At 40.2% G+C, this 57,671-nt stretch carries 60 protein-coding genes and 2 pseudogenes (2 of these 62 cut by a window edge); 20 read left to right on the top strand and 42 right to left on the bottom strand.

Annotated elements, in window-relative coordinates; genetic code table 11:
• A protein-coding gene (locus LCD34_RS05995; protein WP_008345835.1) for an ABC transporter permease crosses the window boundary here: on the top strand, positions 1-355 show its final stretch. 605 nt of this gene lie to the left of the window's left edge; only the last 355 of its 960 coding nucleotides appear in the window; its start codon lies off the left edge, out of view; its stop codon occupies positions 353-355.
• A 179-nt stretch (positions 356-534) separates the two neighbouring features.
• Positions 535-1,872 (top strand): 2-hydroxycarboxylate transporter family protein, encoded by a 1,338-nt coding sequence (locus LCD34_RS06000; RefSeq protein WP_008345838.1) that lies wholly within the window; start codon positions 535-537, stop codon positions 1,870-1,872.
• A gap of 70 nt (positions 1,873-1,942) precedes the next feature.
• On the opposite strand, the gene LCD34_RS06005 is transcribed toward LCD34_RS06000, so the two are convergent.
• Complete coding sequence (locus tag LCD34_RS06005) at positions 1,943-2,152, bottom strand: hypothetical protein (RefSeq protein WP_017358947.1); 210 nt, start codon at positions 2,150-2,152, stop codon at positions 1,943-1,945.
• A gap of 219 nt (positions 2,153-2,371) precedes the next feature.
• On the opposite strand from LCD34_RS06005, the gene LCD34_RS06010 reads away from it, so the two are divergent.
• From LCD34_RS06010 to mnhG, 7 genes are read left to right on the top strand one after another with little or no spacing between them, the layout of a single operon-like run.
• Positions 2,372-4,783: a Na+/H+ antiporter subunit A gene (locus LCD34_RS06010; RefSeq protein WP_058213659.1), complete on the top strand. Its 2,412-nt coding sequence runs from the start codon at positions 2,372-2,374 to the stop codon at positions 4,781-4,783.
• Entirely contained in the window at positions 4,780-5,211 is a 432-nt protein-coding gene (locus tag LCD34_RS06015; RefSeq protein ID WP_008345843.1) for a Na(+)/H(+) antiporter subunit B, read from the top strand. The genes LCD34_RS06010 and LCD34_RS06015 overlap by 4 nt, the downstream gene beginning before the upstream one ends.
• A complete protein-coding gene (locus LCD34_RS06020) occupies positions 5,211-5,552 on the top strand; it encodes a Na(+)/H(+) antiporter subunit C (RefSeq protein ID WP_003213576.1) in 342 nt (113 codons plus the stop codon). The genes LCD34_RS06015 and LCD34_RS06020 overlap by 1 nt, the downstream gene beginning before the upstream one ends.
• Entirely contained in the window at positions 5,545-7,023 is a 1,479-nt protein-coding gene (locus LCD34_RS06025; protein WP_206115691.1) for a Na+/H+ antiporter subunit D, read from the top strand. Before LCD34_RS06020 ends, LCD34_RS06025 begins: the two co-directional genes overlap by 8 nt.
• Positions 7,024-7,029: 6 nt before the next feature.
• Positions 7,030-7,509, top strand: a complete 480-nt coding sequence (locus LCD34_RS06030) for a Na+/H+ antiporter subunit E (RefSeq protein WP_008345848.1) — start codon at positions 7,030-7,032, stop codon at positions 7,507-7,509.
• Positions 7,509-7,790, top strand: a complete 282-nt coding sequence (locus tag LCD34_RS06035; protein ID WP_008345849.1) for a Na(+)/H(+) antiporter subunit F1 — start codon at positions 7,509-7,511, stop codon at positions 7,788-7,790. The genes LCD34_RS06030 and LCD34_RS06035 overlap by 1 nt, the downstream gene beginning before the upstream one ends.
• Positions 7,774-8,148 (top strand): monovalent cation/H(+) antiporter subunit G, encoded by a 375-nt coding sequence (gene mnhG, locus LCD34_RS06040; RefSeq protein ID WP_035701201.1) that lies wholly within the window; start codon positions 7,774-7,776, stop codon positions 8,146-8,148. Before LCD34_RS06035 ends, mnhG begins: the two co-directional genes overlap by 17 nt.
• A 90-nt stretch (positions 8,149-8,238) precedes the next feature.
• Here mnhG and LCD34_RS06045 read toward each other — a convergent pair whose 3' ends face one another.
• The 6 genes from LCD34_RS06045 to degQ all read right to left on the bottom strand — a co-directional run bounded on the left by LCD34_RS06045 (position 8,239) and on the right by degQ (position 13,057).
• Positions 8,239-8,628: a hotdog fold thioesterase gene (locus LCD34_RS06045; RefSeq protein WP_008345855.1), complete on the bottom strand. Its 390-nt coding sequence runs from the start codon at positions 8,626-8,628 to the stop codon at positions 8,239-8,241.
• 23 nt (positions 8,629-8,651) lie between these two features.
• Positions 8,652-9,293, bottom strand: coding sequence for a response regulator transcription factor (locus tag LCD34_RS06050; protein WP_007500477.1), 642 nt, complete (start codon positions 9,291-9,293; stop codon positions 8,652-8,654).
• A gap of 80 nt (positions 9,294-9,373) precedes the next feature.
• Positions 9,374-11,680 (bottom strand): ATP-binding protein, encoded by a 2,307-nt coding sequence (locus LCD34_RS06055; RefSeq protein ID WP_224558668.1) that lies wholly within the window; start codon positions 11,678-11,680, stop codon positions 9,374-9,376.
• Between the two features lie 13 nt (positions 11,681-11,693).
• Positions 11,694-11,864: a competence pheromone ComX gene (gene comX, locus LCD34_RS06060; protein WP_017358941.1), complete on the bottom strand. Its 171-nt coding sequence runs from the start codon at positions 11,862-11,864 to the stop codon at positions 11,694-11,696.
• The gene (locus tag LCD34_RS06065) at positions 11,842-12,765 is read right to left on the bottom strand and encodes a polyprenyl synthetase family protein (protein ID WP_035389264.1); all 924 of its coding nucleotides are present in this window, start codon (positions 12,763-12,765) and stop codon (positions 11,842-11,844) included. Before LCD34_RS06065 ends, comX begins: the two co-directional genes overlap by 23 nt.
• 151 nt (positions 12,766-12,916) lie before the next feature.
• The gene (degQ, locus tag LCD34_RS06070; RefSeq protein WP_003213123.1) at positions 12,917-13,057 is read right to left on the bottom strand and encodes a degradation enzyme regulation protein DegQ; all 141 of its coding nucleotides are present in this window, start codon (positions 13,055-13,057) and stop codon (positions 12,917-12,919) included.
• Positions 13,058-13,562: 505 nt separating this feature from the next.
• On the opposite strand from degQ, the gene LCD34_RS06075 reads away from it, so the two are divergent.
• Complete coding sequence (locus LCD34_RS06075) at positions 13,563-13,916, top strand: hypothetical protein (RefSeq protein WP_019744042.1); 354 nt, start codon at positions 13,563-13,565, stop codon at positions 13,914-13,916.
• Positions 13,917-13,952: 36 nt separating this feature from the next.
• On the opposite strand, the gene LCD34_RS06080 is transcribed toward LCD34_RS06075, so the two are convergent.
• From LCD34_RS06080 to LCD34_RS06120, 9 genes are all read right to left on the bottom strand, one after another.
• Positions 13,953-15,179, bottom strand: a complete 1,227-nt coding sequence (locus LCD34_RS06080) for an EAL and HDOD domain-containing protein (protein WP_046526550.1) — start codon at positions 15,177-15,179, stop codon at positions 13,953-13,955.
• A gap of 139 nt (positions 15,180-15,318) precedes the next feature.
• Entirely contained in the window at positions 15,319-16,788 is a 1,470-nt protein-coding gene (locus tag LCD34_RS06085) for a nicotinate phosphoribosyltransferase (RefSeq protein ID WP_007500472.1), read from the bottom strand.
• Positions 16,789-16,805: 17 nt separating this feature from the next.
• Positions 16,806-17,357, bottom strand: a complete 552-nt coding sequence (locus LCD34_RS06090; protein ID WP_025207909.1) for a cysteine hydrolase family protein — start codon at positions 17,355-17,357, stop codon at positions 16,806-16,808.
• Positions 17,358-17,417: 60 nt separating this feature from the next.
• On the bottom strand, positions 17,418-17,825 hold the full coding sequence (locus LCD34_RS06095) for a YueI family protein (RefSeq protein WP_046344389.1): 408 nt from the start codon (positions 17,823-17,825) through the stop codon (positions 17,418-17,420).
• A gap of 27 nt (positions 17,826-17,852) precedes the next feature.
• Positions 17,853-18,101 carry a YueH family protein gene (locus LCD34_RS06100; RefSeq protein WP_008345876.1) on the bottom strand — a complete coding sequence of 83 codons (249 nt, stop codon included), beginning with the start codon at positions 18,099-18,101 and terminating at the stop codon, positions 17,853-17,855.
• A gap of 94 nt (positions 18,102-18,195) precedes the next feature.
• Positions 18,196-18,417, bottom strand: a complete 222-nt coding sequence (locus tag LCD34_RS06105; RefSeq protein WP_008345878.1) for a spore germination protein — start codon at positions 18,415-18,417, stop codon at positions 18,196-18,198.
• A 101-nt stretch (positions 18,418-18,518) separates the two neighbouring features.
• Positions 18,519-18,740 (bottom strand): spore germination protein, encoded by a 222-nt coding sequence (locus LCD34_RS06110; protein WP_008345880.1) that lies wholly within the window; start codon positions 18,738-18,740, stop codon positions 18,519-18,521.
• 68 nt (positions 18,741-18,808) lie between these two features.
• Positions 18,809-19,912, bottom strand: a complete 1,104-nt coding sequence (locus tag LCD34_RS06115) for an AI-2E family transporter (protein WP_008345881.1) — start codon at positions 19,910-19,912, stop codon at positions 18,809-18,811.
• A 184-nt stretch (positions 19,913-20,096) separates the two neighbouring features.
• Complete coding sequence (locus tag LCD34_RS06120; RefSeq protein WP_003213721.1) at positions 20,097-20,333, bottom strand: YuzF family protein; 237 nt, start codon at positions 20,331-20,333, stop codon at positions 20,097-20,099.
• Between the two features lie 180 nt (positions 20,334-20,513).
• Between LCD34_RS06120 and LCD34_RS06125 the strand changes: the two genes are divergently transcribed.
• Positions 20,514-21,998, top strand: a complete 1,485-nt coding sequence (locus LCD34_RS06125; RefSeq protein WP_035389272.1) for an esterase/lipase family protein — start codon at positions 20,514-20,516, stop codon at positions 21,996-21,998.
• On the opposite strand, the gene LCD34_RS06130 is transcribed toward LCD34_RS06125, so the two are convergent.
• The 8 genes from LCD34_RS06130 to LCD34_RS06165 form a co-directional block, all read right to left on the bottom strand.
• Complete coding sequence (locus tag LCD34_RS06130) at positions 21,995-22,528, bottom strand: HD domain-containing protein (protein WP_007500462.1); 534 nt, start codon at positions 22,526-22,528, stop codon at positions 21,995-21,997. The two genes, LCD34_RS06125 and LCD34_RS06130, sit on opposite strands and share 4 nt — an antisense overlap.
• A gap of 144 nt (positions 22,529-22,672) precedes the next feature.
• Complete coding sequence (locus tag LCD34_RS06135; protein WP_224559376.1) at positions 22,673-23,416, bottom strand: (S)-benzoin forming benzil reductase; 744 nt, start codon at positions 23,414-23,416, stop codon at positions 22,673-22,675.
• A gap of 97 nt (positions 23,417-23,513) precedes the next feature.
• A complete protein-coding gene (essA, locus tag LCD34_RS06140; protein WP_138826364.1) occupies positions 23,514-24,011 on the bottom strand; it encodes a type VII secretion protein EssA in 498 nt (165 codons plus the stop codon).
• The gene (gene esaA, locus LCD34_RS06145; RefSeq protein WP_224558671.1) at positions 23,992-26,889 is read right to left on the bottom strand and encodes a type VII secretion protein EsaA; all 2,898 of its coding nucleotides are present in this window, start codon (positions 26,887-26,889) and stop codon (positions 23,992-23,994) included. The genes essA and esaA overlap by 20 nt, the downstream gene beginning before the upstream one ends.
• The gene (gene essC / locus LCD34_RS06150) at positions 26,886-31,361 is read right to left on the bottom strand and encodes a type VII secretion protein EssC (protein ID WP_224558672.1); all 4,476 of its coding nucleotides are present in this window, start codon (positions 31,359-31,361) and stop codon (positions 26,886-26,888) included. Before essC ends, esaA begins: the two co-directional genes overlap by 4 nt.
• A gap of 51 nt (positions 31,362-31,412) precedes the next feature.
• Positions 31,413-32,726: a type VII secretion protein EssB gene (gene essB / locus LCD34_RS06155; RefSeq protein ID WP_008345895.1), complete on the bottom strand. Its 1,314-nt coding sequence runs from the start codon at positions 32,724-32,726 to the stop codon at positions 31,413-31,415.
• A 14-nt stretch (positions 32,727-32,740) separates the two neighbouring features.
• Complete coding sequence (locus LCD34_RS06160) at positions 32,741-32,980, bottom strand: EsaB/YukD family protein (RefSeq protein WP_008345897.1); 240 nt, start codon at positions 32,978-32,980, stop codon at positions 32,741-32,743.
• Positions 32,981-33,075: 95 nt separating this feature from the next.
• Positions 33,076-33,369, bottom strand: coding sequence for a WXG100 family type VII secretion target (locus LCD34_RS06165; RefSeq protein WP_003213769.1), 294 nt, complete (start codon positions 33,367-33,369; stop codon positions 33,076-33,078).
• A gap of 407 nt (positions 33,370-33,776) precedes the next feature.
• Between LCD34_RS06165 and LCD34_RS06170 the strand changes: the two genes are divergently transcribed.
• The 3 genes from LCD34_RS06170 (at position 33,777) to LCD34_RS06180 (ending at position 36,966) form a co-directional block, all read left to right on the top strand.
• On the top strand, positions 33,777-35,006 hold the full coding sequence (locus tag LCD34_RS06170) for a PucR family transcriptional regulator (protein ID WP_025207915.1): 1,230 nt from the start codon (positions 33,777-33,779) through the stop codon (positions 35,004-35,006).
• Positions 35,007-35,116: 110 nt separating this feature from the next.
• Entirely contained in the window at positions 35,117-36,253 is a 1,137-nt protein-coding gene (gene ald / locus LCD34_RS06175) for an alanine dehydrogenase (protein ID WP_224558673.1), read from the top strand.
• A 116-nt stretch (positions 36,254-36,369) separates the two neighbouring features.
• Positions 36,370-36,966 carry a biotin transporter BioY gene (locus LCD34_RS06180; RefSeq protein ID WP_065460983.1) on the top strand — a complete coding sequence of 199 codons (597 nt, stop codon included), beginning with the start codon at positions 36,370-36,372 and terminating at the stop codon, positions 36,964-36,966.
• 47 nt (positions 36,967-37,013) lie between these two features.
• Here LCD34_RS06180 and LCD34_RS06185 read toward each other — a convergent pair whose 3' ends face one another.
• Entirely contained in the window at positions 37,014-38,342 is a 1,329-nt protein-coding gene (locus tag LCD34_RS06185; RefSeq protein ID WP_008345907.1) for a Na+/H+ antiporter family protein, read from the bottom strand.
• Between the two features lie 139 nt (positions 38,343-38,481).
• Positions 38,482-39,972: a leucyl aminopeptidase gene (locus LCD34_RS06190; RefSeq protein WP_224558674.1), complete on the bottom strand. Its 1,491-nt coding sequence runs from the start codon at positions 39,970-39,972 to the stop codon at positions 38,482-38,484.
• Positions 39,973-40,298: 326 nt separating this feature from the next.
• On the opposite strand from LCD34_RS06190, the gene LCD34_RS06195 reads away from it, so the two are divergent.
• A complete protein-coding gene (locus LCD34_RS06195) occupies positions 40,299-40,775 on the top strand; it encodes a divergent PAP2 family protein (RefSeq protein WP_008346791.1) in 477 nt (158 codons plus the stop codon).
• 40 nt (positions 40,776-40,815) lie between these two features.
• Here the strand turns inward: LCD34_RS06195 and LCD34_RS06200 are convergent, their stop codons facing one another.
• From LCD34_RS06200 to LCD34_RS06215, 4 genes are all read right to left on the bottom strand, one after another.
• Entirely contained in the window at positions 40,816-41,460 is a 645-nt protein-coding gene (locus LCD34_RS06200) for a 3D domain-containing protein (protein ID WP_007500437.1), read from the bottom strand.
• A 99-nt stretch (positions 41,461-41,559) separates the two neighbouring features.
• The gene (locus LCD34_RS06205; protein ID WP_003212933.1) at positions 41,560-41,880 is read right to left on the bottom strand and encodes a YuiB family protein; all 321 of its coding nucleotides are present in this window, start codon (positions 41,878-41,880) and stop codon (positions 41,560-41,562) included.
• 81 nt (positions 41,881-41,961) lie between these two features.
• Positions 41,962-42,087 carry a YuiA family protein gene (locus LCD34_RS06210; RefSeq protein ID WP_008346797.1) on the bottom strand — a complete coding sequence of 42 codons (126 nt, stop codon included), beginning with the start codon at positions 42,085-42,087 and terminating at the stop codon, positions 41,962-41,964.
• A gap of 135 nt (positions 42,088-42,222) precedes the next feature.
• Positions 42,223-43,440: an NAD(P)/FAD-dependent oxidoreductase gene (locus tag LCD34_RS06215; RefSeq protein ID WP_162149727.1), complete on the bottom strand. Its 1,218-nt coding sequence runs from the start codon at positions 43,438-43,440 to the stop codon at positions 42,223-42,225.
• A gap of 389 nt (positions 43,441-43,829) precedes the next feature.
• Between LCD34_RS06215 and yumC the strand changes: the two genes are divergently transcribed.
• The gene (gene yumC, locus LCD34_RS06220; RefSeq protein ID WP_008357239.1) at positions 43,830-44,828 is read left to right on the top strand and encodes a ferredoxin--NADP reductase 2; all 999 of its coding nucleotides are present in this window, start codon (positions 43,830-43,832) and stop codon (positions 44,826-44,828) included.
• Between the two features lie 46 nt (positions 44,829-44,874).
• On the opposite strand, the gene LCD34_RS06225 is transcribed toward yumC, so the two are convergent.
• Positions 44,875-45,081: a hypothetical protein gene (locus LCD34_RS06225; RefSeq protein ID WP_008346803.1), complete on the bottom strand. Its 207-nt coding sequence runs from the start codon at positions 45,079-45,081 to the stop codon at positions 44,875-44,877.
• 202 nt (positions 45,082-45,283) lie between these two features.
• Here LCD34_RS06225 and LCD34_RS06230 point away from each other — a divergent pair, with 202 nt between their 5' ends.
• Positions 45,284-45,700 carry a hypothetical protein gene (locus tag LCD34_RS06230; RefSeq protein WP_224558675.1) on the top strand — a complete coding sequence of 139 codons (417 nt, stop codon included), beginning with the start codon at positions 45,284-45,286 and terminating at the stop codon, positions 45,698-45,700.
• 111 nt (positions 45,701-45,811) lie between these two features.
• Positions 45,812-46,553: pseudogene (locus LCD34_RS06235) on the top strand (MerR family transcriptional regulator).
• 589 nt (positions 46,554-47,142) lie between these two features.
• On the opposite strand, the gene LCD34_RS06240 reads toward LCD34_RS06235, so the two are convergent.
• The 6 genes from LCD34_RS06240 to LCD34_RS06265 all read right to left on the bottom strand — a co-directional run bounded on the left by LCD34_RS06240 (position 47,143) and on the right by LCD34_RS06265 (position 51,994).
• Positions 47,143-48,162 (bottom strand): reverse transcriptase family protein, encoded by a 1,020-nt coding sequence (locus LCD34_RS06240; RefSeq protein WP_083692982.1) that lies wholly within the window; start codon positions 48,160-48,162, stop codon positions 47,143-47,145.
• Between the two features lie 210 nt (positions 48,163-48,372).
• Positions 48,373-48,690: a hypothetical protein gene (locus LCD34_RS06245; protein ID WP_076821036.1), complete on the bottom strand. Its 318-nt coding sequence runs from the start codon at positions 48,688-48,690 to the stop codon at positions 48,373-48,375.
• Positions 48,691-48,694: 4 nt separating this feature from the next.
• Positions 48,695-49,561, bottom strand: coding sequence for a hypothetical protein (locus LCD34_RS06250; RefSeq protein ID WP_076821038.1), 867 nt, complete (start codon positions 49,559-49,561; stop codon positions 48,695-48,697).
• Between the two features lie 635 nt (positions 49,562-50,196).
• Positions 50,197-50,559, bottom strand: coding sequence for an iron-sulfur cluster insertion protein ErpA (gene erpA / locus LCD34_RS06255; protein WP_017358921.1), 363 nt, complete (start codon positions 50,557-50,559; stop codon positions 50,197-50,199).
• 73 nt (positions 50,560-50,632) lie between these two features.
• Positions 50,633-51,487: a diaminopimelate epimerase gene (gene dapF / locus LCD34_RS06260; protein WP_224558676.1), complete on the bottom strand. Its 855-nt coding sequence runs from the start codon at positions 51,485-51,487 to the stop codon at positions 50,633-50,635.
• A gap of 270 nt (positions 51,488-51,757) precedes the next feature.
• Positions 51,758-51,994: a YuzB family protein gene (locus LCD34_RS06265; protein ID WP_008346813.1), complete on the bottom strand. Its 237-nt coding sequence runs from the start codon at positions 51,992-51,994 to the stop codon at positions 51,758-51,760.
• A 255-nt stretch (positions 51,995-52,249) separates the two neighbouring features.
• On the opposite strand from LCD34_RS06265, the gene LCD34_RS06270 reads away from it, so the two are divergent.
• A complete protein-coding gene (locus tag LCD34_RS06270) occupies positions 52,250-53,317 on the top strand; it encodes an NAD(P)/FAD-dependent oxidoreductase (RefSeq protein WP_017367978.1) in 1,068 nt (355 codons plus the stop codon).
• A 48-nt stretch (positions 53,318-53,365) separates the two neighbouring features.
• Here LCD34_RS06270 and LCD34_RS06275 read toward each other — a convergent pair whose 3' ends face one another.
• Positions 53,366-53,596: a WYL domain-containing protein gene (locus LCD34_RS06275; protein WP_224558677.1), complete on the bottom strand. Its 231-nt coding sequence runs from the start codon at positions 53,594-53,596 to the stop codon at positions 53,366-53,368.
• Positions 53,597-53,696: 100 nt separating this feature from the next.
• Complete coding sequence (locus LCD34_RS06280; protein ID WP_008346819.1) at positions 53,697-54,026, bottom strand: YuzD family protein; 330 nt, start codon at positions 54,024-54,026, stop codon at positions 53,697-53,699.
• A gap of 121 nt (positions 54,027-54,147) precedes the next feature.
• Here LCD34_RS06280 and LCD34_RS06285 point away from each other — a divergent pair.
• Positions 54,148-54,447 (top strand): annotated as a pseudogene (locus LCD34_RS06285) (NifU family protein).
• 44 nt (positions 54,448-54,491) lie between these two features.
• Here LCD34_RS06285 and LCD34_RS06290 read toward each other — a convergent pair.
• From LCD34_RS06290 to thrC, 3 genes are all read right to left on the bottom strand, one after another.
• Positions 54,492-56,462: an alpha/beta hydrolase family protein gene (locus LCD34_RS06290; protein WP_224558678.1), complete on the bottom strand. Its 1,971-nt coding sequence runs from the start codon at positions 56,460-56,462 to the stop codon at positions 54,492-54,494.
• Positions 56,463-56,564: 102 nt separating this feature from the next.
• The gene (gene thrB, locus LCD34_RS06295) at positions 56,565-57,497 is read right to left on the bottom strand and encodes a homoserine kinase (RefSeq protein ID WP_007500423.1); all 933 of its coding nucleotides are present in this window, start codon (positions 57,495-57,497) and stop codon (positions 56,565-56,567) included.
• On the bottom strand, positions 57,494-57,671 hold the 3' portion of the coding sequence (gene thrC, locus LCD34_RS06300) for a threonine synthase (protein ID WP_039963831.1). 884 nt of this gene lie beyond the right edge of the window; only the last 178 of its 1,062 coding nucleotides appear in the window; its start codon lies off the right edge, out of view — the gene reads right to left on this strand; it ends in the stop codon at positions 57,494-57,496. Before thrC ends, thrB begins: the two co-directional genes overlap by 4 nt.

Genomic DNA, 57,671 nt, shown 5'->3' on the forward strand with positions numbered 1-57,671 from the left:
CTATATCGGCGTCTTCATTAGTGGTCTATTTGGCGGTCTTGGCGGAGCTGTGTATGCATCGACCATCGCTCTTGACTTCTCACACGCCACCATTACAGGACAAGGCTTCATTGCGTTAGCCGCCCTTGTTTTCGGGAAATGGCACCCATTTGGCGCTATGGGCGCTGCTTTATTCTTTGGATTTGCACAAAGCTTAAGCATCATTGGCTCTCTGCTTCCGCTGTTTCAAGATATCCCGAACGTGTACATGCTCATTGCACCATATGTGCTGACGATCCTAGCTCTTACTGGCTTCATTGGACGAGCAGACGCACCAAAAGCACTTGGTACCCCTTATTTAAAAGGAAAACGATAAATAAATACCATGTATGATCAATCCCCTGAAGGACAAACTATCTTCAGGGGATTTTTGTATGATAAAAACGACAAAACCCCCGTTTATTTTACTTTTATTACACTTAATTTAGTTTAATAAATAGATGAGTGTCACAGAATCTTCTACAATTGAGACAAATAGCATTTGGGGGTGTTTATGTGGCTAATACACAACAATTGAAATCGATTACAAACGATTCTGACAATAATAAAAGCGTTTTCCGAAAAATTCTTTCTTGGAAAATTGGTGTTATTGATCTACCTGTGTATATAGTACTTGCAGCGATTATTTTAACTGCCGCTTATTTCAATAAAATTCCAGCAAATATGCTTGGTGGTTTCGCTGTTATTATGATTTTGGGGATTTTCCTAGGAGATGTAGGACAACGTATTCCAATCTTAAAAGATATTGGTGGACCGGCGATTCTTTCTTTATTCGTACCATCGTTCCTGGTCTTTTTTCATGTTCTGAATCCAAACTCGTTGGAAGCGGTTACGTCTCTGATGAAAACGTCAAACTTCCTATACTTCTATATATCTGCTCTTGTAGTAGGTAGTATTCTTGGGATGCAACGAACTGTTTTAGTACAAGGCCTTATTCGTATGTTTGTTCCTCTTGTTGCAGGTACAATTACAGCTGTAGCTGCTGGAATTCTAGTGGGTCTTCTAGTTGGTTACACACCGCATCATTCGTTCTTCTTTATCATTGTACCGATTATTGCCGGTGGTGTCGGTGAAGGAATATTGCCATTATCAATTGCTTATTCACAAATTCTTGGTGTATCAGCAGAGTCATTAATTTCTCAATTGATTCCGGCTGCTGTTATTGGGAACGTCATTGCCATCATTTGTGCTGGCGCAATGAAAAAGCTTGGTGAAAAACGTCCTGAACTAAACGGGAATGGACGACTTGTTAAATCAAAAGAAGCAAATGAAATCTTTGAACAGCCTGAAATGGATACTAAAGTTGACTTCAGCTTAATGGGTGCAGGTGTGCTTGTTGCATGTACAACCTTTATCTTTGGCGGTTTATTAGAAAGTTTTGTTCATATTCCAGGTCCAATCTTAATGATTGTTCTTGCTGCATTAATCAAATACTTAAACGTGATGCCTCAGCATTTGCAAAACGGCTCACAACAGTTCTACAAGTTTGTATCGAAAAGCTTTACATGGCCTCTAATGGTTGGTTTAGGAATTCTATACATTCCACTTGATGATGTGGCCACTGTTATTTCGATTCCTTTCGTATGTGTATGTATTGCTGTTGTTCTAGGCATGGTTGGTTCTGGTTACTTTGTTGGTAAATTCATGAACATGTATCCAGTTGAATCTGCCATTGTGACTGGCTGTCACAGTGGATTAGGCGGTACTGGTGACGTTGCAATTCTTTCAGCTTCTGGAAGAATGGGCCTTATGCCTTTCGCTCAAGTCTCTACACGTCTTGGCGGAGCAGCAACCGTTATTTGCGCAACAATCTTACTCAGAATGTTTACTTAAAAAAGAAACAAAAAGCATGTCCCTTTCATAAGGGACATGCTTTTTTATATTTCTTTTCTCCCATACATCCTCATTCATCAGCTAATACAATTCGTATATACTCCCGAGGCTGAAAAGGATACTGTTTCGCCTGCGGATAGGTCATATGGAGGAGATGTTCAGAAAATAGCGGCCATTCACTCCCGGCCTGCCACCTTTTTTGATCATTTCGTTCAATCAAGAATGCTCCTCCTAAAATCGTGCAGAATATGCTTAAGCTGATGGCGATCTTTCGTTTCATTTGATCAGCTCCTTTAAGAAAAGCATGTACGAAATACAAAACAATATACAACGAGTTTCATTTTTGATAAAATATTTTTTGTGGTCAAAAGAACTCAAAACAAATTCAATTTGTCGTAAATCAGTTCAAACCAATGCACTATGTCTGTATTTACGCTATAATTTTAATTACCAGTTCTTTAGAACGTGAATTTATATTGATCAAAGGAGGTTCATTTTCTTGCAGCTTATTCACTTCGCCATCCTATCACCTTTTTTACTTGCCTTTGTCGTCCCTTTTCTCTTTAAATACGTAAGGCGTATACATACAGGATGGTTTGTTCTCATCTTGCCTATTCTTTTATTTACCTATTTCATCCAAATGCTCCAGATCACCTCGAATGGACGAACGTTGTTCTCACAAGCTGAATGGATTCCCTCTCTAGGGATGAATTTCACTGTGTATGTAGATGGTCTCAGCCTGTTATTTGCTTTACTCATCACAGGTATTGGTGCACTTGTGGTACTGTACAGTATTTTCTACTTATCAAAGGAAAAAGAACAGCTTGGCTCTTTCTATACGTATTTATTAATGTTTATGACCGCTATGCTTGGTGTTGTTCTCTCTGACAACATGGTCGTACTTTATTTGTTCTGGGAGCTAACGAGTATCTCTTCCTTCCTCTTAATTGGGTATTGGTATAAGCGTGAGCGTTCTCGTTACGGAGCAACCAAATCACTGCTTATTACTGTGTTTGGCGGATTAGCTATGCTTGGCGGCTTCATCCTCATTTACCTGATCACTGATTCATTCAGTATTCGCGAAGCAGTCAATCAGCTTCAGCTCATTATGGCATCACCTTATTTCATCCCTGCGATGGTTCTCATTTTACTAGGGGCCTTCACGAAATCAGCGCAGTTCCCATTTTATATTTGGCTGCCTGATGCTATGGAAGCACCAACCCCTGTAAGCAGTTATCTACATTCTGCTACTATGGTCAAAGCCGGTATTTATCTGGTTGCCCGCTTTAGTCCGATTTTTGCTATATCAGAGGTGTGGTTTTGGACCATTTCGATTGTCGGACTTATCACACTATTCTGGGGATCTTTCCACGCCGTTCGGCAAAATGATTTGAAAGCCATTCTGGCCTTCTCGACAGTGAGTCAACTCGGTATGATTATGCTCATGCTAGGAGTAGGCGCAGCTGCCATTCATGAAAACAACCCTGCCTTTTTTGGCGCAGCAGTTCTTGCTGCTATTTTTCATCTCATTAACCACGCGACCTTTAAAGGAAGTCTCTTTATGGCAGCAGGGATTATCGATCACGAAACAGGTACACGTGATATTCGCAAATTAGGTGGATTAATGACCATCATGCCAATTACCTTTACGATTACGTTAATTGGTACATTCTCGATGGCTGGACTCCCACCTTTTAATGGATTTTTAAGTAAAGAGCTATTTTTCACAAGTATGATCCGGATTTCTGACATCAGCTTTACGGATGTGTCAACATGGGGGGCTGTCTTCCCTGCTATCGCTTGGCTCGCTAGTGTGTTTACGTTCATCTACAGTATGATGATCGTCTTCAAAACATTTAGAGGCCGTCTGAATGTCGATCAATTGGAGAAAAAACCGCATGAAGCACCGATTGGTATGCTGATCCCGCCAATTATTTTAGCTGCACTTGTGGTCACGTTCTTCTTTTTCCCTAATATTCTTGCCTATTCTGTCATTGAACCTGCCATTCAAGCGATCATTCCAGAAGCCATTCAAACAGGAAGCCGCTTTGCCGTAAAAATTGAAGCGTGGCATGGATTCCAGCCAGAGCTTTACATGACGATTGGTGTAGTTGCGCTCGGTACCATTGGCTATTTAACGCTGTCAAAATGGCGCCCAATGTACAACATATTTAAAGAAAAATGGTCATTTAACGCTTTGTATGATCGTTCACTTATAGGTGTAGAAAAAGGGTCATACCGCCTAACAAACAGCTATATGACAGGATTCCTTCGTGACTATCTTGTCTATGTATTTGGGTTTATGATTATCGTGCTTGGCAGCGTGATGTTCTACAAACAAGCCTTCTCATTTCAAACTGAGCACGCTGCATCAATCGGCACGTACGAAGTCATCCTTTCACTTGTGATGGTCGCAGCGACAGTCACGACTGTATTTGCTCGTTCACGCTTAACAGCTATTATTGCGCTAGGTGTTATGGGCTACACGCTGTCATTGTTCTTCGTGATTTTCAGAGCACCTGACCTTGCGCTGACACAGCTCATTATTGAAACCATTTCTGTCGCGCTGTTTTTACTTTGCTTCTATCATTTGCCAAAGCTGAGTCTGAAGCAAAAAACACGAAGATTTAAATTAACAAATTTGATCATCTCATTAGGTGTTGGAGTCGTTGTCACCTGTCTTGCTTTCGCTTCAACAAGCCAGCAGTCTCTTGACACAATTTCAACGTACTTCATTGAAAACAGCTACAAACTGGCTGGCGGAGACAATATTGTCAATGTCATTCTTGTCGATTTCAGGGGCTTTGATACACTCTTTGAGATTACAGTGCTGGCCATTGCGGCACTCGGTATTTATGGATTATTGAAGGTAAAAGCACAAGGAAAACGGAAGAGAGGCGTACGGCGATGAGAAAGATTGATACGAATGATATGCTCTTACAAGTCACTACTAAAATTACAGCATTCATCATCTTGCTTTTCTCACTTCACCTATTTCTTGCAGGACATAACAATCCTGGCGGAGGATTCATTGGCGGTTTGATGAGTGCTGGTGCTGTCGTCCTCCTGCTTTTAGCCTATGACCTTAAAACAGTCAGACGCATTTTACCATTTGACTTTATTTATGTGGCTGGTGTCGGTTTGCTCGTTGCCATCCTAACAGGTATGGGATCTTTTCTGTTCGGAGCACCTTTCTTATCCCATGCATTTGATTATTTCCAACTGCCGTTTCTAGGGAAAACAGAACTGGCGACAGCGGTCCTGTTTGATATCGGTGTGTATTTAGTTGTTGTTGGTGTCACCATGACCATTATTCAAACGATTGGAGAGAAGGAATAATGGAATTTCTAATGTCTATTATCGTCGGAATCATTTTTATGGCAGCGACCTATTTAATGCTTTCAAAAAGCCTTCTGCGGGTCATCGTCGGTACTGCCGTTTTAAGTCACGGCGTCCATTTGCTTCTATTAACAATGGGCGGCTTAAAAAAGGGAGCACCTCCTATTTTGAAAGAGGGGCTCACATCCTATGTAGATCCATTGCCACAAGCATTAATTTTAACAGCCATTGTCATTGCTTTTGGTGTAACATCCTTTTTGCTCGTGATGGCCTTCCGTGCCTTCCAAGAGCTGAGAACAGATGACATGGATCAAATGAGAGGAAATGATCAGCATGAATAATCTCGTGATCCTGCCTATATTAATTCCATTACTAGCTGCTACATTATTGATCTTTATGAATAAAAACACCATGCTGTCGAGAGGCTTTAGTGTGTTTGCATCTCTTTTAGCCATTATCTGTAATGTCTATTTGGTCCAAACGATTTTCACAAACGGCATACAAACCCTTTATTTGGGCGGCTGGAAAGCACCGTTTGGCATTGCCCTTGTGGCCGATCAGTTTGCTGCGCTTCTTGTGCTGACCGCTTCCATTGTTGGACTTGTCACAGTTCTTTTTTCCTTTCAAACGATTGGGAAAGAAAGAGAGCGGCTGTTCTATTATTCTGGTGTCCAATTCTTGTTAGCTGGTGTCAGTGGTGCCTTTTTAACGGGAGATATTTTCAACCTGTTTGTCTTCTTTGAATTGTTGCTGATGGCATCTTATATGCTCATTGTTCTGGGTGGTTCAAAGCCTCAGCTTCGTGAATCACTGAAATATATTGTGTTTAATATTATCTCATCGGCATTATTTATTGTTGGCGTAGCGTGTTTATATGCAGTCACAGGCACACTGAACATGGCTGATTTAAGTGTGAAAATAGCCGAATCTGGGCAGACAGGGTTAATCACCGTGATTTCGATTCTGTTCCTGATCGTATTTGGCTTAAAAGCTGGGGTCTTCCCGCTTTATTTCTGGCTGCCAGGGTCTTATCATGCACCGCCGGCAGCGATTTCAGCTTTGTTTGGTGCACTGCTGACAAAGGTCGGTCTATATGCAATTGCCAGGGTCTTTACGCTCATCTTTATACATGATACAGGTTTTACACATACACTCATGGCTTGGCTGGCCGCTCTAACGGTTATATTCGGTGTCATTGGCTCTATCGCCTATTCTGATGTGCAAAAAATTGTGATTTATAACATTGTCACAGCTGTTGGTGTCATTTTGTTTGGGATTGCGGCCAATACACCGGCATCACTCCAAGGCGCCATTTATTACCTCATTCACGATATGGTGATCAAAGGAGCTTTATTTATGCTTGCAGGGGCATTGTTTGTGTATGCTGGAACCAACCATCTGAAAAAAATGGGTGGGCTGATTCAATCCCAGCCTCTACTCGGCTGGATGTTCTTCATATCGGCTTTATCACTTGCGGGTATTCCTCCGCTAAGTGGATTTGTTGGCAAGCTGAAAATTGTTGAAGGTGGGTTTTCTGCTGGGTACATGACGTTCTCTATCCTTGTTTTACTGTCCAGTCTTCTTGTCCTTTATTCTGTTATGAGGATTTTCATGCTCGCGTTTTGGGGAGAGGAACAGGATATGCGAAGAAGAAAGCCATCCATTAGAGGAATGGTGTATCCTGGGGTACTGCTTGTTGTCTTATCTCTTGCGATTGGATTAGGCACAGAATTCATTGCACCTTATATCAATCAAGCTGCGGAAATGCTTTCAACACCAGAAAAATATATTCAAGCTGTGCTGAAGGAGTAGATGAACATGGCCTTTCAAATATTATTAAACGCTCTCCTCGCCTTTACATGGATGTTTATGAATGATACATACAGAGCTGCAGACTTTGTATCAGGCTTTGCACTAGGGATGATCGCCATTTTTATGCTGCGGCGATTCTTCCCGCAACGTTTTTACGGCTATGCCCTTTATGCGATTTTCAAGCTCGTCATCATTTTTATCAGAGAGCTACTTCTTGCTAATTTGAGTGTACTCAAGACGGTGTTATCTCCAAAGCTTAAAATCAAGCCTGGTATTTTCGCCTTTCGTACAGATTTGAAAACAGATTGGGAAATCACCATACTGGCTAATATGATTACATTAACACCTGGTACACTGGTCATCGATATTTCCGATGATCGCTCGATTTTATATATTCATGCGATGGATATTGAAGATGCTGAAAAAGCCATCCACGATATTCGGGTATCATTTGAAAAAGCGATTCAGGAGGTGAGCGGTAAGTAATGGAACTGATCTTGCAAATGTCACTTGGGATTCTTGCGCTGTCTACTTTGCTCTTTGTGATACGGGTCATCAAAGGACCTTCTATCCCTGATCGCGTTAGTGCGCTTGATGCGATAGGAATCAATTTAATTGGGATGACAGCCATCGTGTCTATCTTACTGAAAACCACTACGTTCTTTGAAATTATTTTACTGCTCGGTATTCTTGCCTTTATCGGCACTGTCGCTTTTTCCAAATTCCTTGAGAAAGGGGAAGTGATTGAAAATGATCGTCATCGCTAAAGCGATCGTGATTTTCTTTATTCTGCTTGGCGCCATTCTTTGTCTGGTCTCAGCCATTGGTGTCCTTCGCCTACCGGATGTTTACACACGTATGCATGCTGCATCAAAAGCATCGACACTTGGTGTTGTTCTCATTTTAGTTGGTGTATTCTTTCATGAATGGTTTCTTGCAGGGATCATCTCTGCGAAAATCCTGCTTGGAATTGTCTTTATCTTTCTGACCGCACCAGTCGGCGCTCATTTGATCGGAAGAGCCGCTTACAACACTGGTGTGAAAATGGACAAACGAAGTGTCCAAGATGATTATGGCGGTTTCCGTAACTTTGTCATTAAACGAAAAGAAGACTCTTATTTATAAATGAAGAACCTGACATTCAGGTCTTGTTCACTTTACCTGCATGTTCATAAAAGGGTATTAAAAAAAGCTTCCGCTGCACCGGGAGCTTTTTTATATGCGATCAATGACAGCGAGTGTACATCTTGACGTACAGATATGACGGTCTCGATCATCTTTTATATCGATTTGGAATACCATTGTACGCCGTCCCACATGTACAGGAACAGCTGTAGCTGTCACCACTCCATCACGTACAGATTTTAAATGATTGGCATTGATTTCAATACCTGAACAAACCTGCTGAGTTAAGTCTAAATGAGCAGCAGCACCCATGCTTGCCACTGTTTCTGCTAGAGCAGCTGATGCTCCTCCATGAAGTAATCCAAATGGCTGTTTTGTTCGGTGATCGACTGGCATTGTCGCCACGCATCGTGACGTATTGCATTCCACAATCTCAATCCCCAGTGCCTCAAGCAGTGTATTTGAACCACTCACATCCATCAAGGCCCTCTCCCTTCACACGTTTACAGGACACTTTCCGATTTTGCAATTAACACCGCTTCTGTTCGAGATCCAACATTCAGCTTATTAAAGATGGAGGTCAAACTGTATTCAATCGAGCGTTTGCTCAAATGAAGCACATCGGCGATCTCTTGGTTTGTGTACCCTTTTTCCACTTCTCTTAAGATTAAACATTCACGCTCTGTTAACAGCTCATGATCCGTCTGCTGCGCCTGTTCTGGCTTCTCTTGCTGCTGTGAAATTAATTTCTTTAAATAGGATAGCTGAATGACAACTTCTCCTTGCAATGTGCGGTGTATGTATTCAATAATTTTGTCTTTTGTCTCTGTTTTACTTATTGCACCATGCAATCCAGCTCGAATGGCCTCTTCGAAATAATCATCTACTTCATATCCTGTATAAATGATAATTTTCACTTGTTGATTCGTTTCTAGAATTTGTTTGGCAATGTCCATTCCATTGATATCCCCGAGATTTAAATCCATCAAGATCACATCATAGATGGAAAAGTCATGCGTCTTTAAAAAGGCGCCTTCTGCATCAGGACTTAAACAATCGACTGATAGCTGCTGATCTGATTCTAATATGCTTTTTGTCCCTTCCATGACAGCCGGATGATCATCAATGACCAATATCTTCTTCATGTCTTCCTCCCTTTAAATCACTCACTTCCATTTTATATAAAAGACTTGGCAGATGCCAAGTCTTATTCCTTAAGAAATCGTTACAATTCCATTTCAATTTTCACCTTGAGCCCTTTTTCAGGTGCTGTGAGAATTTGAAGCTTTCCATTTAGAGCTTTGACTCGTTCCCTTATGCCAGAAAGACCCATGCTCATCGTGTGCTGATCAAGCTGGCTTGCATCAAATCCGACTCCATCGTCCTCATAATGGAGAACAACTTGATCTTTAATACAAATGAGCATCACTAAGACTTGGCTGGCCTTAGAATGCTTCAACGCATTGGATAACAGCTCCTGCACTATCCGGTAAATATTCAGCTGTGAGTCAATATCAATGTCCAGTTCTTTATCAAAGCGGGTTGTATTCAGCCTAATATGAAATGGCGCTTCCTCTTGAATTTGCGAAGTCAGCTTCGAAATTGCCTTCACTAACCCCAAGTCATAGAGGAGCTGCGGCCGAAGTTCATGACATGTTTCTCTCGTGGTTTGAATCACCTTAGACATTTGTTCATTCCAAGAGATCAGCGAATTTTCAATAGATGTTGGGCATTGGTTGTTTTGGAAATTGGTTAAGAACATCTCGGACTGTCTCTTCAGTGAAATCAAATCCTGCAGCACAGAATCATGAAGATCCCTCGCTAAATCTGAGCGCTGCTTTTCTTCCATGGCGAACATGACTTTCTTCAGCCAGGCGGGATTGGCTTCCCGCTGTTTCAAATCCTCAAGATGCTCCATCAATTCTTCAATCTTGACGACATTTTCTAAACTGACACTTGTGTAAAATGCCAATGTTTTCAGCCATGAAATTTCATCGCGGGTCAGCTTAGGTGTCCTTAAATTAGATAAACAGCAAATCACAAACGAGTGACCGCCCCGCTCACCAATTTTCATCATAAACCCTTTATCAAGCCCGATGATTTTACCAACTTCACCTAAAATATCTTGAAATTGGTCCACATAATCTTTCCATAGCTGGCTTTCTTCTATTGATTCATCAATTTCAACAATTTGTCCATCTGCCTTCACTTCAAGCACAAAGGCTTTGTTCACAACAAGTACTTCTAAGATGGTGTATTTTAAATGATACAATACTTGATGAAGTGATGACGCCTCACGAATAAGCTGTGTGAATTTAAATATACTATCCTGATAATTATGCTTCTCTGAAAAACGCTTCAATCGAAAACGGAAATCGATAATTTCTTTAAAGTAGAAGACGGTAAGCATAAGAATGTACGTGATAATCGTAAATTTCACTGTATAGAAATTTGCATTTGGCTTTTGAATAAAATCAAAAAGAACAACCACTAGTATTGTCGGTGTAATTGCTAAAAAACCGTAGTATTTAATCCTTCCCATAAAGAAATCAACATTATATAGCTTATTTGACATAAATTGATAGACTAAGAAAAAAGGAATTAAAAGAACAAACGATGCAACAACATACGGTGAAATAAAATATATACCAAAAAAATAAGGAATGATAAAAAATAGCATGAATGGACTGAATGCTGAGATTAAAATGAGTGCAAATGCTCGAAGTACATTGCTGACTTCATTGTCTTTCAATTTTTTAGCAGCCCTTATAGTGATAATAATCGAAAGGAAAGCCAGAACAAAAAATGAAAGTAAATTGACATATGCTAATAGATCTACTGGTCCTGCTTTATTTTTATAGAATAAAACTAATAAAACGTTAGTCACTGGAACTAGATACAAATAAAAAAGAACTCGACGACGAATAATTTCTGTTCCTAATTCTTTTAAATATTGATACATAAAGTGCATATATAGTGGAGGTACAATATTCATTGTAACGATTACAAGAATACGACTGATAGCCTCTCCTTTTCCAGAACCACCAGAACTTACATAACCTATAGACACCGCCAAAAGAAATAAAGCTAAAATATAAGCTGACTCTTTTTGGTTTGCTTTATTCATTTTTAAAATCATAAATATACAAAATAGACAGATGGAATAAAGAATGACTGGTATTAGATAAATAAACAGATTCGCTTGACTCAATAACCTTACATTCTCTAAATCAATTTTATCACCATGTCTATCAACGACTAAACTTTTAACATTAGCTAAAAAACCTCTTTTAACTTCTTCAACTGGTTTTTTATTCCCATTCACTTCAAGTATGATATCGCCTTTCCTAACTCCAGCTAGATAGCTATCTGTAAAATTATCGACATCCACTACCTCAAGTTGACCCTGACTATTTTCCTTAACAGCTGCTCCAACAAAAATATTAAATACGTTGATATAAGAGATGTAAATCACATAGATGAAGCTAAGGATAACTAATATAACTGTTAACTTAGAGTAAAACTTTCTCATAATATTTATCTACTCAAGCAGTTGCCCATATGATTGCTTTAATAACGTCTTCTTTCTGGAATCCGTCAACAATAATACTTGCAGTTTCTTGATCAACGTGAAGCAATGATGCGTTCCCATTAGCAATTTGATTTAATGTTGAAGGATTCTCCACTAAATAACTAACCAATTCCTGAATTTTCATCTTCTCCATCTCCATTTAAAAAAAGTATCAGTTTTTTCTTTTTTGAAGCCTCTAAATGTAGTTTCTTGAATGCTTCTTTAAACTTATTTCTGAGAAGGTTTCTCATAATAAATACATATTGTTGAGCACCAGATTTTTTTAATTTATCCTTTAATTCTTCAGAGCCGGCACTCTTATCCTTTGATTGAAAATAACTGAGCAAGTCTGAACTAGATGGATTAAACTCATTTTTCAAGTAAACTAGCGGTAATGTTTGCATTCTTTTAAAGTCAACATTATCTTTATTAAAAAGACCTAGATAGTCATTTTCAAGCTGTTCCGCCATTCCTAGGTAATAAGCATATTCTTCTACCTTCTTTTCAAAAGAACCTGTTGCCAAAACAACACCTAACACACAAGGTAATACAAACAGTGACCCTGCTTTTAACTTCATGATATTTAAACAATCCTGCTCATTCTCTGGCTCCAGTGTCATATCTATATGCTGCCCTTGCATTGACTGAATGGAATAAGAATATACATTGTTTAAAAGCTTCGCTCCATGATCAAGCTTTGAAAACACATCAAAACTCAATGCAAAGAGAACATTCGCCGCATTAATCGCAATTCCGCTCTGACATTTCATCCAAGGATACGAATCATTATCCTGATCTTCAATATCATCTAATATATCGGCAGATAAGATGAGAAGTTCAATCCCTGCTGCCAGTTTTGTAATCGCTTGCTTGTCTTGTCCGCCAAATGCCTCATAATGTTGGTAAGCCAATTGCCCAAAAGGAAATTCATTCTTTATATCTGTAAATTCGAGAAGCAGCTTTTGTAAATCATTTTGCCTGACTGCATGTTGAATAAAATCAGACATTTTCTGCTTGATTTTTGTATTCTCTAGATAGTTTAGCATACTCGATCTTGATCCTCACCCTCTCGCCTCTTATTTTACTAAAAAGAAATAAGCAAATGTCCACTGACATCACTATTTAACAATTATATAATAATATATCCTTTTTTTGTATGTATTTGGATAAAAAAAAGACTTGATGGTTATCAAGTCTTTAAGAAATTTTCACATATTCATATTTGTCGTATTGATCAATGCTTTTGTTAATGTTATGAAGAGAAGCCGTTGTTTCTCTAATTTCGTTTTCAAGTTTCCATAATAGTTGTTTAAGTTCTTCGATTTCATACTTTTCCATCGATTCCACTCTCCTTTTTTGGAAGATCAATGTATTTGTGTATGTTGATTGGGTCATAAGTATTTGATCTGTTACTAACAGTGTAAATGCTATTGAGTATTTTTTCACCGAAAAGTATGCACAAAATGTGTGCGTGATACCGCAAAATTCAATAGGTCTTTTTTCATCATTTTCAGACTTTTCAAATGATACTTTTATCTCAATTTCAAAGGAAATACGTCATTTTTGCGACATGAACAGGCATCATTCGTCACAATTCTCACGATACAGAACATACGATCCCCTCTATTTCCTCGGTTTTTCATGTTATAGGTCAGACGACAGGCTCTACTGTAGACACCGCAATTTTTTGGCGACATTCACCGAAATTGACCGCAAAAGTACCTATTTTTATGATGAATATGCAAAGGTAGAAAGATCATTTTGATTCTTTATTCGGATTTTCTTCATACATTTAGAACAGATATCCGTCCAAATTCACTTCAATGAGAGAAGAGGTGACCATGTGTTTTACTATGTTCCTTATCCGCCTTTGCAGGTTCCCGCAATGGGGAACGCATACCCGCGAACACCTATGACTTTTCCTCCAGTAGATGCTCATGCGTTTCAAAAGGCTGCAAAGGAATCAACCCGTCTCGTGGCTGATGCATCCCTCATTACACAGCAGATTTCCGGTTCGCTTTCGTTTGGACAGCGAATCATGGAAGCTGCTGAACGTGCTGACACCGCAAGTGTGATTCGAATGCTGAAGCAGATTGGGGTGAAAAGCAATATCGATATCCGCTTTAGTCCAGAAGGCATCCGTATCTACTTATCCCTCTCTTCCAGTAGGCTTTTTCTACTTTTACAGTGGGGATAACAAAGAAAAAGGCCGCTCTAGTGGGAGCGGCTTTTCTTAAGATTCAAACATTTTATGACACCATTCAATGGCTTCTATATAACAGCCGTAGGCTTCCTGCTTAGGGAGACTTCCACCTAACATCTCATTATCCCATTCATTTCGTTCAATACGTTTGGCAATGTCTAACACAAGGAAATAGTCATTTTCATAGCCAAGCAGTGCCTCACCTACTTCATCCGAAAGAGGCAGTTCTTTCACAAGTTCAGTAATGTCCGCCCTGACAAGCGTATCAATGAGTGAAAACATACCTGTCAGCATATAAGAAGCGGGATGCTCTCGTTCAGTCCGACTAGCAATGAGTTCACACGTTTTGGCACGAATGAACGACATTTTGATAATTTCCTTTTGGCTTGAGTTGGCCTGGACATTCAGTTCTTTAAATGAAAGGATAAAGATCCATCGCCGTATTTCATTAAACCCAAGCAGGATAATCGCCTGACGAATACTCTTGATTTGATAAAGACGTCTCATGCCGCCAGAATTCAGCATTTTTAATAATTGATATGAAAGGGAAAGATCACTTTCTATAAAGTGCGTCACGGTCTGAATATTCGGCTGCTCCTTGCTCAGCTCATTCAATAGCTGATGGTATGCGTGGAAGCTAGTCGATAAGGCTCGTCCCGAAATGACGTGCGGCTCACTAAAAAAATATCCTTGAAACAAATGGAAGCCAGCTTCTAACGCTTCTTCATATTCTTTTCGCGTTTCTACCTTTTCAGCAAGGAATCGAAGTCGATACTTTTTATATGTATGTAAAATGTCTCTTCGTTCTTCACATGTTGTTTTCAGAAAATCAATTTTTAAAATATCAATGCAATAGAGGAGTTCATCGAGTAACTTGTCATGAAAATGTGTTCCGCTCAGAAAGAAATCATCGAGCGCAATCGTGTATCCCCACTTTTTTAATTGCTTACATCTCATAATAAGTGCCGGGGTAATCGGTACATTTTCTAATATTTCGATCACAAGCTGATGTGGATCAAAATAAGTGAGCAGATCAGACGAAAGCAAGCTTTCGGTGAAATTGATGTAGCATCGTTTTCCTTCTGTCAGTGTTTCGATGCCAATGTTTAAAAAACTATTGATAATGAGGTCCGTTGTCGCTTGATCACCATCTTCAGCGCTATATGTATTGGTTTCACTATCTCTATAAAGCAGCTCGTATGATACGACTTGTTCTTTTCTGTTAAAAATAGGCTGCCTTGCAACAAACACCCTCAACTGCTCCATTCCTCCTTTATGCAATGACAAACAAGATGTGCTTTCAGTATACCAAATGATTGCCCATAAGGTTCATTTTGAATCGTCCAACATGAAAAAAAGAGACCATCTGGCTTGATGATCTCCTTTCCCGGGGTAATCAGCTTTCATAAAGCTCTTTTTTGATTTTATTTTTCACATCATGGATAAACTGCATCTTATTATCCCAGCATTTTTGACTCAAATCGACTGGGTATTCTTCTGGTTTGCTGATTCGTTTGTATTCCTCCCAGAAGAGTCCGAGACTGTCCTGCACATATGCTTGAATCGTTTGGATATCTGGATTATCATACACCAGCTTCCCTTGTTCAAAAATTGGGACATGAAGGTCCTTTGCCACAAAATTTGTCACAAATTTGCTGATAAATGTATGAACTGGATGGAACATTTTCAGCTTATCTTCACTTTGAACATCTTCTTCTTCAAGGGCAATGTAGTCTCCCTCAGAGTGATGATTCAATTGATTGATAATGCGATACACTCGTTTACGGCCTGGTGTTGTCACTTTCTCTGGGTTAGAAGAAATTTTGATCGTGTCATTCATCTGACCGTTCTCTTCAATCGATACAAGCTTATATACAGCACCAAGAGCTGGCTGATCGAATGCGGTAATCAGTTTCGTTCCAACACCCCATACATCAATTTTTGCACCTTGTGCTTTTAAGTTCATAATGGTGTGTTCATCAAGATCGCTTGATGCAATGACTTTTGCGTCATGGAATCCAGCTTCATCCAGCATCGTTCTCGCCTTTTTAGACAAGTAGGCAAGGTCTCCGCTATCAAGTCTGACTCCAATAAAGTTGATTTTATCACCGAATTCTTTCGCTACCTTAATCGCATTTGGAATGCCTGATCTGACCGTATCATATGTATCCACTAAAAAGACACAGTCTGTATGTGTTTCGGCATATTTTCTAAATGCAGTATATTCGTCGCGATATGCTTGTACAAGTGCATGGGCATGTGTGCCTGATACGGGAATATTGAAGCGTTTCCCTGCACGGACATTACTTGTTGCCTGAAATCCGCCGATCAGTGCTGCTCTTGCTCCCCACATGGCTGCATCCATTTCATGGGCACGTCTTGTTCCGAATTCTAATGCTGTCTCATCTTCAATGATTCCTTTAATACGAGCCGCCTTTGTTGCAATTAGCGTCTGGAAGTTCACGATGTTGAGCAGTGCCGTTTCAATTAGCTGCGCTTCAACAAGTGTTGCCTCGATGCGCATAATAGGTTCATTCGCAAAGACAATTTCTCCTTCTCTCATTGAATGAAGTGTCCCTGTAAATGACAATCCGCTTAAGTATTCAATGAAATCGCTTTTATAACCGAGTTCATCTTTTAAATATGCAAGGTCGCTCTCGGTGAAGGAGAAGTCCGATAAATATTCAATCGCTTTCTCTAAACCAGCAAATACAGCGAAGCCGTTGTCAAATGGAAGCTTTCTAAAGAAGAGTTCGAAGACTGCCTTCTTCTCATGAATGCCGTCTCTCCAATACGTTTCTGCCATGTTAATTTGATAAAGATCTGTATGTAGTGATAAACTGTCGTCAATAAACCGATGCTCCAACTTCCATTCTCCTTCCCTTACTTAACCACTTTCGCACCAAGCGTATGCTCAAAGTGAGAAAGTGCCCACTCGTGCCCCGCTTCATTAAAACTCGCCACGGCATTCTCATGAATCACAAGTTCAAAGCCTTTATTGTACGCATCAACAGCTGTATGAAGTACACAAATATCGGTACACACTCCGGCTAGGTGAAGTTCAGTGATGCCACGCTCGCGCAGTTTCATTTCTAATTGAGTGCCTGCAAAAGCAGAGTATCTTGTTTTTTCCATATAATAGACATGTTTTAAATGTGTTGACGTGTGAAATAGTGAACTTAGTTTTCCGTAAAGTTCAATTCCTTCTGTCCCGCGAATATTATGGGGCGGAAATAACTTTGTCTCTGGATGATATGGATCTTGCTCTTCATGATGATCGACGGCAAAAACAACAAAGTGTCCTTCATCAATAAATGAAGAAGTGATCTCTGTGATCTTCGACTCAATCGCCTGTCCAGGCTTTCCGCACGTCAGTTTTCCATCGTCTGCAACAAAATCAACTGTATAATCAATACAAATCAATGCTTTGCCCATCCGCATCTCTCCCATATGCTCTTTTGAATCATTATAGCTTATTCATTTCACTAGGGAAACCTATTCAACAGATTCACGAGAAAAAGCTTTTTGAAAAAGCTCATCTTCTATATAGATGTGCTCTTGATTGATCGCATGCGGCACCTCTATCACAAGCCCAAAAGGTGAATGTGACTCGTGATGGTTGACCACTTTAAAAGAACAACCAGCGGCATTTGCCATTTTGACATATGGAGAATAAGAAGCATATGACAATTCACCATTTAAAAGAACAGTGGCCTCTCGGTTTGCCTTCAATACTTGCTCTACCTCTTGATACGGTTTATGTCTCGATACTTGCCCTTTTGTCAGAGCGAGAAGAGCACGTTCTCTTAATGAGCCGAGAAACATTCTTCGTTCATCTGGTTTTGTTTCAGCATGTCCAAATATCCCTTGCTGCAAATAAAAGTCTACGGATTCTTCTTTCATTGCTGTGTTCACTCCTGGTTTCTGAATTTACATTTCTGTGACCCAGTGCACAATTTTTTGTGCAAGTTCACGGGCTTCGTCTATTTCTACTCTTTTGTTTAAAGATTGTTCTAGTGCTTGCTCAAGCTGCGTTTTTTCGTCTTCATACGCAATAGAAATACTCCATTCCATGTCAGGTACAGCGACAAGCGTTTTATATTCTTTTTTATTTTCATGTAAATATACATTGTAGGTTGTTGGTTGCCCGCTTGTCAGATGCGCTTTTCTTATTTTCATTTGATGTGTTTTCCCCCCTTTTTCTTCTTCCTTCTTCTATCCATTGTACCATAAAAAAAGACAGCTTCTGAAAAGGAGACCCTTTCAAAGCTGGCTATGCGTTAAAGCTCTTTTGCTGGCTGATGAGGTTTGAATCCCAAACAAATGTGACGTTCGGATTGTTGAAAAATTGAACAAAGTCTCCTGCATTATAGGTGCCTGAACCACCAGCGGAATGATCCACACTTTTTGGCGAAATGGCAAACACATCGCCGAAATGTGCAGAACCGTTTCCTATGACACGGTCAATATGAATGGGTCCAACAATTGCTGGCATCTTTCCACCACCTTTACTACCCTCATCATATGCCTAGCGGAACAATACGTGTCTATACAACATAAAAAAGACAGCTGATATGTCATATGATCAGCTGTCTTTTATGCATTAAATGATTGAGGCTGGCCAAACAGTGTAAAGTCCCAAAGCATGGTGGCATTCGGATCGCTTGTCAGGGACATATAATCACCTGAATTAAAAGCGCCCGCTCCACCGGTCGAGTGATCTACAGCCAAAGGGGCAATGGCGAGAACGTCACCAAAAGTAGCCGAGCCGTTTCCGCCTAAAGACTCAATATGGATGGGTCCAACAATCGCAGGCATCTTCCTTCTCCTCCCTATTCGCTTATGTGAGTTATGTTATGCAAAAAGGGAAAAGTTGTGCATCTGCCCTAAACGTTTAGATGTTGTTCTTTTCGAGAGCGCTGACGCAGCTGAACCAATCTGACAATATTGAGTGTGATGGCTTTCAGCAGCGCATAGACAGGAACGGCAAAAATCATGCCAAGGATTCCGCCAAAACTTCCTGCCCCAATTAATAGCAAGATAATTGTTAACGGATGTGTGTTGAGACGTTTTCCAATGATCAATGGAGAAATGACGTTTCCATCGATCTGCTGAACAACAAGAATGACAATAACAGTCACAACCGCTTTTCCAGGCGAATCAAGAAAAGCAATGAGCACAGCTGGTGCCGCACCAAGATACGGCCCAAGATATGGAATGACGTTTGTCACCGCAATAATGATGCCGAGAATGAGCGCATATTTCACACCAATTAATAAGTATCCGATAAAACAAGCAACTCCGACAAATAAACAAACAACGATTTGCCCTTGTATGTAAGCAGCAAGCGTATCGTTTAATTCTTTAAAAATCTTCAATCCTTCCTTACGGTAAGGCATTGGCAAAAATTGAACGAGCTTGTCCGGAAACTTATGCCCGTCTTTTAGCATGTAAAATAAAATGAATGGAACGGTAATGACAGCGAGGGCAATATTCGCAATCACGCCAAACACCGCCGACATACTGGAAGCAATATTTTCCGGTAAATCTTTTAATGTCGAAACGATCGACTGTTCAAACTTCGAAACAGACACATAATCTTGGTTCATCATCCACGTAAATGTTTTAGAATGCGAGAAGTCGTTGATAAATTTCTGCATGTCCGTGACATACCCCGGGAAGCTTTTGACAAGTCCACCCACCTGCGTGACAATGACAGGTCCAGCAGCATTGACAACAAACGTGATAAGCCCGATGAATAGGAGATAAATAATCAGAATGGCGAGCGTCCTAGGTATCTTCTTCGACAAAAATCGAACAATCGGATTAAAGATGAAAAAGAGAATACCTGCCAGTAAAATAGGAACAAACAACGTTGAAGCAAATAAAATGATCGGCTGAAATAAAAATGAAACTTTTGTTGATACATACACAATCAGTAAAACCAGTAATATTTGGAATGTCCAAAAATGAACTTTAGATTTTAACAAAGATGCTCCTCCTGTTACGTATTGACCTTATTAAAAAACTACTATTCAACCCACCTTCTGTCAACTGCTTCTTGTTTTAGAACCATATTTTTTGAAAAAAAAAGAACAATTGGTATATCATGCACTTTTTCCAGATATACATTCTGTAAGCATTGAAAAAAGCAGACACCTGTGCGTCTGCTTGCTACACTCTTTCACTGTGATCAGGCATCACCGACACGATTTGCTGGATCCGCACATAAAACACTGATTTTGCCCCCGCCTCAATCACAATATGATCCGGCATCACTTCCTTCAACTTTCCACGTACTGTATCTTTCACTGTTTGAACAATCAATCTCATACCGACTACTTTCTGCAATGTTTGATAAACATATGGATCAACTAATGAAACAAGCTGTGGACTTCCTTGTTGTGCCATGCTACCTGCCCCTTTACTTGTGTATTTACCCACAGCGTATGCAATGACCCATGTGAGTGTCACTCAGCAAACCCACAACATTATTACCGTATTTTTACATTTCGTATTTTTTTACAATTTTTAGAAGTATAATAGATTGGTGCTGCCAACATCTTAAATTATTTGAAGAGGTGAATGATCTTGAAAAAATTAATCTGTATCGTTGCTGTCATGCTCTTACTATCCTCTGCAAGTTATGCGCACGCAGGCACAATTGGAGATGCACCTGGTACACCAGGGAAGTGGTTTAAAGGAGAAGAACCGGTACAAAAAGACCTGTCAAAACCCCCACTTGTTTTTGTTCATGGCATAAACAGTTCTTCCTCCACATGGTCTGATCGAAACGATATGGCAAAACAAGCTGTTCTGAACGGATACGAAAGCGCGTTCATAGATTTGTATCCAGATCAGGACATGAAAAAGAATGGGAAACTATTAGCAGAAAAGTTAAAAGAAATCTATGAATTTTTCGGCAGAAAACTGATCGTAATCGGTCATAGTAAAGGCGGAGTGGATACGCAGGCTGCCCTCGTGTATTACAACGCTCATCCATATGTAGAGAAAGTCATCACACTTGGCTCTCCACACTATGGGACGCCGCTTGCGGACTTAGCCTATAGCAAAGGCGGAAGCTGGCTTGCGCAAATCCTTGGACAAAAGAGCGACGCGCTCTATTCTCTGCAAACCGGGATGATGGCAGCTTTTCGAAGTGAAACCGACCAGCTGGAGACGTTCCCTCATAAGTATGTAACCTATTCTGGTTCAGATTGGGGAACCTTTGGCGGAGTGCTTTATTTAGGCGGCATGTATTTAAAAAGCTTTGGTGCAAACGATGGCGCTGTGACGGTCAGCAGCACAAAGCTAGCATATGCAAACAATATTTTAACAGGAAAGTGGGATCACTTTTCGATCAAAAACGGCACAAGCATGTTCCCTGTATTTCAGGCACAGCTGCGTGCAAGTACCGCAAGCGCTGAAAGTGAAGACGAACAAGAGCAAGAACCAGTTTCTTCGGAGCTAAATACAAACGTTTATGTGAAAGGTGGAGAAAGTGAAAAGGATAAAACAGAAGCGTTCTATGTAGAGGAAGGAACGAATGGCCTATCGATTCAGTGGTTAAATGAAAGACAGGAAGCCAATCCGGAAATCGTTGCGCCAAATGGAGATGTTTTAACCAATTTGACGACATCCGAATCATCATTCCCATATGAAGGCGCCTATTCACACCATGTGCAAATCAATAAACCCGTTCCAGGAAAATGGACGATTCGATCAAATTCAGGAAAAAAGGATCCTTATTTGCTACTTGTATCCTTTGATTCACCATTGAATGAAGAAATCAAAATCGCTGCAGCGAAATCAGGAGATGCATCGACACATTCGAGCAAGCTGATTAAACGATTAAGCAAAACTGTAGAGACCACTTATTTTAAAGATGCCGAGAAGGATCATCCACTGAAAACGAGCTCTTCATCAGCCGTTCAATTGAAAAAAGAAGGTGCTTATTCCGTCACGGTTCATTACACAGGTCTCACTGCGTCAGGGACATCGGCATTTAACCGTACTGTGATCCGCACATTGTATGTGGATCAGCACGGAACGATTCATGGAGATATTCCATATTAAACAGAGCGTTTCATGGGCTGAAGCGCCTGCTGCACCTTCTCATCCAAATCAGCAATTTTTTTAAGCGCAAGTGATTCATCTATTTGTCTGTAATGATGGTGTCCACCAGGCTCTTCGTCCATTTCATCTGCTTTCTTCACAATTTGCTGGAGTGTGTCCTTATGCAGGTCGCCCTCTGGCAAATATGAATCTGTGTGAAGCAAAATCGCAAGGGCAATCTCTTTGGCTGCTTTTGGTTCCTCGCCGAGCCGTATGAGCAGTTTATGTGCCCGCTCTGCCCCTTTAATGGCATGAATATCATTTCGTCTATATGTCTCGTAATCCCATTCTCCGCCTGCTGTATACCATTCATAGTGGCCGATGTCATGCAAGAGTGCTGCTTTCACAGCAAGATCCGGGTTAATCCCCGCCTGCATCGCCAGTTTGAATGCGTGATAAGCACAAGCAATGGCGTGGGCTTTTCCTGAACGATTTAAATATTTTTGAGCGACTGGATGGGTGTAAACATCCATTAATGTAACCTTTCTCATGGAAACCCCTCCTTATCTATATTTTTAGCATCCTAACATATTCTGAAAAGAAACTCAAATGTTCTGTCATATTTCCGATGAGTCTCAAAATTAGCTTATGCTCGATAAGCTGTCTTTGCTTGTACAATACGAAAAAAGCAGCCGTTATGACTGCTTTTTTTCATACTCACGGGCATCGTATACACAACCGCCAGCTGGGTCATCTGCTAGAAGGTCGAGTAAAATACCGGCCACTTCATCTGGGCTCTTTAGCGTGCCTGTTTCATGTAATTGCTGAAACCGCTCAATTTGTTCAAAGTCCTGTTTGGAGGATTTCCGAATCTCTCCCTGCATATCCGTATCAATCGTACCGGGTGAAAAGGAAAACGTGGTGACAGGATATGTTTCGTCCTGCTGTTCCTCATGTAAAGTCCTCATAAACATATCAAGCCCTGCTTTTGAACTGCAATAGGCACTCCATCCTTTGTACGGGTTTTTAGCTGCCCCAGAAGAAAGATGCACGATGGTTTTCTTCCCTTCAAGAGATTGTGTCTCCCTCACAAACACGTGACTGAGCAAAACAGGGATGACAAGGTTCAGCGTATAATGCTGATGAAGCGTATCTTCTCCGCCTTGCCCTGCACGTTTGATAGGAGTCACCATTCCTGCATTATTGACAAGCAAGACGTCATCAGCGTCTGCGAGAGTTTGCGAGGACAAGATGCCCTGAAGCCACTTTGCAGCCGATTCCTCATCAGTGAGATCAACCTGTGAATGCGTGAGGTGTGGGTGGGATAGTGGCGACTCACTTCTTGCAGCGGTATACACGTTATCCCCACGTGAAAGTAGCTGTTTGACAAGTGCTAAACCAAATCCTTTTGATCCGCCTGTGACGATTGAAATTCGAATGACAATCTCCTCCCTTGATAACACTATTTTAAATAGTGAATCGGTATCACATCAAGCAATCTGCATAAAGAAAAGCCTGCCCTTTTCAAAAGGCAGGCTATTTCTTTTCCGTCTTCACATTCACCTTTGGAATCAGAATGCTCATGACAATGATGCCAAAGGCGATCAAGATGCCAAAAATGATTGGCAGAAGCGCCGATCTCTGCTTTTCATGATCATCGCCAGAAGGAGTTGATACAGCCGAATCGCTGAAAGAGATATTCATCTCTTTCATCATACGAGCTGGCGTTTTAGGCGGATTGTCTTTCAGATCACTAAAAATTTGCGGCGAAAGTTGACCACCAGAGGTCTTAGGCGGGTCAGCAAAGTGAATGTCCGTTTTGACTTTAGATGTTGTTTTGCTTTGTTCGTATTTCGTTTGATCCCTCAATATACTCGAATTAATATTGAGGTTCTTTTCTTGATATTCATTCGGCTTGACATTCGTATCCGTATCTTCACCTGTAGCAGCAAAAGCAGCAGGACTGAGGAGAAAAAGGGATATGACACCAAGTGCCATCCCTTTGACGAATAGATTAAGCCTCATGAGTGACATCACGTTCCTCTGTTTTGTCTTTCCATAGCTTCTTCACTAGTGGAATGACCATGAACAATATCGTTAAAATCAGTAGCCCTGTGATGCCCATACCGAAGTTGTCTCCATTTCCATATTGGATGGACAGATACACGTCTGTCACTGGATTTGTAAAATGGAAGTTTGGCATGACCAAATCAATTAACGGTGCAACAAAGAAGAATATAAGCGCCGTTGCTGCCATCCATCCGGCAATTGAACCGAAAAGGAAAGCTGTGCGAATAAAGGCAGAGCATGCCACTAGCAGCAAAATCGTAAAGATGGACCATTGAATGGCTTGGTCATCAGCTAGTTTGTAAATGTTGAGTCCAAACAGGCTGATCATGAGCCCGACTAACAGATTTAAAATACCAAACAGTGCACCTTTGACCAGCATTGGCGCTGACGCATAGTACGAGCTAAAAAAGCCAATCAACAAACTGCTGATCATGACAATAACCAAAATGACTACTGGCGGTACAGTCTGCGTTTTTTCTTCTGGCACATCGCCGCTAATTTTCAGCGGATTGGCTAAATGGTTATACACATAGTTGCTGTTGCCTTGATCGTCTAAAGTGTTGCCTAAAATACCCTTTAAATCTTGTTGAACAAGCTTTGTAGAATTGACATTCTTACTCCAGTTTTCGTTCAGGGTATCTGCTTTTTCTTGAACGGTTGTGACACTTTCTTCAATGTTATTCGTATAATCCGCCACCCCTTTTTGGCGGTCGGTTAACGAACTCATATTTTCAGAAAGACGAAGCACTTCCTGACCAATTGAATCCTGTGCACTCACAACAATCGAACTGCCCGCAAGGTCTGCCGTATACACCGCATCTCCTTGATCAGCCATTTGTTCAGCTACTGTGTCCGCACTTTCAGAAATGGCATTTAACTCCTGTTCCATGCTTGCCTGCTGAGTCGAAATGTATTCTGCGTAGCCATCTGAGAATTTTTGCATCTCATCAATAAAGGTAGACACATCATCATTTGACGTCAGCATTTGATTTTTGAGTGTATCCCAGTTTTCCGTTTCTTCTTTTTTGATGGAAAGGATGGACTGGATTTCATCTCCTTTTGTGTCTAGTAGAGATGAGTTGTTTGTTGGTTGATATAGATTCCCAAGCATCATCTCTAGCTGAGAAAGTTGATTGGAGTATTCCATTAACTTTTTGGTGCTTGTTGAATTTGTTTTAAACTCTTGATCAAATATTTTCGTATTCACAGTGTTGCCAATCGGCGAGTTTACTCGTTTCAGCTCTTGCACTTTGTTTAAAATAGAGGATTCCTGATTTTTGATTTCATTCGGAATGACGTTATATCGATCTTGTAACCTTAGAATCATCTTTTCAAGCTTCTCTACTTTTTTCGTGAGGCTTTCAAGCTCCTTACTCATTTGACTTACTTTGTCTTTCAATTGGTCGTTATGAGCGGCCGCTTTTTCTTGAATCTTCTTTTTCACTTCTTCTAAACGATTAGACAGTGCTTTTAGGTCGTCTTTTGATTGATTCGTGCCGCTGTTATCTGGCTGAACAGCATCCTGACCATTTTCACTCTCTTTATCATCTTCATTAGTAGGAGGTGCAGTCTGATCTTCTAATTGATCAGCTAGATCGTTCATTTCCGATGAAATTTGCGAGAGTTCATTTGTTTCATCATCTAAGTTAATGCCAATCTCTTCTGGGTTCTCGTTATCTTGATCTGATTGCCCGTCATCATCAGGATCAACTGGCTGCTCGGGCGCGTTCATTAGCTCTTGCCTTTTTGCTTCTAGCTTATTCTGCAAGGCGATGATCTTACTTTTATAGGCCTCTAAGTATTGACCTTCATAATCCTTCAACAGTTCTTCTTGAGACGTCTTCACAAGTTCCTTTAATCCCGACGATTGCTTAGGGATTGCGTCTTCTCTTGCCTTTTGAACAGATTGAATTGCGCTGTCCGTTGTTTTAAGCTGACTTTGGACCCCATTGATGTCGGTTTTGAGTCCGCCCATTTGATCGCTAAAGCTGCGGGCATTTTGGTTTTGAATCTCTGCAAGCTGTTTGAGTCCTTGCTGGATTTGTTTTTTACTTGTCGATTGCGCTTTGATCAAGAGATCCTTTTGTTTGTCTTGATACTGCTGATATTGATCGACTACTTTTACGAAATCCTTCAGCTGGCTTTTCGCTTCTTCTGTTGTACTTAAACCGTCTTTATACTGCTTTTGTGAATCGGCCATCGCATTTTTTAGTTCTTCTATTTGTTTCTTCTGCTGCTGGACGGCATCAGATAGTTTGTTTGAATTTGGCTTATAGAAGTTGTACATCGTGTTTTGGAATTCGACCTCTTTGCCAACAATATGATCAAACTCTTCTCTGACATTGCCTATTTCCTGTGATACAAAACTCCAATATAAAGTCGACATTTGTTCATTCATTTTCTTTTGAGCATTTTCTAACTCTCTTTGTACTTTTTCTTTATTCACTGCATTGAGCTGATCTTGGATTGAGAATTGGATAGATGCCTTCTCAGGATGATCCTTATCATAGCTCAGCACATTTTTAGAGAAGTCAGATGGAATATAGAGAACTGCATCGTACTTTCTATTTTTCAGTCCATTTTCTGCCGCACTTCGATTGACGACTGTCCATGTGTAATCTGGACGCTCTGATAATGCCGCCACCACATCCTGTCCGAAACGAGCGGTATTTTCACTTTCGCTCGCCCCCATATCCTCATTGACCACGGCAATGTTACGTGTGGCATTCTTTTTCTGTTTTGCCGGATCATCCCCAATGAGATGGAAAAATAGAACCGGCAAGACGAGAATCAGTATCATGGTCGACACGATTTTGATGGAGCTTTTTTGCTGCTCTGTCATTGAACACTCTTCCTTTCTACCGCACATAAAGGAACCTGGATTTTCTTCTCTTTCCCGTTTTCAACCAAATATCCGAAACCTGGCTGAATCTCTGGTTCTTGTCTTGCATACGGAAGCGGTATGATGTTTTGCTCTGATTTTTTCATCAGTAACATGGCATGACGAACCTGTTTGATTTCGTTTGTGAGTGCATCATAGCCTTTACTGAATTCGGTATGATTCCCTGATGCGATCAAGCTGAAGCCTAAGTGTGCATATGACTTCATGAAATCAGCCAATTGATCTTGAAGACGCGGATCGATTGTCTGCTGAAAACGCGTAATGCCATCAATCACAAGCACAATTTGAGAGAACGACAACTGATCAGTCTCTCCTCGGCGCACAGCTTCGACGTACATCTCTTCACGCACCTTGAATAAACGATCTATTTCCTCTGCCCATTCTGTGATATCATCCTTTGTTTCAAGGTAATCAATGTTCTCTTCTTTTGCATAATGAGAGAGCCCCCGATCAATCGAATCAAAGACGGCCAGCTTCTCAGGTTTTGCTACTAATAGCTGATCAAGCATCAGTTTGGTCACATTTGTTTTCCCTCGCTGCGTTTGACCGATGATGAGGCAGTGTTTATTCTTCTTCAAGTCAAAGTAAACAGGTGCCACAGATTCCTCGTCCAGTCCTACTGGAATGTCATATGGCTGCTTTTGATCATCTAAACGACTCTCAAGCTCATGAGCAGTCAGCTTATCAGGAAGCATCGGCACAGGTTTTGGTTTTTCAGCTGATTCAAAGCGAGCATCTAGAAGCTGGATCTCTTGTTTTAAATGCTCAAACAATTCGAGATCATTCTCTCCTTCAACTGGCAGGAACATTTGGGCAAAGTAAAGCTCTTCTTTGTTGATAATGACTCGTCCTGGAATCGGCTCTAAGCTGAATTTCGGTCTGCCAATAATGGAGTATGCCTCTCCTTGATCCATTAAGTAATGGACAATCTTTGTTTTCAAGTTGTTCATAAGAGATTGACGGACTGCGTTGACACGAGTCGCTGTGATTAAGAAATAAATACCTAACGATTGTCCATCACGGCTTAACTGAATAAATTCAGATTCGAGTTCATGCATTTCGTCTTTCACAATGTCAAAGTTGTCAATCACGATAAATATGAATGGAAGCTTTTTCTCATTCAGCGCATTGTACATTTTGATATGACTCATTTCCTGCTGTCTAAATAAACGCTTGCGATATTCAACCTCTTCACGAAGGCGCTTCATCGACTTTTGAATCTTCCTCATTTGATCCATTAAGAAATAATCAGCCGTATGCGGAAGTTTGGCAAGCGGTAGCAAGGTGCCGTTACCGAAGTCATAAATATATGCATGCCATTCTTCAGGTGAATATCTTTCTGCGAAGCTCATAAGCAGTGTTGTTGCAGCAAGTGATTTGCCGTAGCCGGATGAACCGAAGATGCCAATATTTCCATCCTCCATCATTTGATAAGAAAGTGGATGCTGGCTTTGCTGATCTGGCTCATCGACAAGAGCAAAATGGAAAACGTGCTCTTCACTTGATGCATAACGTGTTTTTGGAATCCGCTCTTCAAGCGGTGGAAGCCATGGACTCGGAAGCTTTTCAATTCCAAGCTCCTGCTGCATACGTTCAATTTCATCCACAACAGCGGAAATTTCCGTCACTGTCTCTTTTTTCACTGCTGGCTCTGTACTTACCCCTGATAATGGGATTAGTCCAGTGTCCGTTACAATAGCAATGTCATCTTCTGATCCGTAGCCATCTTCCATATACGGTGCACCGCTCCAAGCCGACTGGAATAATTCATAGATTTCATTGTTCCCCACTTGTAAATATCCACGACCTGTCACGGTAATTGACGCTGCATCACTATTTTTCAAAATTTCCTTACTGTCTGATGCATCTTGTACCTTTAATGCGACCTTAAAGCGGGAGTTACTCCAAATTTGATCATCAATGACCCCGCCGGGCTTTTGTGTCGCTAAAATGAGATGGACACCGAGACTTCGTCCAATCCGCGCGGCACTGACAAGCTCTCTAATAAAATCTGGCTCTTCACTTTTTAATTCAGCAAACTCATCAGAGATTAAGAACAAATGAGGCATCGCCTGTTCCGCCTTTTTCTCTTTATAGAGTTTCGTATAGTCATTGATATGATTCACATGATACTGATCAAACAAGCGCTGTCTTTTCTTCAGTTCACTTTTAATAGAGGCAAGTGCTCTTTCACTAAAGTTTTTGCTACCTTCAATGTTTGTGATCGTACCAAGTAAGTGCGGAATATTTCGGAACGGCTGCGCCATTCCGCCTCCTTTGTAATCAATAAGCAGGAACGCCACTTCATGAGGGTGAAAGTGTACAGCCAAGGATAAAATATACGTCTGTAAAAACTCACTTTTTCCTGATCCCGTTGTTCCTGCTAACAGACCATGTGGGCCATGTGCTTTTTCATGCAGATTCAGATCGACAATATCGTTTTTTCCTTTATAACCGATAGGCACAGATAATGACTTTGCTGTTTCAGATGTCAGCCATTTTTCACGAATGCCAATGTCATCTACCTGTTTGGCATGAAACAGGTCAAGGAAGGAGACCGTTTCTGGAATCGAGTTGGTCATCCCGACTTGATGATCTAATGTTCTTAAGGTTCTGGCAAACAGCTCATTGTCCGCTCGCTCATGTGCATCCAGCTGAAATGGAATTCGTACGGCCTTCTTATGCTGAATGAGAATATCTCCTTCTTCTTCGTTAATGTAACGAACAAGCGTTGAAATATTTTCAGCCAAGCTTTCCTTTGTTTCTGCCGCAAAGATAATTGAGATGCCTAAATCCGTCCGGCTGCCTTCTAGGTATTCTAAAATCACATGTTCCGCAATGAGTTCATGGTTTGTCACGATAAACACAAAGTGAGGCGTAAAGATTTTCTTCTCTTTTTCCTCTTCCAGATCACGCTCTCGTAAAATTTCATAAATAGAAGACAAGAGCTGATCACGTGTTTGTTCGTTATATATAAACCCTTTCCCGTATGTATGAGGAAGTTGGAAGTGCGGCAGCCATTTCATCCATTCCCAGTTCTCATACTCCTGTTCATTAAAGATAAAAACAAATCTCAAATCATGATAGCTGTGCGAGAAAGCAAGCTGGCCGACAAGCTGGTGAAGCTCATTTTTGACAATTGCTGGTTTTCCTATTAATCCGGTTGGACCGTCCGCAAGACCGAACGTAATCGGTACATCTTTTACCTCGCGATAGACGTTTTGCATATGCTGGGTTTGTTCCATTAAGTCATCGATGTCACGATTGGCCATATCGCCGCCGCTCGTCGATAATTCATAACTTGAAGGAACTGCACCTGTCCCTAGACGCAGCTGTAAAAAATCATCACTGACAAGCGTCTTTTCCCAAATACGCCCGCTAATTTCTGACGTCAAATATTTCATTTGTTCAAATGATGGATAATGATACGTTAAAATAAATTGTTGACGGTCATACAGCTCTTGCAGCTCTTTCCGCTTATTTTCTAAGTAAAGAGAGTAAACGCGTTGCCGCTTCTCTTCTCGTCTTTTGCGCTGTGATTTCTCTTTAAAATATTGAACGGACGATGTAATTAACGTCATAATAAACATTGCCATCGACACGACAATAAAGATGCCTCGCGGCTGTACAAGGGCCACGATCCCCATGACAATCAGCATGACAAGCGGCGGAAGAACCACGAGCCAAAGTCCTCTGCCGTTATTTTCACTCTCCTGTGAAGGAAAGCTGAAAGACACCCGGTCATCTGGCAGATCGTAAATCAAACGTGGTGTTCGTCTATATAAAGGATATTTTTGTTTCGTTTCGGTACTCGGCGGCCTTGTTTTTTCTAAACGTGTTTGAAATGGTTCAAATGCTGTTACTTGCAATAAATCATCATCTTTCAATGACAACGTCAAAAAGTTCCAAAACAGCTCATCTCCAGCAAGAAGCTGCTGTGGACCGTGCAGCTGTTTCCCGTTCACATAGATCGTTTCATCTTGGGGAATCACATACCAAGTGCCTTCTATTTTTTCCAACGTGAAGGATTTGGCATCTTGAAACATTGAATGGGCTTCTTCTTTCCACACATCCGCTTCATCTATTTCTTCACTTGAAATAGTCACTTCGACTCTATTTCCTAGGTAATAAATGGTTTGATCATGATGTGAATCCATCAACATGAGTGTGAGTGAACCAACCTGATATGGTTCATGTGGAAGTAAGTGACCTTTCTTTTTTTCGCCCTGATAAAGAGAAAAGCCGTCATTCGTTTCATCTGGAGATAAACGAATCAATCCTTCATCAAACGAAAGGGAAGGAATCGTTACTGTATGCTCTATTTCAGGTCCAATCACAGCTTCCCGATTGAACTGCTCATCTAAACGGACGGTTTGATAATCTTCCTCATAAAAAACCCATAGAAGACTCAAACGCTCCACCTCCTCATCGGACAGCACCAACTGTCAGTTGTATCGAAAGAATTATTTTTTCTCATCTTTTTTCGTCTGAGAGGTTTTCTTTTTTGCATCAGATTCTTTCTCTTTTTTCTCCTGATCGGCTTTTGACTGCTCTTTTTGTTCAGCTGTTTCATCTGTTTGGCTTGCATCTGAGGAGTCATTGGTGCTCGTCTCCGTTGTTTCTTTTTCTTCATACTTCGCCATTTCCTTAATGATTGGATCTAGCTGTTTTTGTTTTTCTTCAGCAGATAGGCTGTCGTCATTTTGAATTTCATTGCGGTAGGCGACGAGTGCTGTGAATATGTATCGGTCGTCCCCGAGCACCCTTGCAATATCCAGAGCTTCCTTGCTATTGCCTTGTCCAATATGAATCCAGAACAGGAAGTATTGCGGGTCTGTCTGCAATGTGTACGTATCCGTGATTTCTTTTTTGTGCTGGTCAAGCAATAGATTCCCTTGATTCGTTTGCACATACGAAATGGCCAGTTCATATTGAAGAGAGACTGGCATTTGATCGGCTTTGTATTTTTCGAGCGTATCCACCACTTGGCTGTACTGTTTGTTGAGATAATATTTGTTCGCTTCCACATACGCTTCTTGTTTCGGCATGGCGAAAAAGAACGTGTAAATGGTATACACCAATGCAGGAATCAAAAGAACAAGGAGACCAAGTCCAATGTATCGTTCGATCTTCCATTTCTTTTTTGGAATGGTTAAGAGCGTCTTTTCTTTTGCTTCGATGGCTTCTATTTTTTGTTGAATCAAAGCAGACAATTCTTCCAGTGACTGTGTATCACTTATTTCCTTTGCCAGCTCAGATAATTTCAACGTATCATGATAAGCCAAATATTCTTGAAACTGATATTCATGGTCCACCACTCGAAGAATGACGGCTTTGACCTCTTTTAACAGACGATGTTGGTCGGTTTCATATGGCGGGATGCTTTCTTTAACCCCGTAATGCAAAAATGCAGGCGCTAAGCCTTGATGAAAAACAATGTTTTCAGGAGAAACAATAGGATGCAGCCGCTTCACGTCGTGTTTGCACACTGCATCGACAAGCTGGTATGAAAAAATCCATTTGCTTTTTTCATCCTTTGCATGGATGAAACGAAATTCCTGATAGGCAGGAGGCGGTTGAATCGAAATGATGACCTCACCTTCGGTTAATTGGATCTCTTTTTTAAATGAAGGATTGATGTCTTTAATCGGTGCCGCTTCTAAACCGTCTAAGAGTTTAATTGTCTCTCTTTGAAAAATGAAGGTGTAAGTGCCTTCCTCTTTTTTCATGACTGCTTCTAATTGTTCTTCTAAATAGGAACTCTTTTTATCTGCCATTTACAAAAGTCCTTTCATAGTATTTCCAGCCTGTCTCCTGTGGTGATTCCACAGTCTGACAGCTTATATTCGCCTGAAAACACAGCTTTCTTATTGACTACACGCACCCATCCGCCATCTCGTTTAGGTAGTGAGATTTGTTTTGCCTGCCAGGCGATATGGATGACTTGTTTAATATGTAAATAATTTGATAGTCTCAAATCAAACACACTGCCATCATAGTTTTTTAAGTCGATGGTAATATCGATATACACAAATTTCCACCTCACAAAATAGAAAGAGCGCCGGCATCAACTGACAGACTCGGCGCTTTTTCTGCTTTTCACACTTAGAAAGGAAATCCCTTTGATTAGCCGCGGATTTGGCTAGCGATGTCTTGGTCAGTGCTTTCAAGTGTATTTGCAGTTTGATCAAGCTGATTGCTGACATCTGTTAATAGATCAGACATTTTGATGAATGAAGGTTTAAGCTGTTCGTATTGATCAGCGAATGCTTCACTAGAAGCACCTTCCCACATTCCTTTTAGGTCAGAGATCATTCTATTTAGACGATCAACTTGGTTTAACACTTCTTGACTTTCAACACCATATTGCTTAGCGGTCGCTCTTAGTTCTTCTGGGGTTACGCGAATAATTCCTGACATATTCCTCATTACCTCCCGTGCATAGCCGCCATATAATGGGCTAATCCACTTATTTTTTGACGTTATTATTATAAAAACAGAAATGATACACAGTCAAACAAATCTGTTTTTATTTTACAAAATGAGTCTATAGAATTACTGTTTTTTCGCTCTTTATCTAGTATTTAACAATTTTTTGGTCATATATTCTTAATAAAAGGGCGTGCACTTCGATGAATCTTTCCGCCTATTGATTTTTTACTACATTATTATTGTACTATTTCTTTTTGTGATCAACGCATGACCAATGTGCTCATTTCTCAAGCTTTTTGTTTTTTTAATGATTATGGCATTTTCTTGTTGATTTACGTACCTGATTCTCTTCATAATGTAAGTACGTGAAATATTCGAAAAAGCAGGGGTTTTTTATGACAAAAAAGACAGATCCATTTAAGTATAGCCTTGATCGTTTAGAGGATGTGGCAGACCAAATTAGTGATGTGCTCAATTGCCCTATTACTATAGAAGATACTCATCATCGATTATTAGCCTATAGCACACATAATGATTTCACTGATCCCGCCAGAACTTCAACCATTATCTCCCGCCGTGTACCGGAAAAAGTCATTAATCGGCTTTGGAAAGACGGTATCATTCCTACACTCCTTAAAACAGATGAACCGCTTCGCGTACCTCAAATTGCAGAAGTCGGTCTATCCAGCAGGGTTGCCATTTCCATATGGAAAGACAAAGAGGTGCTCGGCTTTATCTGGGCAATTGAATCCACGCAGCCTTTTTCAGATGAAGAAATGGACCTTCTCAAGATGGCAGCACATGCCGTGAAAAACAAATTACTCAATTTACAAATTCGAAAAACGAAAACAGAAGAACGCAATCAGGAGCTATTTTGGAAGATGCTCACAGGACATATTCATGAAAAGGATGAGATGCTTGATCTCTTCTTGAGGCTTGGGATGAGATGTCCAGACACGTATGCCATTATTATCTTTCGCCTTCGTGATGAACTCACAGAAGATACGGAAAAGAAGCTCTCCTATCTGCTTGAAACAACGCAGCAAGTGCAGGTGCTGTTAACGACTGTTGATTTTAACGAATTCATTATTCTTGTCTCGCCAAAAACAGAACATCCGCTTCAAGATATTAAACAATTCACAAGCGGCATGCTAAAGCAGCTGTCTGATCGGTATCAGATCCATCACGTTCAGGCGGCCATTGGTGGAATTTACGATCACATTACTCATATTCAGCCATCCTATAAAGAAGCACTGGCCGTCTTAAAAACAAAAGAACGCTTTCCTGTGGAAACAGAACGATTAAACAGCTTTTCTGAACTGGGTATTTATCAATATTTAGATGTGCTTGCAGAAAAACGAAAGGGATCGTCTTATTCCAGTTACTCTTTATCAAAGCTTGAGGATTACGATCTCAGGCATCATTCCAACCTCGTCGAGACCCTTGAACGATTTATTGATTGTGACAGCAACGCCAATATCGCCGCAAAGCAGTTAAATATTCATATCAACACATTGAATTATAGACTGAAGCGGATTACGGACATTGCAGAAATTGATTTAAAAAACATGAATGAGAAAATGACTATTTATCTTGATATGAAGCTAAAAAACGTCCCTTTGTGAAATTTCACAAAGAGGCGTTTTTTAATTTTTTCATTCAACCGAAGAATTTTCTAAACTTTCAGGATACACTAGACATACAATATCAATAGATAAGCATAGGAGGAATTGATATGATCATCGGCATTCCGAAAGAGATTAAGAACAATGAAAACCGGGTCGCATTAACACCAGGAGCAGCATCTCAATTGCTTTCAGCTGGACACCAGATTTTAATTGAAACGAACGCTGGTTTTGGAAGCGGATTCACTGATGACGATTATGTATCTGTTGGTGCAGAGATTCTTGATCAAGCGAAAGATGTGTGGGCATCTTCTGATATGATTATGAAGGTAAAAGAACCATTACCAGAAGAATATTCATATTTCAGAGAAGGTCTGATCTTATTTACGTACCTGCATCTTGCAGCAGAGCGCTCCTTGGCTGAAGCATTAAAACAAAAAGGTGTGACAGCCATTGCTTATGAAACGGTAACGGACGGAAAATCACTCCCTCTATTAACGCCAATGTCTGAAGTAGCAGGTAGAATGGCTGCTCAAATTGGTGCTCAATTTTTAGAAAAGCCAAAAGGCGGAAAAGGCATTTTGCTCGCCGGCGTGCCAGGAGTATCGAGAGGGAAAGTCACCATTATTGGCGGCGGTGTCGTTGGAACAAATGCAGCGAAAATGGCGATCGGACTTGGCGCAGATGTCACCCTTATTGATGTAAATGCGGAACGATTACGTCAGCTGGACGATCAGTTTGGTCACCAAATGAAAACGTTAATGTCTAATCCTGTTAACATTGCAGATTCAGTGAGCGAGGCAGACCTGCTCATTTGTGCGGTTCTCATCCCAGGTGCTAAAGCACCAACCCTTGTCACAGAAGAAATGGTGAAACAAATGAAGCCTGGTTCTGTCATTGTCGATGTAGCCATTGACCAAGGCGGGATTGTGGAAACAATCGATCATATTACAACACATGATCAGCCTACTTATGAAAAGCACGGCATTTTACATTATGCTGTTGCCAATATGCCAGGAGCGGTTCCGAGAACATCGACAGTTGCTTTAACAAACGTCACGGTCCCATACGCACTGCAGATTGCAAATAAAGGCGCTGCAAAAGCGATCAAAGAAAACAAGGCGATTGCTGAAGGCGTCAATGTGATGAACGGACATATCACCTATGAAGCTGTCGCTCGTGATCTCGGCTATGATTATGTGCCTGTTAGTAAAGCCCTTGAAACCTCTTCCATGACCGAAGCTTAATATCCAGCCCGCCCTTTTCAGGGGCGGGCTTTATTGTTAACCTAAAATAAAAATTAGTTGACAAAAGAGCCTCTTCCCCTTAATCTATTTGTACAGATAAGACAGGGGGAAATATCATGCAAAAGAAGACAAGAACAGCTGACTTTGTGCTCGTCGGGATGTTTGCTGCGCTCATGGCTATCGGAGCCAATATCACATCCATTGTGCCATTTTTACAGGTCGGCGGAATCCCACTTACGATGCAGCCGTTTTTTTGTGTGCTTGCTGGTCTTTTGCTGGGCAGACGACTTGGCGCATTGGCCATGATTGTCTATGCTCTTGTTGGGATCGCTGGTGCACCTGTATTCGCACAGTTCTCGGCGGGTCTCGGCGTTATTTTAGGAAAAAGCGGTGGCTTTGTGTTATCATACATTCCTGCTGCATGGCTTGCCGGATTCATTCTTGAAAAAAGACAAAACCCTGGTTTTGGCCGCTTTTTATTTGCAGCCATTGCAGGAACGACCGTGATGTATGTGATCGGGACAACTTATACGTACATCGCATTAAATGTATGGCTGAACGCACCAATCTCTTATCAAACCACATGGTTCTTCATGATGTGGTTTATGGTAAAAGACTACGCGCTGACCATCTTCCTTGCGATGCTGGCACCTAAAATTTATCGATCGGTTTCAAAAGCCACATCCTTTCGAAAAGAACAAACAGCTTCCTAATATCAAAAAAGGTTCCTCTACTCTATGAGTAAGGAACCTTTTTTCATTTATAGCATAATTGCCGCAAGCCAGCCGAACAAGACAAGCGGGATATTATAAAAGGCGAATGTTGGGACACATGTACCCCAAATGTGGTGATGCTGTCCATCCATATTCAGTCCAGATGTTGGTCCGAGTGTACTGTCGCTTGCAGGTGAACCTGCATCTCCTACAGCCGCAGCTGAACCAATAATCGCAATAGTCGCCATTGGGCTGAACCCTAAGTGTAAACAAAGCGGTACAAAGATCGTCGTAATAATCGGAATCGTTGCAAATGATGAGCCAATGCCCATTGTCACTAGCAGACCCACCAGTAGCATTAAAATGGCCGCTAAGCTTTGGCTGTTTCCGATAAATTGAGAAGATGCCTTGACGAGAGATTCAATATCTCCTGTTTTCGTTAAAACATTGGCAAATCCAGCTGCAACAAGCATGACAAATCCGATAAATGCCATCATGTTCATGCCAGATGTAATCAGTGCATCTGCTTCATCGCGTTTCATCATTCCCGTTACAAACAAGACAAGCAAGCCTGCAAGCGCACCGAAAATCATCCCTTCGACTCCAAGGCTTTGAGAGAGATATAACTGAACAATAAGTGATACAAGGATCGCAAGCCCAGCAAAGAATAAGCTCTTTTTTGTATATGCTGATTTTTCTACATCCGTAATGTCACGATTTTCATATGTTTTTGGCTTACGATAGACAAAGAGTGAAACGATCAAGCCAAGAACCATGCCGCCTACAGGAATCAGCATCGCATACGGAATGTCTGCTAAATTCACTGTCAAACCTGCATCCTTCATGTTGTCACGAAGCATTCCGTGAAAAATCTGTCCAAAACCGACCGGAAGTAAAATATATGGTGCAGTAAGTCCGAAAGTCATCACACATGCTAGCAGTCTGCGGTCAATTTGAAGCTCGTTAAACACCTTTAATAATGGCGGGATTAAGACCGGAATAAAGGCAATATGAACAGGAACAACGTTTTGAGAAAAACAAGATACGATCAAAATGACCAGAATAATGAGCACTTTTGATAATGTTTTTCTTCTTGAATCGCCTTCTTTTCCAAGAAGCTTCACAGCTCCTTCAACCATGGCATCAGGAAGACCCGTTTTCGTCAGTGCGGCTGCGAATGCACCTAATAGTGCGTAACTAATCGCCACTGTCGCATTTCCGCCAAGACCGTCAGTGAACGCTTGAACTGTTCCCCCTAGACCTAATCCACCTGCAAGTCCGCCCGCTAAAGCACCAAGTGCCAGCGCAATCACGACATTGACCCGCAGCAAGCTTAATATCAACATTAAAACAACCGCTAAAACAACTGCATTCATGGTGAAACCTCCGAAATCCTTTAGTTTACTAATGTAGTAGATAATTAAAGTACCAACGTATGTTACCATAGAAAATTTACTTCGTCAAATGGCGTATGTCCTACATAAAAAGCTCTGCCAGTTGGCAGAGCTTCCGTCGTTATTTCTTCGGTTCAAATCGTTCCACAAATGTCGCTAATGATCTAACCATCACACCTGTTGCTCCTGTTGGACCAAAGCATGAAGGTTTTTCTGTCGTGGCTGTTCCTGCAATATCTAAGTGAATCCAAGGGGTGTCTTCAGCGAATTCCCCAATGAATGCACCTGCCATGATCGCATGACCATCACGACCTGGTGAGTTATTCAGATCAGCCATTTTGCTGTTTCTTACTCGTTTTTTATCTTTTTCGGTGATTGGCAGCTGCCAAATCATTTCCCCGCATTCTTCTGATGCCTCTTTAAACTGGGCATACAGTTCATCGTTATTGGTCATCACGCCTGTTGTTTCATTCCCAAGTGCCACAATGACACCGCCTGTTAATGTCGCAACATCCACAAGCACAGAGGCGCCATGCTGCTTCGCATAGGTCACACCATCTGCTAAAACAAGACGACCTTCTGCATCCGTGTTAAGCACTTCGATTGTTTTGCCGCTTAGTGAGACAATGACGTCATCTGGCTTCATCGCATCTGCTGAGACCATATTATCTGTTGAGGCGATGACCGCAATGACATTCTGCTCTGGACGAAGTTCACCGATGATTTCCATTGCGCCTAAAACAGAGGCTGAGCCGCCCATATCTGTTTTCATCCCCACCATACTTGCTCTTGGCTTTAAGGAATACCCACCTGTATCATACGTAATACCTTTACCGACAAGGCCGATGACGTCTGTCCATTCTTCCTTGCCTTGATATTTCAATACAATCAGCTTTGGTGGTTCTGTTGAGCCTCTATTAACGGCTAGAATACCGCCCATTCCGAGCTCTTCCATTTGTTCTTTATCTAAAATTTCAATCTCGAATTCATATTTATAAGCAAGCTCAGCCGCATAGGAAGCAAGATCAGAGGACGTGAGCATGTTCGGCGGCATGTTCACAAGTGTACGAGCCGAATTGACCGATTGTCCGTAGACTTCTCCCACTTTCAGACTTGCCTGAATTTCGGCAGCATCATGATCCGTTGTTGCATAAACAAATTCGATAAAGCGATCCGGTTCATTCGTTTTATGTTTAAAATCTTGTAATTCATATGTAGCTAAAAGGCAGCTTTCAGAAAGGGCATGGGCTGCATCTTGAACAGGCAGATCCTTTCCTGTAAATGTATCAAGCAAAACCGAAACTGCTTGCTTTTTATCTTGATGAAGCTTTTTAAATAAATGCGCAAACACTTCCTTTGCCTCTTCAAACGTGTAATCTGACTCCTTCCCAAGCCCGACAAAATAAATACGTTTAATGCCGGTTTCAGGGGATGGGAAAAATTTCGAAAGCTGATTTCGCTTGGACGAAATATCGCCTTCTTTTAATAATTCAGTGATTCTTCCTCCATGTAATTCATCCATTTCTTTTGCTTTTCCTGATAATTGGCTCTTTTGAAAAAGTCCGATGGCCAGTGTATCTTTATGTTGCAACTCATTTGTCGAGAAAAACATATTTATCACACGCTCCTTCAATGAACTCCATATTTCACATTGGAACTTCTATTATATCAAAATTTATGTGCTGATACGATCATTGCCAGCCTGTCTTCCCTTGAAGAACATTTATATTTTGGCACGCGGAAGGGCATCATGAAAAAGCGGCAGCGATCCATAGCAGCCTGTCCATGGTCTCCTCGTTCCACATCTACTTTCTTTAATGTTATAATGAACATGGACTTGGCAACAGTTCTTACTGCCATCATTTTTTTATCTTACTAGGGTAAATACTTTATCATGTCGCACGTTATTTTTTCTTAAAGAGAGGATGTTTCTTGTTCATGAGCGTACTGACGAATTTTCCGCTGCTTGCCAGCCTTGCAGCCATCTTTTTTGCACAATTTGTAAAAGTACCGATTCAATTTATCATTTCTAGACGACTAGATTGGTCGCTCATTACAAGCACAGGCGGAATGCCAAGTTCACACTCCGCAGCAGTAACAGCACTCTCAACAGCAGTTGCTTTAGAGCACGGGCTAGGAACATCTATTTTTGCCATTTCCGCCATCTTTGCCATTATTACAATGTTTGATGCGACAGGTGTTCGCAGACAGGCAGGAGAACAGGCAACTGTCCTGAACAAACTGGTCACAGATTTTAACCGGTTTGTTGCCGAGGCAAAGAACTTCCCAAATGCGGAAGAAAAAGAGAAGCAAAAGAAATTGAAAGAGCTTCTTGGGCATAAGCCGATTGAAGTCTTCTTCGGCGGCTTAACAGGAATTTTGCTCACACTCATCTTAGATTATTACTTCATGTAGAAACGAAAAAGCTTTGGACCTTTTGAGATCCAAAGCTTTTTTATTCTTTATTGGCTTGAAACTGCTGCCTGAACACTTGCATCGATTCCGCTTCATTCAACTGATTTAAGTCTTTTTCTGTCAGCGTTCCTTCACCCTTTTTAATCACATAAACGTCCAGCACTTTTTTACCCCATTCTCTATACACATCATCAACCGTTTCATAATATAAATCAAGCTTATGACCTTTAATCGCTTTCCCAGTATCTGCGACTACACCATAGCCATAATTGGGGATAAACAGGACAGTTCCTATCGGAAAGACAGATGGGTCCGCTGCCACGGTTGAATATAAATCACGTTTTACTTTGACGCCTGAATATGTAATGCCATATGCATGATGTTCTTTCGTCTTACCTGTTGATTCTACACCTGCTGTATAACCTGTGGCGACAACCTTTTGCTTCGGATAATCGTTCCAATTAAATGCTTCTTCGAGAGAAACAGCACGCAAATCGTCACTTTTCACCGCCATCGTCTGCCTTTTTGGATGCTTTAAAAAAGAAGATACGTGCTTACCGGCATCGGTCTCTTTCACCCATGCAGCTAAATCACTTGGCTCTACGCCAGATATGCCCGTAAAGCTTGTCATCAAGGCAAGCATAAACAGGGCTGTCATGAACAATCGTTTCATCCATGTTTTCATTTCTATTTGTCACTCCTCTACCCATCTATTTGTTTCCAAACAAAATGGAAACTATGCAAAGGAGAAACAAAAAAACCCACTTGCGTATAGACAAGTGAGTTAAAACATTTGATAGCCTCTTTTACGAAGGGCATTGATGACAAAACCTGAGGCAATGGCACCAATTAGACCACTTAATAAAATGATGATATCTGCCGCAGCAAGAGAAACGATGCGGTCTCCTATCCCGGAAAAAGCAATACCTGGTTCTCTTACATAAGCGATCATCTTTTGATTATTGATAATGAAAAGGCATACAATTGGATATAAAATTGCCATAATCCATGACATTCTCAGCAGCATATTCAGCAAAAAGCCAATGCCGAAGAATAACACGAAAAATAAAATAACTGAAATGATAACGACTGGTAAACTGATCACTTCATCTCCACCCCCAAATATCCCATCATTAGTTTAACTTGGAAATAGAGATGAAGTCAATCAATGGAAAAAGCCGTAAGATTAATGCTTCTTTCCTGTCCCTTTACATTCCTCACATGTTTCTGATCCGCCGAGCAATAACTGAAAATATCCTTTTCCTGAACAATACTGACAAGTTGACTTTTTTTCTTTCGTTTGTGCATTCATATTGCTCACTCCTTAATCTAAATTTTCTGATAATTCATCATAACATATTTTTCTGTCCAGTACCAAGTGAGAAAATATTCCGTCAAACATGAAAAAACGTGTACCACAGGGATACACGTTTTTGTCTATATCGGTTTAGAAGAACTTGAATTTTCCTTTTTTCAGAACAAGTCCTGGTCCGCCAACCATGAATAATGAACGGTTGTCGATGATTTTTTTCATTGCAGAAGCTTTTGTTCCTTGAAGTTTTTTACCAAACGCAACACCTACAGCGTCGTGTTCACCAAGAGAAGCAACTGTTCCTTTGATGTCTGGCTTAAAGCTTTCAAGCGTGCCACCTTTTACTAGTGCTGCAAGGTTTTTCGCTACTGTTTCACCTTGCTGCATCGCAATTTGTGCAGTAGGTGGGTATGGACGATTAATTTCTTCATTGATGATTAATGAGCAGTCACCGATGATGAATACATCTTCATTTTCTGGTACACGAAGATCTGGAGACACTTTTACGCGGCCGCGCATGTTTTCAAATCCAGCTTCTTCAACGATTGGGTTACCACGTACACCAGCAGCCCATACAACAGTTTCAGCTTTGATTTCTTCTGTATCATCGTCTTTTCCAACAATGATGCCCTCAGGCGTACATTCTTTGATCGCTGTACCGATTTTGAACTCAACACCTTTACCTTGAAGGTAGTTCATCGCATAGTCGATCAATTCAGGATCAAATCCTGGAAGAGCTGTTGGTGCAGCTTCTACACAGATAATACGCACGTCTTTTTGATCAATATCATACTCTTTGCAAAGCTCAGGTACACGGTTTCCAAGCTCACCAAGGAACTCAATACCTGTGAAGCCTGCACCGCCGACAACGATAGTTAGACGCTCTGGGCGCTTTTCAGCATCTGTATTATAAGTCGCAAATTGAAGCTCAATATGCTCACGAAGCTGACGAGCAGAGTTGATGTTAGAGATTGAGAATGCATATTCTTTCAGTCCTGCAATACCAAATGTTTCAGGAACAGCACCAAGCGCAACAACAAGGTAGTCATAAGAAAGTTCGCCATCTGATGTCACAACTTTCTTCTCTTCCTTATTAATGCTTTCAACTGTTGCTTGTACAAAGTTGACACGGGAACTGTTAATCACATCTTTGATTTGATAACGACAACGGTCATGATGAAGAGTACCTGCACTTGCTTCATGTAACCATGTTGTTTCGTAATGATAATTATGCTTGTTCACAAGAGTAATGTCCGCATCATTTGTGCCAAGCTGTTTTGTTAATCTTGTTACAGTCATTAATCCGCCATAACCTGCACCTAATACAACGATTTTCGGTTTATTCACTGGAATCACATCCACCTTTTTTAAATTTGCTGTAAAACGGATAAAGAATTACATATCGTTATTCTCAACCGCTTTGCGGCATTTTATGAAATTTAAACAAAAAATAAGTATGTGAAAATCTGAACTTTCACCTACAAAAAACGAAAGCATTTGACCGTATCCGACAAAAATTCATAAAAAATTAATATTTAGTTCCCTTAACAATAATAGCGAGTTCTGCTCCTTTTTTCAAGGCTTTAAACTGAAAATCCTTAGGATAAACGGTCTTTCTCTCTTTTTTCCCCTTTTCACAGCATCGGCATCAAAAAACGACAAGTTTTTCAAAACAAGTCAAACGACGATATGTGTTATGATATGATATAGTGATAACAATTTTCATTTGGGAGGATTAAGGAATGCAAGAAGATTCTAAGGTATATGACATTACCGTTATCGGGGGCGGCCCAGTCGGATTGTTTACTGCGTTTTACGGAGGCATGAGACAGGCAAGTGTGAAAATCATTGAGAGCCTTCCTCAGCTCGGCGGTCAACTATCCGCTCTTTACCCTGAAAAATACATTTATGATGTGGCTGGTTTCCCAAAAATCCGCGCACAAGAATTAGTTGATAATTTAAAGGAACAAATGGATAAATTTGACCAAACCATTTGCTTAGAGCAAGCTGTGGAAACGGTTGAAAAACAAGCAGACGGTATTTTCAAACTCGTTACGAATCAAGAGGTTCATTATTCAAAAACAATCATCATTACAGCTGGTAACGGTGCATTCCAACCGAGAAAGCTTGAGCTAGATGCAGCAGAATCATTTGAAGGAAGCAACCTGCATTACTTCATCAATGACCTGAACCAATTCGCTGGTAGACGTGTTGCTGTTCTTGGCGGCGGAGACTCTGCGGTCGACTGGGCACTGATGCTTGAGCCAATCGCAAAAGAAGTATCGATTATTCACCGTCGTGATAAATTCCGTGCACATGAGCACAGTGTAGAAAACTTGCACAACTCGAAAGTCAATGTGCTGACACCATTTGTCCCAACTGAGCTCATTGGGGAAGACCGCATTGAACAAATTGTGCTTGAAGAAGTGAAAGGCGATAAAAAACAAGTACTAGATGTGGACGACGTGATCGTCAACTTCGGTTTTGTTTCCTCCCTTGGACCAATCAAACAATGGGGCCTTGAAATCGAAAAGAACTCTATCGTGGTCAAATCCACGATGGAAACAAACATCGAAGGCTTCTATGCGGCAGGAGACATCTGTACGTATGAAGGAAAAGTCAAATTAATCGCAAGCGGATTTGGTGAAGCACCAACTGCTGTGAACAACGCGAAAGCTTACATGGACCCGAAAGCTCGTGTACAGCCTCTTCATTCCACAAGCTTATTTGAAAATAAATAAGAACGGATCAAAAAAAGGAGTTCCATCTGCGGAACTCCTTTTTTGTTTATTTAAAAATCCCAATATAGGCATTCGCCATTCCAAGTACCATTGCAGCAAGTAACACCACAACAATTCCTGCCACAACCAAAATCACCCGATCCTTCACGCGTTCCTTTTTCGGAAGCGGCTTGTCTATCCCGCAAGATGGACATGTTTTTGAACGATACGGAATCAGTTCATGACAGTTCCTGCAATTGATTTGTTCACTCAAACCTCAGCAACCTCTTTTCTGATGACAGTTTATGTTTGGTTCTCATGATACTCTTTTCGAGTGGAAATAGCCAGTTGTGAGGAGAAGCTGTAACAAAATTGAGCGATTTACAAATTGTTTAAGAAGGAATGGAATCAATGAAGGTTTGATTGGTTCAACCGATATAAGAAGGAGAAGATCGTCATGAAGGATAGGTGGAAAGATGATAAAGCGTTTCATGATTAGTTTGAGCTTGTTACTGATAATTGGCGGCTCATTAGAAGTGTTCGCAAAAGACTATAACAAACACTATGCTCAATTCGCTGCCGGATTGAATATGGATGTTGATCAGCTAGAACCTTTTTTAACACATGTGTCTACTGCGATTTTAGATGCTGGTTTAAGTGATCGAGAAATCAAACAGATACTCACCAACGTTCAAAAAATGAATAAAAACAATGAAACAAAAAGAATGGGCACTTTTGAAGTGGTGTACCATGAAAAAACAGCAAAGATTAAAATTGAAATTGAAGTCCATGTGGAAGATGGCAATAAAGAAGTGGTGATCTATATGTTTAGCACCCAAGAGTTGGTGGATGTCTTGGATAAAGAACTATTGAAAATAGAAGAAACAATTTGAGAAAGAGACGCTGAATGAGTGTCTTTTTTTCATTTTTACACCTTCATTGATCCCTTTCTATTGACCCTGACGTAACGTCATACTTTATAGTGAATATCATAAGGAGATGTGTTGAATATGAAAGTAAAAGAAGTCGCTGAATTGTTTGATATTAGTATTCGTACACTTCATCATTATGATCAAATTGGTTTGTTGACCCCAAAAGAAGTCACGGATGCTGGTTACCGGCTTTATTCAGAAGAAAATCTTGAAACACTGTAGCAAATATTATCTTCCAGAGAACTGAATTTAGCTTAAAGAAATTGAAAGAAATCATAAGCAATCCGTCTTTTAATAGACACGAAGTCTTTATTTTACAATGAAAGATGTTGATGGAGAAACGAAATAAACTCGATAAAATGATTGAAAATATTGAAAAGACCTTAAAACATTAAGTGGAGAAATTCTTATGATTAATACAGAACGGTTCGAGGGATTGAACATGAAATTCAACCAATTTGAAGAAGAAGCTCGTTGCCGTTGGGGGAATCCACCCATTAATAACATGAACTTAAAATTAAATCGATTATCAAAAAAGAAACATCATGATTCATCTTTAAAATGGGATTTCATAGCCTAGCATCCCTACGCGAACACCCTACTCAGTCCCATGAAGTACAAACCGCCATCAAAGAATGGTATGAATTTTTTAATAATCAATTTACTCGATACTCCTTCGAGGAATTTTCTAGATTAATACCACTTTATATTCAAGATGAGCGGCTTACTACTAATATATCAGGGCTTTGCTTCATTCATGAGAGAAATGATGAAAGCCTTTGCTATTCAAAAGAAAAGAGGTCACACCGGTTAACATCAGAATCGATCAAGATGAAAATTATTTTCGATGAAAGAGACTAAAGAACATTTTTTCCAACACACTATGATTGAAATATTATAGAAAATTGTGGATATTATCAATGTTGCTAAACAGAAAAATGGCTATGATGACATAATGGCAACCAACATGCTTGGCTATCTTGATGTATCACATACACAAACTGGGAGAGAGGCATTAAAGAAACTACAAGAAATTCAAGCTCTTCAAACCACAAATATCACCTTGAACCATTGTATAAATTTTATCAAGAAGCACAACCTTCGTTTAAATGCTGATAAATTGAGATTTGGTCTATATCTCGCTGATCCAAACAAAAAGGGTATTGTGGCTTAGGAGCAATTCCTGGATTTATTCAAGCATCAATATATCCAATCTTTAATAACACATCCCTCGAATCCCCGCTCTAAATACGCATTCATTTAGTAAAGCAGTTGTAATGATTTGAGTATGGGGAATTTCACAGTAAAAAAATCAGCCTAAAATCTATCTAGGCTTAAAATTCATATATGAAATTCAATTTGTAGCGTTATTGAAAACTTAGAAATACTATCATAAATTGTTCTTAATAAGTCCAATCAAGTTTATTTAATCTTTCTAAAAAATATTTTCCTGTTTCAGGCTCAACACTTCTTATAAAATTAACCTTTCCATACAAATATTCTTTGTAGAATGATTTTTCTTCCATTCCTATTTGCTTTAGGTGATTAAAAATCCCGTACTTTTCACAAAAATAAATGTGCTTCTCAATTTCTTTTTTAAAGCTTCTTCGGATTTTCACACCTTCATTTACCAATAAACCTGTAACAAATTGTGGTTGATTATAATATTGCATACGTTCTTTTTTATTGTTTAAAATAAACCCATTACGTTCAATAATTTCTTTAAAAGCTTCTTTTTTACTTACAAAAAGTCTTATATCATCCGTAGAAATTGTCATATCATCTGCATAGCGTGAATAACTTGCCCCTACTTTAAAAGCTAACCTCTTCATCTCCTCGTCCATTTTTCTACATACTATATTAGAAAGTATCGGACTACAAGGTGAGCCTTGTGGTAAATAACCTTGATACGAAACTAATCTTGAAATTGCAAAAGAAACTTCGGAAGAATAACCCGCATTATAAAACAAAAAATAAATTTTTTCGTAAGAAATTGATGGAAAAAAGTTCCGAATATCTATATTGTATACCAACGACTTATTAGTATGTATTGCCGCATTTTCAACTATTCCCATACTTCTCTTAAATCCCTTGGCTGAATCATCAACATCAAAATATGTAAGAATATTCTCTAGAATCCACCTTTGTATTTTTTTAAGATTAAGACTCGGTGCATAAATTGCTCGAATCCCCCCCATTTTTTTAGGTATTTTAAATTCTTTATAGAACTCCTCTGACTTTGTTATGTAATAAAATAATACCGAATATCTCACACCCATCAATTTAGATAAATGTTTAATATCAAAAATCACAGGTAAATTTCTATTTTGTAAAGCACTTGCGTAAGATATACATAATTCTTTATACTTTTTTGAGTAACCATTATCAGTTAGCTTCAATTCCAATTTACTTAAGTAATCCATAATAATACTCCCATAAGTAAAGCTAGCTTCTACTATAATTCAATTCTCTAATACACTATAAAATAGCTTGTGATTTTAGTACGATTGCGCTCTTCAATCGTAGTAGTGATTAAAAAACGAACTTCTTTTTAATCACTACTGCATTTAAGTAGCATAAGTTATGGCTAGGACTCCTAGCCAATCTAGAAGCTAGACTACATATATTATATTTTATTTAAACCTTTTTGAAAACCTATTTGGGATATATATATCCGAAAAGTCTATGGGTATATTAGTAAATATATCTTCTATTTCTACTTCATCAAATTTAATTTCATCTAATTTACGCTTTCTTAGCTTATTTAAACCTTTTTCAGTTACCTTCAAATAACCCTCAATTTTAAGCAATTGCTTTTGCATTAATTTTTTTAACATTAACTGCAATTGTTCATCTTGAAATCCAAATATCATTAGAAGTTCTTGATATGAGTAACTTGCTCCTACATTATTAAAGTAGTGTAATATCATTAGCTCTTTATATTCACTCATACAATCACCTCTTTCCAGCATTTGAATAGTTCTGCATTTTCCTATTCGGAGCAGTAATACGAGTAAATAGTCTTTTCCATTTTTCTTCTGATGGATGCCAGAAATTACTTATTGTATTATTTGGTATATTATGAGAGAACAGAACTAACAATTCTGACTGCTTAAACCCTAATATATTATTATTCCCCTTTCCCCATAAATCTTCTTCTATATCAAATAACCTTTTATATTCCTCTTTGCTTAAAATATTTATTGAAGAAACTTTCTTTAATTCATGATAGTGTATAAACTCAAAATCTATTTCTTTATATTTCTCTTGAATAGCAGAAAATTTATCAAGAGCGGCTCGAGTAGCAGTCAAAAATATAAAAATCACCTTTTTCCCCTCTAATGATTTACTATGACACTTAACAAATTTCTCTAATGTTCCACCAGTTCCTGCAATATCATCTACAAAAATTAAAGTTTCTATATCTTTCGTATACTTCAGGTCGTTTAAAATTGAATCTCTGAAAGGTAACAATCTTCCTCTATTCATTTGTTCCTCTACATCAATTTCTTTGATAAGTGAAATTAATTCATTGGACCCACTATAACGTCCATCTACTGGTGATAAAGGCAATATAGCTGCTTGTTCTAAATTATTATGTAATGACTTCAACCTTTTAATCTCTTCACATAAAACACCTTTTATTTCTAACTTTGAAAAAAAACGCAAATTATAAAAAAGTTTATTTAAAATATCTCTATCATTTTTTAAATTTACATTTTTTATCCAATGATTATGCTTTAGTTTTATATCTTTATAATACATTTCATGCCCGAATTCACTTTCTACCTGAGTTAGATATCCCTTTATCGTTTCATCCATAATTAAATGTCACCCTTTTACATTATTCAAAACAAATGTATCATATATTCTTACAAAATATCCAATCAAATCAAGCCGAATATAAATCTATACTGCGTAAACTTTCTTTCTAAATGACTATTTCTGAATCCATTCCTTCAAATTACATTCTCTCACTAGGCATTTAATTTGCTTCAACCAGATATTCAGGTTCCAAAAAGTTGAACATAGCACAAGACGAATGTTTAATGTTGTATCAGATTAACCGATAACTTGCTCACTTTGGATATACTTACGTCCGTCATATTTGGCTGCATCATATTAAAAATGATTAATATAATCCCTAAAAATTTGCATGTTCTTGCTCTTAAACTTTCCGCAGTTTTCCCTGAAACCCCAAGACGATTGCGTGTTTCATTGATAATTTTGGATATTCCTTTTGATTAGACATTGTCCAACTGTTTTTTTCCTTGTTCTCTTGTTTAATGTCATAAAAAAACCTTCTCGAATAGCAATGTTTTAGACATTAACTACCGAGAAGGCATTTAATCCACAACCTTGATTTAACATATTTAGGGTTGTTATTATACATTTTCAGGCTTGTGTGCACTCAATATTCCACAGTAATTCATACCCAGAACAATTATTCGAAAACATTAGCATTCCTCCGGCGTACCGGTATTCGTGGCTGTTCTGAACGAAGAACCGCATCCGCATGACGCAATCGCGTTCGGATTGTCAATCGTGAAACCGCCACCCATTAGTGATTGTTTGAAATCAATGATGGTGCCGTTCATGATGTCAAGGCTTTCGGAGTCGACAAGGACCTTGATGCCCTGCTGTTCGAACTGCGTGTCTTTTTCTGAGACTTCATGGTCAAAGCCCATTCCGTATGAAAGACCGCTGCAGCCGCCGCCTTTTACGCCCACTCGTAGGAACGCATTTTCTTCTTCATGTTCTTTCATCATATCTTTAATCTGCAATGCAGCAGCTTCTGTAATCGTTACTGGTGTACTCACGATCATCCCTCCTTTTGACTGGATGTTTCTTTTCAATTATAAACGTGATGTTGCCTTTTCTCAAATAAATGGTTTAGAGATAGAATGTGCCGTCACAAATTGTTTCAGCAGGTCCTGTCATCAGCACATGGTCATTGTCTTTCCAGCGAATGATGAGGTCTCCGCCAGCTAGATGAACGGTCATATCCGTTTCTTTTTTCGCATGTCCATTCACAATCGTTGATACAGCCGCAGCACATGCTCCTGTTCCGCACGCTTGCGTAATCCCTGATCCTCTTTCCCACACGCGAAAATGCAGTTCCGTTTCACTGACACGTTCCACAAATTCTACATTGACGCCTTCTGGAAACATGTCATGCTTTTCAATGATTGGCCCAAGTGAATCAAGCGGCGCCTGTTCAATGTCTTCTAAATAGAAAACGATATGGGGATTCCCCATTGAAACAGCTGTTCCATTTAAGGTCGTCGTGCCAAAATCAAGCGGTTCATTAATCGTTGTACTGGCCGGTTCACCAAGCATTGGTATCGCTTCTTTTTCAAAACGAGGTTTACCCATATCTACTGTCACTAACTGAACGTGACCATCCTGCACATGAACGGTCGCTTCAACGAGTCCTGACAATGTCTCAATCTGGAACGTTGTGTCTGTTACGATTTGATGCTCATACACATATTTTGCAACGCAACGCAGACCGTTACCGCAGTTTTTCCCCTCTGATCCATCATTGTTGAAAATGCGCATCTTCACAGGCGCAACATCTGATGGGCAAATGAGGATCATTCCGTCTGAACCGATACCTGTATAAACAGAAGAAACGCGGATCGCTATCTCTGACAGCTGCTCTTCTGAAAGCTGTTCCTTCATCTGATTGACGTATATATAATTATTTCCTAGTCCGTGCATTTTCGTGAATTGAAATGATGTCATGAGCGTCCTCCAAAAATGTTGTTTCTTTATAGTATAAAAGGAGTCGATTCAGGAGACAATCTTATCATCCCCCGTTTTTCATACATAGAAGCTCTTTGCTGCCATGGCAAAGGGCTTTTATTATGCATATGCCCCTTTTTCTCTCGTGTGATGCTTCATTTTGATGATATTTTATTAGCATAACATATTGGATGCGCTTTCTACACTTTTTCCTAAAAAACGGAAACTGAATATATGAAAAAAATGCACCTCATGACCCATGTGGTGCATTTAAAACATGTCGTTTTCCTCTATAAAAGCATAAATACGCTCGACTAGCTGCTCTGCATTTTCTCCTGAAACAAATTCTCCATTCACAAGAGCAAATGGGGAGTCCATACATTTGCCGCAGTAGCTTAAACAGCCGTATTCCATTACATCTAAGTTTGGGTCTTTTTCTAGCTTCTCTTTTGCTTCTTGAGACCCTTGTGCAAGATTACTTACACAAAATTCGATCAGTGGAAACACTGTGCTTCACCTCACATTTGCCTTACTATCCTACCGAAATTCCTTCTATTAGTCAAAACATGAGCTTCAATAAATCGTTACGCCTATTCCCCGTAAAATGTTTTACTATTTAGGACTAAGTAATGAATATGTAGGTTATTTTGAAACAATTATTGTGGTTTCACAGTAAATTCGATATAATTTTATTTGGTATTTTAACTTAAAGTTTTTTAGTATAAGTGTTTTTCAATGTCTAGGGGGAAAAGGAGAATCGTCATGAAAAATTTAGTCTTGATCGGCGGAGGTTACGGGAATATGCGGGTTCTCCACCGCTTATTGCCAAATCAATTACCTGATGATGTTACTATCACATTAATTGATCGAAATCCTTACCACTGTTTAAAAACAGAATATTATGCACTTGCTGCTGGAACGATCTCTGATCATCACATTCGAGTATCTTTTCCAGAGCATCCGAAGCTGGATATTCAATACGGGGAAGTAGAAAAAATTGATATTGAAAACAAACAGATCTTATTTAGCGACCGTGAACCGATTCCATATGATGATACGGTAATCGGACTCGGCTGTGAGGACAAGTATCACAATGTCCCTGGTGCGAAAGAACATACATACAGCATTCAAACCATTGATCAGTCAAGGCTTGCGTATAACAAATTAAACAATTTGAGTGCAGGTGCAACGGTTGGTATCGTCGGTGCTGGACTTAGCGGGGTAGAGCTGGCCAGTGAACTGCGTGAAAGCCGTTCTGATTTAAACATCATTCTTTTTGACCGCGGAGAACTGATTCTTTCCAGTTTCCCAAAAAGATTAAGTTTATATGTACAAAAATGGTTTGAAGAAAATGATGTAAAGATCATTAATTGCGCCAATATTACGAAGGTTGAAGAAGGAGTTGTGTACAACCATGACGATGCCATTGAAGCAGATGTCATCGTGTGGACAGCAGGAATTCAGCCAAGTAAAGTCGTGCGAGATATGGATGTTGAAAAAGACGCCCAAGGCCGTGTCGTCTTAACTCCTCATCACAATCTCCCTGGAGATGAGCATGTCTATGTCGTAGGTGACTGCGCAAGCTTGCCGCACGCACCAAGTGCACAGCTTGCCGAGGCACAGGCAGAGCAAATTGTTCAATCTCTACAGAAACGCTGGAAAAATGAGCCGCTTCCTGAGGCTTACCCACAGTTTAAGTTAAAAGGCGTACTCGGCTCTTTAGGGAAAAAAGCCGGCTTTGGCTTAGTGGCGGATCGTCCGCTTGTTGGTCGTGTTCCAAGACTCTTAAAATCTGGACTTCTTTGGATGTACAAGCATCACAATGGATAAAATGATGTGAATTTTTTCTCAAAGCTCCTTCTAATGAAGGAGCTTTTATTATGAAACGGCATGTACCGATGGATGGTTCACTTTGATAGGAGCAAGCGCAAGGATGCAGTCTTTACGAAACGTTCTGATCGTCTTCTTCGATAAACAATACGCTCGTATGAACTGTTCAGTTTGACGATGTACAATGATTTTTCGTTTCGAGCACTCTCCAGTTTTCTTCATATAAATCATATCAATCGGTATTTGTTGATGAAGAGATTGTTTTAGTAAATAATTCATGATGCTCACGCTCCTTTCATCTCATTATATAAGAACAAACGTTCTAAATCAACCTAAAAAAGGAACGTTTGTTCTGTTTATTTTCCTAAAAAAGAACAGCTCATTCACTGCTCTCTTCGTACCCGTATTTCTCCATTTCTTGATAAATATCTTTTAATTTTGGATTGCCCTCTCCAACAATCTGATCCTCAACAAGGACAAGTGGATAAAAGAATTCATCATCAAGAATTCGTTCAGACAATTCTTTTTGGCGTTCGTTTTCAGGCGGGTGCTCAATATCGATATATGTGATGCGAAACGGCTGATTTGGATATTTTCGTTTTAATGCTGCATCTAGCCACTCAAATGTATCTTTTGAAGAAGGCAGATTCACGCAACTAGCGCACAGGACATCTCTTCCATATACATAAAGGTCAACGGTTTTGTTCATTTGACAAGCCCCCTATTCTTTCTTTATTTTAGCTGAATTTTCTGTATGAAAAAAGTCAAAATCACTTTTTGTTTCAAGATGAGATTGTGCTATAATGAGAAGGAAACTTTGAAACCAATCAATAGATTTTTATCGTCCAGATGAATATAATGGTGATATGTTGTGAAAGGAGCGATTATATCTAATGACTGAAGTCGAAATGAAAGACCAAGTACAGGAAGTACTGGACAAACTTCGTCCATTTCTATTACGTGATGGTGGAGACTGTGAGCTTGTAGACATTGAAGATGGCATTGTGAAATTACGCCTTCTTGGTGCATGCGGCAGCTGCCCAAGTTCAACCATTACATTGAAAGCCGGTATTGAGCGCGCATTATTAGAAGAAGTACCTGGCGTTGTAGAAGTTGAACAGGTTTTCTAATTCATATATGACATGAAAACGGCCCTTACTGGGCCGTTTTTTAATTAGGATAACTTCTCTCTAAACCATTCTTGAATAAAGGTCAGTCTTTGAATACGCTGCCCAGGGTGGCCACTTCTCGATAAATCATGAGAGGCCTTAGGAAACTTGACTAATCTCGTGTCTTTTCCAAGTTCCTTCAATGCCACAAAAAGCTGTTCTCCTTGATCGACTGGACAGCGGTAGTCTTCATCACTGTGCAGGATGAGAAGCGGTGTGTTCACCTGTTTTACATACTTTAGCGGCGAACGATCCCATAGCTTATCAACAGAGTCATAAATATCCCCATCAATCTGCCATTTTGTAAAGAAATAGCCGATATCACTGATGCCATAAAAGCTAATCCAATTTGAGATGGAACGCTGTGTAACAGCTGCACGGAAACGGTCGGTCTGTCCGACAATCCAATTGGTCATAAAACCGCCATAGCTGCCGCCCGTTACGCCAAGCCTTGTTTCATCAATAAAGTCATAGGCTTCGAGCACATGATCAACAGCCAGCATGACATCCTCATAATCAACGTCACCATAGCTGCCTCTTACCCGATCCGTAAACATCTGTCCGTACCCATGACTGCCATGAGGATTGATGTACACAATCGCATACCCTTCAGCGGCGAGCATTTGAAATTCATGAAAATACGTATGACCGTACATCGCATGCGGTCCGCCATGAATTTCTAAGATTAGTGGATATGTCTTCCCCTCTTCCATCTGAGCAGGCTTCATAAACCAGCCACGTACAATGTCTCCATCTTTTGACTGGAAAGAAATTGGTTCAGGTTCGGATATGACATGTTCCTTTAGAAAGTCATCATGCTCAAACGTGATTTGCTTGAGTGAGGATTCCCCTAAAGTCAGCTCATACAGCTCACTAGGCGAGACAGGCGAAAGACGGCTGATCAGCATTTTTGATTCGTCTGGATGAAGACTGAAATTCGTCACATGTTCTGCCTCTAAACGAACGGGATAGGCTAAGCCCTCAATAGAGAAATAATAAATTCCGGTACTCCCTTGATCAGAAACAAGCGCATAAAACCCCTGACTATCCTTTGTCCATTGTGGAAACTGATTGGCCTCACCCATAACACTATCCCCTGCCATACAGTTTCCTACATACATATCGAGCATTTCTGATAATTGAACGGTCTTTTTCTCCTTCAGGTCATGCAGCCACAATGATGGGAAGGTTGCATTCTGAAATTCACGTTCGTGTCCAATGTACAAAAGGCTTTCTCCATTTGGAGAAAATGATACAGTCGTGTAAGCGCCTGTTGATTGGGTAATTTTCTTGGATATACCGTCCTCTAAGGAAAGGAGACAGATATCACTTATGTAAAACGTCTGCGGGTTGGATTGAATATAGGCGAGCCACTTCCCGCAAGGAGAGATGACATGATTCACATGATGATGCGGCTCACTCGTAACCATCTCTATCTCGCCGGAACGGACATCGATTTTTACAATTTGCGTCAGACGCCCGTCTAAAAAGCCTCTGCCATCTGCTTTATAAGTCAAATCATTATATACGGCCGGAGCAAAGTCATCACGCTCTTCTTTTTTTTCATCATGAACAGATTCTTCTTGTTTTAATGAGACCGCTGCATAAATGAACGCTCCATCCGGTGAAAATACAGGTTGAGAGACGCCGTAAGGAATATTCGTTAAGGTACGAATGCCGCCGCCATCGCTCTGAATGAGTGCGAGCTGAGGGACTTCCTTTGGCTTCTGCAAAATAAACGCAAGCTGCTTTCCGTCTTTTGACCATGCTGGTTGATGATGCTTTCCATCATCAAATGTCCATTGAGACAGCTCCCCTGTCTCTTCATCTCGAACCCATAAATGAATATTGTAATCATCCTTTTTTTCATTCACCGATACTTTTGTAAAAACAGCCTTTTTTCCATCTGGTGAATAAACTGGATGAGAAACAGACACGATTAGTGTTAAATCCTCTGCTGTTATCAATTTCTTCATCAATAGATCTCCCCCTTTTATGTATCAAAAATAGTTCGCTTCTCTAAATAATAATCCCTGCTTTTGTTATGAAAAACAAGGATAAAAAAAGAACGTGCGTCTTCACAGCACGTTCTTCATTTGATTCACAGAATGATGCTCGACGACGACACCTTCTACTGGCACCGTCAACACATCCACTTCACAATGCGGGAAATTTTGGGCAAGCTGCTTTTTCAGCGCTTCTCCCTTCCCTTTTTCCACTAAGGTCAAAATAGTCGGCCCAGCACCGCTTAATGCCGTTCCATACGCGCCTTTTAATGAAGCAACGTGCTCCACCTTGGACAGCTCTGGGACAAGCATCGTGCGGTATGGCTGATGAAATAAATCTTTATTCATCATTTCCCCTACAAGCGGCCAGTTCTGCGTCATTAAGGCGGCGACAAGGACGTTACTCACTGCACTCGCACTCACGGCCTGTTTATAGGAAAAATCCTCTGGCAGGACATCACGGGCATCCTTTGTGAGCACTTCATAAAAAGGAATCACGACGACGACATCTACATCCACATGCTGCACTTTAACGGCATGTGTCTTGTCTTCTTCATGAAGACCGATGAGTAAACCACCGAATAAAGAGGCACCCGCATTATCTGGATGACCTTCTACCTCACTTGCAAAAAAGAGCTTCTGATCATCGGTCATCTTTAATTCAAGCAGCTGATTGGCGAGCTCAATAGCGGCGACAATGGCAGCAGCGCTGCTGCCCAGCCCCCTTGCTAATGGAATATCACTCCACACTTTGACATGAACAGGCGGGAGTGTTTTTCCAAAGTCATCTGCGACCTTTTTAGCTGTTTGGTAGATCAGATTATCGGTGCCTGATGGAATACCAGACACAACATCTGTTTCTGCTTCAAACAGCCAGCTATCATGGTCATAGACCGATAGCTTTAAATAGCGGCTGAGCGCCATTCCGACTGAGTCAAAGCCTGGTCCTAAGTTGGCAGTGCTTCCCGGTACTGTGATTGAAAAAAGCATGGAGGCGTTACTCATACGCGTGCGGCCTTTTCTAAATGTTCAAGAATTTGATCTTCATCTGCATCTAGTGTGACCGGTTTAATGTGTGAAATATCAATCGCCGTATTCGGATCTTTTAATCCGTTTCCTGTCAGTACAGCGACGACTTTACTGCCTGGCTTAATTTCTCCAGATTTCACTTGTTTGAGT

This window comes from Bacillus sp. RAR_M1_44 (assembly GCF_020165935.1).
In the GTDB taxonomy this organism is placed as follows: Bacteria; Bacillota; Bacilli; order Bacillales; family Bacillaceae; genus Bacillus; species Bacillus altitudinis.

Excerpts from the sequence above, each read along its gene's own strand:
- LCD34_RS06045 (WP_008345855.1), bottom strand. The coding sequence starts at position 8,628 with ATGGATGTGAGTGGTTCAAATACACTGCTTGAGGCACTGGGGATTGAG.
- comX (WP_017358941.1), bottom strand. The coding sequence starts at position 11,864 with ATGAAAATTCAGGAATTGGTTAGTTATTTAGTGGAGAATCCTTCAACA.
- LCD34_RS06090 (WP_025207909.1), bottom strand. The coding sequence starts at position 17,357 with ATGGGCAAAGCATTGATTTGTATTGATTATACAGTTGATTTTGTTGCA.
- LCD34_RS06015 (WP_008345843.1), top strand. The coding sequence starts at position 4,780 with ATGAGAAAGATTGATACGAATGATATGCTCTTACAAGTCACTACTAAA.
- LCD34_RS06200 (WP_007500437.1), bottom strand. The coding sequence starts at position 41,460 with ATGAAAACATGGATGAAACGATTGTTCATGACAGCCCTGTTTATGCTT.
- LCD34_RS06180 (WP_065460983.1), top strand. The coding sequence starts at position 36,370 with ATGCAAAAGAAGACAAGAACAGCTGACTTTGTGCTCGTCGGGATGTTT.
- LCD34_RS06185 (WP_008345907.1), bottom strand. The coding sequence starts at position 38,342 with ATGAATGCAGTTGTTTTAGCGGTTGTTTTAATGTTGATATTAAGCTTG.
- LCD34_RS06020 (WP_003213576.1), top strand. The coding sequence starts at position 5,211 with ATGGAATTTCTAATGTCTATTATCGTCGGAATCATTTTTATGGCAGCG.
- ald (WP_224558673.1), top strand. The coding sequence starts at position 35,117 with ATGATCATCGGCATTCCGAAAGAGATTAAGAACAATGAAAACCGGGTC.
- LCD34_RS06250 (WP_076821038.1), bottom strand. The coding sequence starts at position 49,561 with ATGGATGAAACGATAAAGGGATATCTAACTCAGGTAGAAAGTGAATTC.
- LCD34_RS06050 (WP_007500477.1), bottom strand. The coding sequence starts at position 9,293 with ATGAAGAAGATATTGGTCATTGATGATCATCCGGCTGTCATGGAAGGG.
- LCD34_RS06065 (WP_035389264.1), bottom strand. The coding sequence starts at position 12,765 with ATGCTAAACTATCTAGAGAATACAAAAATCAAGCAGAAAATGTCTGAT.
- esaA (WP_224558671.1), bottom strand. The coding sequence starts at position 26,889 with ATGACAGAGCAGCAAAAAAGCTCCATCAAAATCGTGTCGACCATGATA.
- LCD34_RS06005 (WP_017358947.1), bottom strand. The coding sequence starts at position 2,152 with ATGAAACGAAAGATCGCCATCAGCTTAAGCATATTCTGCACGATTTTA.
- degQ (WP_003213123.1), bottom strand. The coding sequence starts at position 13,057 with ATGGAAAAGTATGAAATCGAAGAACTTAAACAACTATTATGGAAACTT.
- dapF (WP_224558676.1), bottom strand. The coding sequence starts at position 51,487 with ATGACATCATTTCAATTCACGAAAATGCACGGACTAGGAAATAATTAT.
- LCD34_RS06025 (WP_206115691.1), top strand. The coding sequence starts at position 5,545 with ATGAATAATCTCGTGATCCTGCCTATATTAATTCCATTACTAGCTGCT.
- LCD34_RS06240 (WP_083692982.1), bottom strand. The coding sequence starts at position 48,162 with ATGGATTACTTAAGTAAATTGGAATTGAAGCTAACTGATAATGGTTAC.
- LCD34_RS06105 (WP_008345878.1), bottom strand. The coding sequence starts at position 18,417 with ATGCCAGCAATTGTTGGACCCATTCATATTGACCGTGTCATAGGAAAC.
- mnhG (WP_035701201.1), top strand. The coding sequence starts at position 7,774 with ATGATCGTCATCGCTAAAGCGATCGTGATTTTCTTTATTCTGCTTGGC.
- LCD34_RS06165 (WP_003213769.1), bottom strand. The coding sequence starts at position 33,369 with ATGTCAGGAATTATTCGCGTAACCCCAGAAGAACTAAGAGCGACCGCT.
- LCD34_RS06230 (WP_224558675.1), top strand. The coding sequence starts at position 45,284 with ATGATAAAGCGTTTCATGATTAGTTTGAGCTTGTTACTGATAATTGGC.
- essB (WP_008345895.1), bottom strand. The coding sequence starts at position 32,726 with ATGGCAGATAAAAAGAGTTCCTATTTAGAAGAACAATTAGAAGCAGTC.
- LCD34_RS06170 (WP_025207915.1), top strand. The coding sequence starts at position 33,777 with ATGACAAAAAAGACAGATCCATTTAAGTATAGCCTTGATCGTTTAGAG.
- LCD34_RS06290 (WP_224558678.1), bottom strand. The coding sequence starts at position 56,462 with ATGAAGAAATTGATAACAGCAGAGGATTTAACACTAATCGTGTCTGTT.
- thrB (WP_007500423.1), bottom strand. The coding sequence starts at position 57,497 with ATGAGTAACGCCTCCATGCTTTTTTCAATCACAGTACCGGGAAGCACT.
- LCD34_RS06110 (WP_008345880.1), bottom strand. The coding sequence starts at position 18,740 with ATGCCTGCGATTGTTGGACCCATCCATATTGAGTCTTTAGGCGGAAAC.
- essA (WP_138826364.1), bottom strand. The coding sequence starts at position 24,011 with ATGTCACTCATGAGGCTTAATCTATTCGTCAAAGGGATGGCACTTGGT.
- LCD34_RS06030 (WP_008345848.1), top strand. The coding sequence starts at position 7,030 with ATGGCCTTTCAAATATTATTAAACGCTCTCCTCGCCTTTACATGGATG.
- LCD34_RS06275 (WP_224558677.1), bottom strand. The coding sequence starts at position 53,596 with ATGAATTATTTACTAAAACAATCTCTTCATCAACAAATACCGATTGAT.
- LCD34_RS06035 (WP_008345849.1), top strand. The coding sequence starts at position 7,509 with ATGGAACTGATCTTGCAAATGTCACTTGGGATTCTTGCGCTGTCTACT.
- LCD34_RS06195 (WP_008346791.1), top strand. The coding sequence starts at position 40,299 with ATGAGCGTACTGACGAATTTTCCGCTGCTTGCCAGCCTTGCAGCCATC.
- LCD34_RS06280 (WP_008346819.1), bottom strand. The coding sequence starts at position 54,026 with ATGAACAAAACCGTTGACCTTTATGTATATGGAAGAGATGTCCTGTGC.
- yumC (WP_008357239.1), top strand. The coding sequence starts at position 43,830 with ATGCAAGAAGATTCTAAGGTATATGACATTACCGTTATCGGGGGCGGC.
- LCD34_RS06100 (WP_008345876.1), bottom strand. The coding sequence starts at position 18,101 with ATGAAAATAAGAAAAGCGCATCTGACAAGCGGGCAACCAACAACCTAC.
- LCD34_RS06245 (WP_076821036.1), bottom strand. The coding sequence starts at position 48,690 with ATGAGTGAATATAAAGAGCTAATGATATTACACTACTTTAATAATGTA.
- LCD34_RS06190 (WP_224558674.1), bottom strand. The coding sequence starts at position 39,972 with ATGTTTTTCTCGACAAATGAGTTGCAACATAAAGATACACTGGCCATC.
- LCD34_RS06130 (WP_007500462.1), bottom strand. The coding sequence starts at position 22,528 with ATGAGAAAGGTTACATTAATGGATGTTTACACCCATCCAGTCGCTCAA.
- LCD34_RS06095 (WP_046344389.1), bottom strand. The coding sequence starts at position 17,825 with ATGAAAGAAGAATCCGTAGACTTTTATTTGCAGCAAGGGATATTTGGA.
- LCD34_RS06055 (WP_224558668.1), bottom strand. The coding sequence starts at position 11,680 with ATGAGAAAGTTTTACTCTAAGTTAACAGTTATATTAGTTATCCTTAGC.
- LCD34_RS06270 (WP_017367978.1), top strand. The coding sequence starts at position 52,250 with ATGAAAAATTTAGTCTTGATCGGCGGAGGTTACGGGAATATGCGGGTT.
- LCD34_RS06120 (WP_003213721.1), bottom strand. The coding sequence starts at position 20,333 with ATGGCACAACAAGGAAGTCCACAGCTTGTTTCATTAGTTGATCCATAT.
- LCD34_RS06210 (WP_008346797.1), bottom strand. The coding sequence starts at position 42,087 with ATGAATGCACAAACGAAAGAAAAAAAGTCAACTTGTCAGTATTGTTCA.